The organism is Chromobacterium sp. Ag138, assembly GCF_055181315.1.
This window is the reverse complement of record NZ_JBUPWA010000001.1, coordinates 939,790-980,645: the sequence shown is the minus strand read 5'-3', so window position 1 is coordinate 980,645 and position 40,856 is coordinate 939,790. Positions and strand designations below refer to the sequence as shown.

Sequence of the window (40,856 nt, the reverse complement as noted above, 5' to 3'; positions counted from 1 at the left end):
GTATTGTTGTGATCCATTTGTAATTAAAATTTCTTTGTCGGATTGATTTTCTATGTGATAATCGTTTTTGTCTTTGAGTAAATATTTAATGATAAGTATATTCTTAAGGGTATGAGCCATGTCTGTAACAATCTTCAGTGAGTTTGAGTCAGAAGTGCGTAGTTATTGCCGAGCGTTCCCCGCAGTGTTTTCGCGCGCCAAAGGAGAGTATCTGCTTGCTGAAGATGGGCGGAAGTTTTTGGACTTCTTTGCAGGAGCGGGATCGCTCAATTACGGCCACAATGATGACGATATGATCGAGGCCGCCATATCCTATATGCGTAAAGATGGCGTTCTCAATGGCTTGGACTTAAATACTTCCGCTAAAGCAGAATTCATCGAAACATTCCGCACCTTGGTGCTGCAGCCTCGTGATCTTAATTACAAGCTCCAATTCACCGGACCGACGGGCGCGAACGCGGTGGAGGCTGCCATGAAGCTGGCCAGGAAAGTCACGCAACGGCCCGATATCGCCTGCTTCTCGGGTGGCTACCACGGCATGTCCCTGGGGGCGTTGTCGGTGACGGCCAATGCCGTCAAACGGGCTTCGCTGGTGGTGCAGGTTCCTGGGGTGGTGCGTTTGCCTTACGAGGGGGCGATTGAAGGCAACGTCGCCAGCCAGCTGAGAGTTTTGCAAGACATGTTGTGCCGTCCCGGCTTCGGCATCGATCCGCCCGCCGCGTTCTTGCTGGAATGCGTGCAAGGCGAGGGCGGAGTGAATTGTGCGTCGGCAGAGTGGCTGCAAGGGGTGGCGGCGCTCGCCCGCAAGCTTGGCGCCTTGTTGATTGTGGACGAAATTCAGACCGGCTGCGGCCGCACCGGGCGCTTCTTCAGCTTCGAGCACGCCTGCATCGAGCCGGACATCATTTGCTTGTCTAAATCCTTGGGTGGCGGCGGATTGCCGTTCTCGCTCAACCTCATCAAGCCTGAGATCGATATCTGGAATCCGGGTGAGCATAATGGGACCTTTCGCGGCAATAATCTTGCCATGGTCATGGCGACCGCCGCGCTGCGGAAATATTGGGCGACCCCGCACTTTGCCCATGAGGTCGAAGAAAAGGGCTTGGCCGTGGCGGCTTGCTTGAAAAGTGCGCTGCAATCCTTTGATGGCCAAGTCAGCGTAGTCGGCAAGGGGCTGATGATAGGTTTGCGTTTCCAGCATGCCGAGCACGCCCGCGAAGCCTCGCACCGTTTATTTGAATCGGGTTTGCTGATTGAGGTGTGCGGTCCTCGCAATGAGGTGCTCAAGCTGATGCCTGTCTTGACCATGGACAGGCAAGCCATGTTAGCGGCGGCATCGCGCATCGCCGCCTGCGCCCAGGCTTTGTTAAGCCGCTCGCTCGAATCAGAAACGGCCTGATTCTCCACCCATTTAATTTGACAAGGGCCCGCGCGACGCGACGGCCCTCTGTCGTCATGGCTGTTTCACACCGTTAGCCGTTCCCTTGATGACATATCACTTTATTAAGAAGAAGAGAAAAATGCATCAGCCTCAATCGCCCACAATCTATCCTCTTTCGGAAACGCAAAAAAGTCGTTGGCTGCAGTATCAGCTAAAACCGGAATCCGCCGGGCAATCCAATTCGCCATTTTGCGCGCGTGTGCGCGGTCTGACGCCGGACCGTCTGGAGGACGCGTTGAATCTTCTCGTTCGCAGACACCCGATGCTACGCGCGGCATTCGAAATTCATCAGGGGGAGTTGGCGTATCGGATTCTAGAAGATGTCTCGATCAGGGTGAATGTGGTGGATGTCGGCGCGGAAAGCGACGAGGCGCTTCGGCATCGTGTGGTGCGAGATTGCGAGCGCGCCTTCGATGTGACCCGTCCGCCCTTGCTCGCGGCCTATTGGTATGCGCGCGCGAACCAAGACCCCGTTTTGTTGGTTGTTTGCGAACATTTGGCGGTGGATGGCTGGTCATATTGGGTGGTGTTGGATGAGTTGGGTTTTGTGTTGGCGGGGGAACCGCTGGCGGAATTGCCGCCGCAGGACTTTGCGCATTATGTCCAGTGGCAGCAGAAATGGCTGGAAGGTCCGGTCGCGCAAGCGCAGCGCCGGCATTGGCAAGAGGTTTTGTCCGGCGAATTGCCGATTTTGCAGTTTCCTGCCGGCAAGAAGGTAGCAAGGGGAACCCAGGTGATCGATCCTGTGGTGCCTGAATCTTTGGCAAGAAAGCTGAACGACTTGGCCGACAGGCAAGGCAGCAGCTTGTTTGCCGTCATGCTGTCCGCGTATCAGATTCTATTGCAACGATACAGCGGTCTGGACGACATCATTATCGGCTCTAGTCTGCCGGGGCGAACGCGCAGCAAATGGGGGCGCGTGGTCGGGGAGTTCGTGAATTCGGTGGCGCTGAGATGCCAGATTGACGGCGCGCTGACTGTGCGCGAACACATTCGCCATACCCAAAGGCTGATTCGGCAAGGCATCGAAAACCAGAAATATCCCTTCGCCAAAGTGTTGGAAAGCCTTGGGGTGGCACGCAATCCGGAGGTGTCTCCTGTTTTCCAGGCCATGATGACGTTTCAGAACACCCGAATGGAGGGGGGGCTAGACAAGCTTTGGGTGGCGGAGGATGACGAAGCCGCTATTTCTTGGGGCGGCGCGGAGCTTCGGCGTTTCCCCTATCCGCTGATCGGCGACGCTTCGGTCACTTTGACCCTGGATGTGCTGGTGATCGACGACCGCATGCGCTGCCCCTTCCGCTTCGATGCCGCGCAAGTGGATGAAGCCTTGATGCGGCAAATGATTCAGCACTATTTCACATTGCTGGAGGCATTTGCCGAAGACGATTTGCAGACTGTAGGCGAGTTGCAGTTGTTGTCGCCGGCCGAACGCGAACAGGTGCTGAGTGGCTTCAATGCCACCGCCAGGGACTTTCCGCGCGAGGCCTTGATCCATCAAATATTCGAGGCCCAGGCCAAACGGACTCCCGACGCTCCGGCGGTTGAGCACAAGGGAGTAGCGCTGAGCTATCGCGAGTTGGATTGCCGAGCCAATCGCTTGGCCCGGCACTTGCGCGTGCAAGGCGTGCAAGCCGGCGAATTCGTGGCGCTGTGCGCGCAACGCAGCCTGGACATGGTGGTGGGACTGCTGGCGATCCTGAAGGCCGGCGGCGCCTATATCCCGCTGGATACCGCCTATCCCGCGGATCGGCTGGCTTACATTCTAGGAGACAGCCAGCCCTTGCTCATTCTGGCGGACGACGCCGGGCAGGCCATTCTGGAACCATTGCAGCTCGCGACCCGCCTGATCAATCTTGAGCGGCAGGGCGACGCCTGGTCGGCGCTTTCGGCAGACGCGCCTGCGTGCCTGCATCTGAACGCCGGCGACCTGGCCTATGTGATTTATACCTCCGGCTCCACCGGCAATCCCAAGGGCGTGATGATCGAGCATCGCAGCTTGGTCAACTATGTATTGGATGCGATTCGTTGGTTCGAGTTGACGCCGTCCGATCGCGTCTTGCAGCAAAATTCGCTGAACTTCGACCTTTCGCTGGAAGAAATGCTTCCGGCGCTGTTATCCGGCGCGTGCCTGGTGCTGGCGACTGAGTTGTTTGGCTCCGCGCCGTTGTCCGAGCACCGCAAGCTGGGCATCAGTTTCGTGCATATGACGGCCGCCCATTGGCACACCCTCGTTGGGCAATGGAGTGATGCGCCCTTGCAGGCTTTGCAGTATTTGCAGGGCGTGCGCTTAGTCAATGTCACCGGAGACGCATTGTCGGCGCAAAAAGTGCGGGTTTGGGAAAGCATCCGTCCAGAGTCTACCGGCTTGATCAATACCTATGGACCGACAGAAGCCACGGTTTCTTGCACGGCGACGCGACTGGGTGGGGAGTTTGAGGGCGTCAATGTCACGATTGGCAAACCGTTCGCCAATACCAGCATGTATATCCTGGATGGCAAGTTGCAACCGGTGCCCATAGGCGTGACCGGAGAGCTGTACATTGCGGGCGTCCAGGTGGGGCGCGGCTACCTGAACCGTCCGGAGCTGACGGCGGAGCGCTTCATCGCCGATCCGTTCAGCGCCGATGGGCAGGCGCGGCTGTACAAGACCGGCGACCTGGGCCGCTGGTTGCCGGACGGCAGCATCGAGTACCTGGGCCGCAACGACTTCCAGGTGAAGATCCGCGGTTTCCGGATCGAGCTGGGTGAAATCGAAGCCAAGCTGGCGGCCTGCGCCGGGGTGAAGGAGGCGGTGGTGCTGGCGCGGGAAGACGCGCCGGGTGACAAGCGGCTGGTGGCCTACCTGACGGCGCAGCCGGGCGCGGCATTAGAGCCAACATCGCTGCGGGCGCAGCTGTTGGCCGGCCTGGCGGAATACATGGTGCCGAGCGGCTTCGTGGTGCTGGAGGCGTTGCCCTTGACGCCGAACGGCAAGCTGGACCGCAAGGCGCTGCCGGCGCCGGACGGCGCGCAGCTGTCGAGCCGGGCGTACGCGGCGCCGGAGGGCGAGGCGGAGACGACGCTGGCGGCGATCTGGGGGGAGTTGCTGGGGGTGGAGCAAGTGGGCCGCCACGACAACTTCTTCGAACTGGGCGGACATTCCTTGCTGGCGGTGACGCTGGTGGAGCGGATGCGTCAAGCGGGCTTGCACAGCGACATTCGGCAACTGTTCGGCGCGGCTGATCTGGCGGCGCTGGCGGCCAGCCTGAGCGGCGAATCGGCGCTGGTGGCGGCGCCGGCCAACGGCATTCCGGCCGAGGGCTGCGAGGCGATCACGCCGGAGATGGTGACGCTGGTTGCCTTGAGCCAGGCGCAGATCGACGCGATCGCCGCGCACGTGCCGGGCGGGATGGCCAATATCCAGGACATCTACCCGCTGGCGCCGTTGCAGGAAGGCATCCTGTTCCATCACCTGCTGGGCGGCGAAGGCGATGCCTATCTGCTGTACGACCTGCTGGCCTTCGACAGCGGCGAGCGGTTGAACGGCTTCCTGGCCAGCCTGCAGCAAGTGGTGGACCGGCACGACATCCTGCGCACCGGAGTGCTGTGGCAAGACCTGCCGGAACCGGTGCAAGTAGTGTGGCGGCAGGCGCCGGTGCAGGTGGAGACGGTGGCGCTGGACCCGGCGGACGGTCCGCTGGCGGAGCAGCTGGAAGCGCGCTACCACCCGCGGCGCTACCGGATCGACGTGCGAGAGGCGCCGCTGCTGCGCGGCTTCGTCGCGGCGGAGGCGGCGACGGGCCGGCAGTATCTGCAATTGCTTTACCACCACTTGGCGATCGACCATACCACGCTGGAGCGGTTGCTGGAGGAAGTCCGCCAGCTGCAGCAAGGGCAGGGCGCGTCGCTGCCGCCATCGCTGCCGTTCCGGCAGTTCGTGGCGCAGGCGCGGCTGGGCGTGGGCGCGGCGGAGCACGAAGCCTATTTCCGTGCGCAACTGGGCGAGGTGGACGAGCCGACGCTGCCTTTCGGCCTGAGCGACACCCAGGAAGACGGCAGCCGGCAAGAAGAGTGGCGGACGCGGCTGCCGATGGCGCTGACCGACCAATTGCGGCAGCAAGCGCGGCGTTTCGGCGTCAGCGTGGCCTGCCTGGCCCACCTGGCCTGGGGCCAGGTGCTGGCGCGGGCGTCGGGCCGGACGCAAGTGGTGTTCGGCACGGTGCTGTTCGGGCGGCTGCAAGGCGGGGCGGGGGCAGACCGGGCGCTGGGGCTGTTCATCAACACGCTGCCGCTGAAGCTGGAGGTCGGCGCGGCGACGGCGCGGGAGGCGGTGAAGCAGACGCAGCAGGCGCTGACTTCGCTGCTGCGGCACGAACACGCGCCGCTGGCGCTGGCGCAGCGCTGCAGCGGCGTGGCGGCGCCGCAGCCTCTGTTCAGCGCCTTGCTGAACTATCGGCACAGTTCCGGATACGAAGGCGATGCGCCTGATTGGGATGGAGTTGAGGTATTGGTGGGCGAAGAGCGGACCAACTACCCGCTCATCCTGTCAGTGGACGACCTGGGCGCGGGCCTGGCGCTGACGGCGCAGACGCTGTCGAGCGTGGGGGCGGCGCGGGTGTGCGCGATGATGGAAACGGCGCTGGCGTCGCTGGCGGCGGCGCTGGAGTCGGACAGCGGCGAGGCGGTGCGTCGGCTGGAGGTGTTGCCGGCGGCGGAGCGCCGGCAACTGTTGGAGACTTTCAACGACACGGCATCCAGCTATCCGGCAGCGGCGCGGATCCACCAGCTGTTTGAGGCGCAGGCGGCGGCGCGGCCGGAGGCTGTCGCGCTGGTTTGCGGCGAGCAGACGCTGAGCTATGGCGAGCTGAACCGGCGGGCCAACCAGCTGGCGCATCGCCTGCTCGGCGTGGGGGTGGGGGCCGGCGACCGGGTGGCGCTGGAGGTGCCCAGGGGGGCGGAGCTGCTGATCGCGATCTTGGGCGTACTGAAGTCGGGGGCGGCCTATCTGCCCTTGGATGAGGGCCTGACGGCAGAACGGCGGCAATGGCTGCTGGCGGACAGCGGCGCGAAGCTGTCGGTGGACGCCGGCTGGCTGGCGACGCCAGGGACGTGGCCGGAAGAGAACCCGGCGGTCGCCGGCGACGCGGAGAGCCTCGCCTATCTGATGTACACCTCAGGCTCCACCGGGGAACCCAAGGGGGTGCTGGTGCCGCATCGCGGCATCACGCGGCTGGTCTGCGGCAATGGCTACGCCGACTTCCAGGCCGACGACCGCATCGCCTGGGCGGCCAATCCGGCCTTCGACGCCAGCACCCTGGAAATCTGGGGCGCGCTGTCGCATGGCGCATGCCTGGTGGCGATCGATAAGGACACGTTGCTGAGCGCCGAAGCGTTGGGCGCCTGCCTGCAACGCGACCGCATCACCATTCTGTGGCTGACCGCCGGGCTGTTCCAGCGCCATGCCCAAGGCTTGGGCGCGGCTTTGTCCGGCTTGCGCTACCTGATGGTGGGCGGCGATGTGGTGGACCCGCGGGTGGCGGCGCAAGTGCGGCGCGACAACCCGCCGGCGCACCTGCTCAACTGCTACGGCCCGACCGAAACCACCACCTTCGCGGCGACGCACGAAATCGGCGCGGAGGCGGAGACGGCGGCCAGCCTGCCGATCGGCAAGCCGATCGGCAACACCCGGATTTACATCCTGGACGGCGACGGCCAGCTGGCGCCGGTCGGGGTGGCGGGGGAAATCCATATCGGCGGGGTCGGGGTGGCGCGCGGCTACCTGAACCGTCCGGAGCTGACGGCGGAGCGCTTCATCGCCGATCCGTTCAGCGCCGATGGGCAGGCGCGGCTGTACAAGACCGGCGACCTGGGCCGCTGGTTGCCGGACGGCAGCATAGAGTACCTGGGCCGCAACGACTTCCAGGTGAAGATCCGCGGTTTCCGGATCGAGCTGGGTGAAATCGAAGCCAAGCTGGCGGCCTGCGCCGGGGTGAAGGAGGCGGTGGTGCTGGCGCGGGAAGACGCGCCGGGTGACAAGCGGCTGGTGGCCTACCTGACGGCGCAGCCGGGCGCGGAATTAGAGCCATCATCGCTGCGGGCGCAGCTGTTGGCGGGCCTGGCGGAATACATGGTGCCGAGCGGCTTCGTGGTGCTGGAGGCGTTGCCCTTGACGCCGAACGGCAAGCTGGACCGCAAGGCGCTGCCGGCGCCGGACGGCGCGCAGCTGTCGAGCCGGGCGTACGCGGCGCCGGAGGGCGAGGCGGAGACGACGCTGGCGGCGATCTGGGGGGAGTTGCTGGGGGTGGAGCAAGTGGGCCGCCACGACAACTTCTTCGAACTGGGCGGACATTCCTTGCTGGCGGTGAAGCTGGTGGCAAGCATCGCAGGTCGCATGTCTTATGCCGCCAGCTTGCAGGATGTTTACGCTTTCCCTTCCCTAGCCGAGTTGGCTCGTAGATTGAGCGCGGGGGGCGGGGGCGACGCTGCCATACGAGTGGGTGGACAGAGTGAAGAGGGGCGCTTGTTTATCCTGCATGAACTTCATGGTGGCATCGCCTATGCCAGAGATCTAGCTCAACACCTCGGGCAGGACCGCTCTATCTATGCCTTGCCTGGCATTGATGAGCATGGAAACTTGCTGAAAGAACCAGATATGGGCAGGTTGGCGCGCATTCACGCGGCTCGGATAAGAAGCTTGCAGGCGAAGGGGCCGTATAGCCTGGCAGGCTGGTCGGTCGGCGGCACGATCGCGCATGCGGTGGCAGCGGAATTGTCCGCCCAGGGGGAGGAGGTCGCCTTCTTGGGACTGATCGATAGCATGCCGGACTATTCCAGCCTCGCGGCTAGGCTGGAGCAGCGGCAACGGGCCGAGCAAAACGAGCGTGTCGCCATGCTGTTCTCATGGCTGGAGCTGGAGCATGACTATGACGAGGCTGGGCTGGCCAGTTTGCGAAGCTTGCCGGATCCAGACGAGATGTTGTTAACCGCGCTTAAGGATATCGGAACACCGGCGGCCGGGACGCTGACGGAAGAGTGGTCGCATTTGACCACCCGTTGGATGACGCTAAAAGCCGCGCTTTCTTATCAACCGAAGCGCTTGGCTGCGCCCACGGTTTTGTTCGTGGCTACCGACTCTCTTGCCGCGAATTTGGATGAAGGATGGCGTCAGTCATGCCCTGATCTGAGAGTGGAGACAATCAAGGGAGATCATTACAGCATATTGCAGATGCCTGCGATTTTGGCGTTGGGGGAAGCGTTCAGAAAACGATTGGCAGAGGAGGCTTGATCCTGACGATGGGTAAGGGCGGCTGGCCGGGGCAAGCATCCCCTGCCAGCCATCCGTTTGGCGGATTGCGTTTTGATTTCTAATGAATAAAATATGAAATCCAAAAATCAAATGTCACAGCGAGGCAAGATGACAGGCAAATGTGCAGTGCGCTCCGCTATCGGCTCCGGTCTGGCCGCGGCTTGGCTCACAGCCGCCGTGGCCGCAGGCACCGACGCGGATCTGGCTTCGAGTCGGAGCTATGCGGTCTTGCAAAAAGGGGAGGCGGTTTTTCAGGAAAACGCCAAGCTCGCGCCGAATGGAGTGCTCCAATATCGACTTTATCTGAACGGCGCTTCCAATGTGTCGGCGCCGACACTAAAGCTGTCGGGCAGGGGTGGATCCACGGCGGTGCCGCTTGGCGCGAGACAGGTTTTTTCTCTGCCGGGAATGGCGGCAAAGTCGGATTCCTCATTGAAATTGATGGTGTCGCCGGCGAGCGAGAGCATCAACTGGCGAGCCGAGGTGAGCACACCGGGCCTGCCGGCAGGGACCAGAAGATTGGGCGATCTGCGTTTGGAGTGCTTGGTGGATGTCAAAAGCAATCTGAATGGGCTGAATGAAGGCAAAGTCGAGTGCATGCCCGCCGCGACTAAGGAGGCTTACTGCATAGATGATATGCACAATTGTGCCAAATATGTGCCAGCCGCAGTCGGCGCGGCGGTTTTGGATGCAATCAAAGGGGTTGCTAGGTTGGAAGTAGAGAACGACCCTTACGAAGCCAAGCCATTCAGTTATTTGTTCATTGCTGACAGACCTTTGTTTTCAGTCTCCTTGCAGCAGGGCGGGCGCAAGCTGGTATTGCCGACAGAATGGCTTTATGGACTGCGGCAGCAACGGAGTCCGTTTTTCCACTGGCCTTATCCAAAGCAATATTTTTATTCGCTTCCGCTGAGCGATGCTTCTTGGTCTAACGATGCGCTCGTGGTCTTCGAATATATGGATCCAGTTTGAGCCGGTTTGAGCCGGGGAGGGAGAGCATGGCGCGAAGGATGGGGATGAGACGAGCAGCAAGGCTGTTTGGTGTGATGGCGCTGGGTATTTTGTTGTCGGCATGCGCCAGCGTTGGCAATGCCAAGCTGGAGGATGTGGATGAACCGTATGTCAAGCAAGCCTTGTCTCGGGGCGAAGGCACCAAACAAGGAATGGCGGGATTGCTTGGCCAGCCGCAGCGGAAGATAAGCTTTGATGGCGACAATGAAATTTGGGTGTATAGCTACCGGCAGTACAAGGCCAAACTGCAAAACTTCACCAATGTGAGTGTTTTGTTCCGCGGGCAGAGTAATTACAGCAAGGAATTGGTGTTGTTGTTCGACAAGTCAGGAAACGTGAGGCAATGGAAATTGTCGGCTAGCGAGGAAAGCGTGGGTACCGGATTCGCGACTCAGCTATTGCCGGCAGAAAACTAGGCATGGCTTGTCCATGATGGGCTGAATGGCGGGGATTGATCTGCCAATAGGATGAAAGACTGATGACTGTGAAGCGATGGATGGTGCAGGATAACATGAGCAGCGAAGCGGCGCTGGCGAGCCTCGAAGGCGAGGAGATTTGCCGGCTTTGGCTAGCCGCCTTGCCGGAGCATGGATTCCAGACGTTGCAAGGCTTGGCTTATGCGCTGGCGCGCGAGGTGCGCCGTTTGCAGCCCGATGGTCCTTATCGCCTGGCGGGAAAAGGCGTTCTGGGCGCGCTGGCTTATGAAGTGGGCTTGAAGTTGCGAGGCATGGAGCAGACTGTCGCCTCCGTTGCGCTGGAGGGCGCGCCTGCCTGGGTTCGACAGCCCGAAGAGTTGGCGGTCGAGCGGTCGCAAGTCAGTTTGCCGGCATGGCTATGCCGCTGTCTTTCATCCTATGTCCCCGAACCAGGGGATTTCCCATTGCAGCTAACGAATATGCGGGCATCCGCAGAGGCTTTCTGGCGCCCCTTGGGCGCGCAAGCGAACGCGCGAGTCCCGGCTCACCAACCGTTGGTGATGCTCAGGCAGGGACGGCAATCGTTGCCGCCATTGATTTGCGTGCCTGGCGCCGGTGCCAGCGTGGTGGATTTCTTCGCGCTTTCAAGCGCGCTGTCCTATCAAGGGGTCGTGTATGGGTTGCAGCCAAGGGGGCTGGATGGCAGACAGCCCCCGCATGTGACGGTCGAGGATGCGGCGCGGTCGTATCTGGAGGCGCTGCGCACGAGCGCGCCAGGGCCAGTGCATTTGCTTGGGCATTCGTTTGGCGGCTGGATCGCGCATGAGCTGGCGGCGCAGTTGCAAAGCGCGGGAACCAGCGTGTTGTCGTTGACGGTGCTGGACAGCCGGGTGCCGAATGATGCGCCAGGCGAGTATGGCCAGCGCGAAGTGCTGGGCAGACTGATTGCCTTATATCAGCAGGGATGCGGGGAGCCGCTAAGACTGGATGCGGCGGAATTGGCGGAGCGAAGTCCGGAGGAGCAAAGAAAGGCGCTGCATGGCGAATTGGTTAGAGTCGGCATTCTGCCTTCTCGCACCACCCCGGATATCTTGAGCGGGGTGCTCAGAACCTTTGCCTGCGCTTTGCGAGCCGGATACCGGCCAGAGCGCTTGTACCAAGGCCCCAGCCGGCTGGTGCTGGTCAAACCGTCGGAAGCGCGCTCGTCAGAAGACCCGATGCCGCGCGAGCAATGGATTGCGGGTTGGTGTAGATGGCTGCCCGATTTAGTGTTCTGGGAGGGGCCAGGCAATCACATCACCTTGTTGCGATCGCCTCAGGCTGGGCACCTGGCGGCATGGTTGGACGAAATGCTGTTCGACATGAAAGCGGTGGTTTCGTGAGCTTAGTGCTGAAGCGATTTCGATCCTTGGGCGCTGCGTTTGCTTGCATGTGGCTGAGCGAGATGATTACTGGCCTGGCCAGTCTATTGCTGCAATTCGCGCTAGGGGTGTGGATTTATCAAAAGACGGGCTCGGTCGAGGATTTTTCTTTTGCCTTATTGACGGGAACCTTGCCTGCGTTTTTGTTGCTGCCCATCGCCGGCGCTTGCGCGGATCTATTGGATCGAAGAAAAGTCCTGGTAGCCTGCGATTTCTTACTGTTGCTGCTGATTGGCCTTTTATCTTCCATGATCTGGCTGGATGCGCTGCTGGTTCCAGCTGCGATGGCGATGAATGGACTTGTCGCTTTGATCCATCTCTTCCGTAGGCCATCATACCAAGTGGCATTGAGCCGGCTGCTGCCTGTCAACCAACTAAGCCAGGCCAATGGATTACGGACCCTAAGCGATGGGCTGGTGCAACTCGCGGGACCCATGCTGGCCGGCGCGCTGATGTTCCAGTTTGGGCTGACGGGCATTCTGCCGTTGGAGATGCTGCTGATTGTGGCCGCCGTTTTGCTGGTGCTGCGAGCCATGCGGGGAACGACGGAACCGGCGGCCGCTGGCAACACGGTTGGCCGCTTGTGGCGGCACAGCTGCTCCAGCCTGACCAAAACGATGGCCTATCTGAACGGGCAAAGAGCGATGTTCGGTTTGCTGATCTATATGCTATTGCAGATTGCGCTGATCACGCTGGTTTCCAGCATGCTGACGCCGCTGGTGCTGGCCCGGCACGGCAGCGACACGCTGGGGATGGTGATGGGGTGCGGCGCTTTCGGCGCGATCGGCGGGGCGATCGCGGTCACCATCGCGAATCCCAAGCATCGGCTGATGCACTGGATCATATTGTCGGATCTGCTGTTGGCGGTCGCCGTGGCCATGGCGGGCTTCGCGGAAAAGCCCCTGTCGTGGGCGCTGGCCGCCACGGTGGCGATGGCATGCGGCAGCGTGTCCAACAGCTGCACTTTGAGTCTTTGGATGCGCAAGACGCCGCTGGATTGGCGGGGTAGCTTGTTCAGCCTGTTGGCTTCGATCAATCTCGCCGCGGTTTCTGCGATGCTGCTGGCGGGTGGCATACTGGTGGAGAGAGTGCTCGCGCCTGCGATGATGCCTGGCGGCGGATTGGCGGATCTGCTCGGAGGCTGGTTGGGAGTTGGGCAAGGACGAGGCGTAGCCTTGCTCTTCGTGTTGTGCGGCGTTGGCAGTTTGGCGATATCGGTGTTTGCCCTGCTGGGCACCAATCTGGCTCAACTTGACGATATGGTCGAAGATGCGCCAAGAGGCCTGAGCGAGTCTGTGGCCTGAGCATGCCTGGCGACGGGCTGGCGCCGACCGTGAGCGGTCGAGGCTGCCCCGCCTCCAAACAGCCAGCGCGTTGCCGGCGTGAGCGAAGGCCATGTCTTGGCCAGCATGGGGTAATCTCTTTGCACGCCAAATGCGTGATCCTGAAACATATGCCGCGCATCTCGCGGCAAGTCGACGGACGGGCGTCCGACGGTACTCGAAATGGCCGATTCTAAGCGGCGAACTGCTCCAGCAGGAAATCTATCAGCCGCCGTATCCGCGCCGGCTGCAGGCGGTGGCCGGGGTAGAGCAGATGCAGCGGCGCGGGCTCGGTGAAGTAGTCGTCCAGCACCGTCGCCAGCCGGCCGGCTGCCAGATCGGCGGCGATGTCCAGCTGCGATTTATAGGCGAAGCCGAGGCCCTGCACCGCCCAGCGGCGCAGCACCTCGCCGTCGTTGCTCTGGCGCGCGCGCTCCAGCCGCAGCGTTCTGATTTCTCCCTTTTCGCGATAACGCCATTCGTTCATCGGCCCGTGGCTGGTCATCAGCGTCAGGGTGGGGAGCGCGGACAGTTCCTGCGGGTGGCTGGGCCGCCCCAGCCTTTCCAGCAGCGCCGGCGCGGCGCAGACCACGCGCCGGCTGGCCGCCAGCTGCCGCGCCACCAGGCTGCTGTCCGCGGGCTGGCCGTAGCGGATGGCGAGGTCGATGTCGTCGCCGATCAGGTCGGCCGGCGTGTCGCTGAGCGACAGCGAGAAATGCACGCCGGGGTGCTCGGCGCCGAAACGGTCCAGGTAGCCCAGCAACTGGTTGCGGCCGAGATCGGACGGCGCGGACAGGCGGATCACTCCGCTCAGTTCCCGCTGTTCCTGCTGCAGCCGGTGCTCGCCTTCCTCCAGCAGCTCCAGTGCCTGCCGGCAGTACGTTAGATAGGTTTCGCCGGCCTCGGTCAGCCGGAGCCGGCGGGTGGTGCGCTGGAACAGGCGGGCGCCTAGCGCTGCTTCCATGCGCTGGATGCAGGCGCTGGCGGCCGCCGGGGACAGGCCGTGCTTGCGGCCGGCGGCCGAGAAGCTGCCAAGCTGGGAGGCATCCTGGAACAGGCGCAGGTCGGCCAGGCGGTCGAACGGCATCGATCTTTCCTTGCAAAAACGAAACAGGCCATGCCGCGGGGCATGGCCTGTCGACAGTATCGCCGCAGTTTACAGCGTTTCGGTGTTGGCCAGCAGCCAGTCGCGCGCCGCGCCGTCCACCAGCGGCAGCAGCCGCGCGCGCACTTCGGCGTGGTAGCCGTTCAGCCAGGCGATCTCCGGCCGGGTCAGCAGCGAGTGGTCGATGCAGCGGCGGTCGATCGGGCACAGCGTCAGCGTCTCGAACTTCAGGAAGTCGCCGAACTGGTTCTGCTCCGACGCCACGTTCAGCACCAGGTTTTCAATGCGCACGCCCCATTGGCCGGCGCGGTACACGCCCGGCTCAATCGACGTGATCATGCCTTCCTGCATCGCCATGTGCGGCTCCGGCACCGCGCGCGAGATGCTTTGCGGACCCTCGTGCACGTTGAGGAAATAGCCTACGCCGTGGCCGGTGCCGTGGCCGAAATCGATGTCGTGCTGCCACAGCGGCGCGCGCGCCAGCGCGTCCAGCATCGGCGACAGCGTGCCGCGCGGGAAATGCGCCATCGACAGCGCCAGCGTGCCTTTCAGCACCAGGGTGAAGTCGCGCTTCTGCTCGGCCGAAGGGCTGCCAACAGCCACCACGCGGGTGATGTCGGTGGTGCCGCCCAGGTACTGGCCGCCTGAGTCGATCAGCAGCAGGCCGTCGCCCTTGATCTCGCTGTGCGCTTCCGGGGTGGCGTGATAGTGCGGCAGCGCGCCGTTGGCGTTGAAGCCGGCGATGGTGCCGAAGCTGGGCGAGACGAAGCCGGGCCGGCGCGCGCGCGCGGCGGTGATTTCTTCGTCTATGGTCAGTTCGGTGATGCGGGCGCGGTTGACGTTGGCTTCGAACCAGGCGAAGAACTCGGCCAGCGCGGCGCCGTCCTGCTCCATCGCGCGGCGCACGTGTTCGGCTTCGGCCGCGCTCTTGCGCGATTTCATCAGGGTGCTGGGGTTGATCGCCTCGACCACCCTGACGCCGTCCGCCACCGCCTGGCGCAGGCCCAGCGTGACGCGGCGGGGGTCGATCAGCAGCGCGCCGCCGGCCAGCGCGGACAGCGCCGGCTTGGCTTCGGCGTAATCGGCCACGCGGACGCCGTCGGCGGCCAACTGGACAGCGAGGGCGGCATCTATCTTGCCCGGCGCAACGAACAGCGTGGCGGAGCCAGCCTCGATCAGCGCGTGGGCGATGAACACCGGGTTGTAGCTGACGTCCGCGCCGCGCAGATTGAACAGCCAGGCGATGTCGTCCAGCGTGGAGATGAAGTGGCGCTCGGCGCCGGCCGCGCGCATCGCGTCGCGCACGCGGGCGAGTTTGGCGGCGCGGCTTTCCGGCGCGTAGGCGGCGTCATGCTGGTAGACGGCGGCGGCGGGCAGCGGCGGCCGGCCGGGGTAGATCGCGTCGATCAGGTCGATATCGGTGCGCAGAGCGATGCCGCGCGGCTCCAGCGCGGCTTGCAGCGCCTTGGCGGCGGCCAGGCCGAGCACGTCGCCGTCCACCGCCAGCGTCTGGCCGGGCTTCAGCGTGTCCGCCAGCCATTGCAGGTGCAGGCTGCTGGCGGCGGTATCGATTTTCATCAGTTGAACGCCGGTGCCGGCCAGTTCCTGCTCGGCCTGAACCCAGTAGCGGCTGTCGGCCCAGACGCCGGCGAAGTCGGCGCTGACAATCAGCGTGCCCATCGATCCGGTGAAGCCGGACAGCCATTGGCGCGCCTGCCAGCGCTTGGGCAGGTATTCGGAAATGTGGGGGTCGGACGAGGGTACCAGACAGGCATCGACGCCGGCGTTCTTCATTGCTGCGCGCAGCGAGGCGATGCGTTGCGGAATGGTGTTCAACTCTGGGGTTGCTACAGTGTTCATGCCGGCTCCGGGAGGGTGGTTGCATGCATTCTGTAAGCAAAGGAAACGCCGCGCAAGTGGATGAGCATGGTTCATGGCTGGCATGCTCATCCGCCGGCGCGGCGTTTATGGGGCCGAGCGTGGCTCAGCGATGTTTGATGCGGCGGTGGCCGGGGCGTCCGGCGACGTTGCAAAGCTGGACGAGCGTGGACAGAAAATGCTTCATCATGGATTCCTTTGTCGTTTTATCGCTGGTCATGGCTCAGTGTGAGCGTGGGGTAGCGGGAATTTGAATGATAATGGCATTTATTGGTTTGGCAAGACATTTGATGCAAGGCAAGATGTTGCGCGCATTTTTGTTGCGTTTCCGGCATTCCTGGCGATTCTTACTATACTGAGGCCGGTGTCGGTCATGCCGACGCTCGACTAAATCAGGAGCGAATCATGAGCAAATCCAGACACAGCAGCAAAGAGTCGAAGAAACAGCCGTTGATGACGCCGAAGGAGAAACGGGCCGCCAAGCATCAGAAGAAGCATGCGCCGGAAGCCCCCGTCATCGTTCCTCACTAGCCGGCCGCGCCTGAGCGGCGCCATCGCCGAACCCGACCGCCTGGCATGGGCGGATATTTCCGGCCGCTTGGCCGGACAAGAGGACAAGCCTCCCGAGCATGGCGCTGCGGGAGGTTTTTCATTGGGTTTTCAGTCTTGTGCCAGCCGCATCTTCAGGGCCGCGTAATCGTAGCTGGTGATTTCGTAGCCGTTGCCGTCCGGATCAAGGAAATACATCGACCAGGAAAGGTCGTGGTCCACCGCCTCCGGCTGCTTGCCCAGTTCTTGCCGCAGATGGGCGCGCCATTGCAGGAAGCCGTCGGCATCGACGCCCAGCGCGATCACTGAGCCGGGCATGACTTCGGCCCGCTCGAACAGCGCCAGCTTGAGGGTGCCGGCCGCATTGGCGACGGTCAGCGGGCCGCGGCCGGGGCTCCAGGACTCCAGCTCCGGCACGCGGGAGAGGCCCAGCACGCGGCGGTACCAGGCTTCGGCGGCGGCGCGGTCGCGCGCGTATACGTGGATGTGGTCTATGCCATGGATGTCGGGTGTCATGCCTGTTGCTCCTTGGTGAGCGCGGCGGCGCGCATGCGTTGCGCCAGCCTGGCGACGCGCCGGCCCAGATGGCGGGCGGTGGCCAGATCGGACGGGTGCAGTTTGCCATCCGGGCTGTGCGCGGTGGCACCCAGCTGGCAACCCAGACGGTTGAGTCCCTCCGGACTGTAGCCGGCGGCGATGTCCAGCCCGCACCACAGCATGCCGTGCTGGGCCGCCAGCGTGGCGAAATAGGCCAGCGTGCATTGCTGATCGCCGTTCAGGTTGCCGCCTATGGTGAAACCGGCGGCGATCTTGTCGGCCCAGGCCTGGCGGCACCAGCTGGCGCTGCTGGCGTCGGCGAAAGCCTTGAACTGCGCGGCGGGCCCGCCCATGAAAGTGGGGCTGCCGAAGATGATGGCGCTGGCGTCCTGCAGCTCGTCGACGAAGGCCTGGATTGGATAACGGCCGTGCTGGATGTGTTGCGGCAGGATGCGCAGCAGACGGGCGTGGCCGTGTTCCGCCGCGCCTTCCTGGACGGCCTCGGCCAACTGGCGGGTGCTGTCGCCGCTGGAATAATAGACGATCTGGATGTGGCTCATGTCGTTCGCGTAATGAATGATTGCCGTGCTATTGTCAAAGTTAAAGTTAACTTTAAGTCAATGCGAATATGGAAGATAGCGCCATCACCATAGGCCGGCTGGCCAAGCGCACCGGCGTGGCGGCCAGCGCCTTGCGGTTTTACGAGGCGAGGGGGCTGATCAGCAGCGTGGGCGAGGCGGGCAAGACCCGGCGTTACCGCCGCGACGCGATACGCCGGGTGTCGTTCATCCGCGTGGCCCAGGCGATGGGCATGAGTCTGCAGGACATCGGCGCGGCGCTGGCCGAGCTGCCGTCCCAGCGCACGCCGACAGCCGACGACTGGGCCAAGATCTCGCAGGCCTGGCGCCCGTTGCTGCAGGCGCGGATAGACGCGCTATCCCGGCTGCGCGACCAGCTGGACAGCTGCATCGGTTGCGGCTGTCTGTCGCTGGAGCGCTGCAAGCTGTACAACCCTGACGATGAGGCAGGGGAAAAGGGCAGCGGGCCGCGCTTTTTGCTGGATAAGTAAAGCATGAGCCGTACCGCCGCATCGACTTGGGCAAATCGAGCAGGTCCAAATCAGCAGGCCTCGCGTACTGCGACCGAAGGCGCCGCCCAGCAGCTCGTCGCCGGGGGGCGCGGGTCAAACCACTAGCGGTTGGCGATCAGCATGGCTCGGCAGCGGGCATGCCTGTTTCCGCTTGGCGCAGAAATCCGGAGGATCTGTTCTTCGGTAAGTTGCTTCTTCATGCCCGCTCGCCATATTGTGGCGAGCTGGACGCTAAAGTCAGGTGCTATTCAATATGGTGGGAGAGGGGCGTCGGCAGCGCTTAGTGCGCGAGCTGTAATTTTTTTGTTAATTCGACCTTGGAAAGCGGCGGACTCAGCCAAAAACCCTGAAGCACATCGCAGCCCAGATTATTTAAAACTTCAGCTTGTTCCTGGTTCTCTACCCCCTCGGCAATGACTTCAAGACTCATGGCGTGCGCCATGGAAATGATCATCTCAACCAGCGTCATGGTTTCGCTTTCATCCAGCATGGAGCTAATAAAAGCGCGGTCGATTTTCAGCGCCTGTACTGGTAGCTTTGCCAGGTAGGCAAGAGAGGAATAGCCTGTGCCAAAATCATCGATAGCAATCGCTAGATCAAATTTCCGTAACTGATGCAGTGTTTCAATGCTGTTATCGATATTTTCCATAATCTGGGTCTCAGTAATTTCAAGATCGATGCCATTTTCACTTGGATAGCGCTGCAGTATGGATGACAATGTTGAAATAAAATCAGTTTGCTTGAGTTGCCACGGGGAGACATTAACCGCAATGCGTGGAGTGTGCAAACCTGCGCTCTTCCATTCATGAAAATCTTCGACAGCCCGCTGCAATACCCAAATGCCAACTTGGCCTATCAAGCCAAGCTCTTCCAGGATCGGGACAAATTCGGCCGGCGGAACGAGCCCGAAGTCCGGGCTTTGCCAGCGGATCAAGGCTTCCACACTTACCAAGCGGTGAGTGCGAGCATGGTACTTGGGTTGATAGTGAAGCACGAACTGTTCACGTTCGATGGCCTGTCGCAGTTTGGCTGCCAAGGACAGCGAGACAAGCGCGCGCTCAGTCATTTCCTGGCGATAAAATAAAAATGGTTTTGCTTCTGCTTTTGAACGATTCAGAGCCGACTCAGCACGCTCCAGCAAGGTATTGGAGTCGAGTCCATCGTCTGGGTACATGGCAACGCCAAACTTGGCTGAGAGCCTCAGTTCGATATCGTCAATTACGGCAAATGTGTCTCCTAGGCAGTTTTGCTGCAAGTAGTCAATTCGTCGAGCAACCTCCTCTTCGTTTTGTGTGTCAGGCAGCATCATGACGAATTGATCTGCGCCATATCTGGCTAATAGATTGGCATCGCCTAGATGTTCCGTCAGACTGGTTGCCAATTCATGAAGAATGTGATCTCCAACCCGACGGCCAAATACATCATTGATGGTTCTGAAATGTTCAATATCCAGGAGCGCGACTGCTAGCTTGCTGACTTCACGTTCTGCGTCTATCGTTTTCAACGTCAAACGCTCGCTAAGCAGGGAGCGATTGGCAAGGCCCGTGAGGCTATCATAATAAGAAAGGTAATCCAGCTTTTCTTCTTTTAAGATATGGTCGAGCGCGAAAGCGATGTCATCTGATAGTTCTTGCAGAAGTGCGGTTTCTTGTTTATCGAATACCCCAACCTCTCTTGCATATAGTGCCAAAACCGCAGTTGTTTCGCCATTGACGATAATTGGCAGATACGCTGCGGCCTGGGGAGTATGGACTGAAAGGCTTGTGTCGGATTGAAGGGGTATGGTCGCGGACTGCACATCATTGCAAACCACCATTCTCGCAGATTGCACGGCACGATAAACTGCATCATCTCGAATGACGGCATCCTCCCCGGCGCTGAAATTAATCTGTTGAGGGGTGCCATCATCCATGCCGTAACAGGCTGCAACGTGCCCTTCTTGGCTGGAGGGGTCAATAATGCCAAGCCACGCCATCTGATATGCGCCTACCTCTACGGCGATGCGGCAGGCATCATCGAAAAGCTCATTGCGGCTATGGCAGCGTACAATCAAGGCATTGATGCGGCTTAATACCTCGTATACTCTGCTTAGATGTTCTATATGCTGACGTAACAATGATTGCTGCAAGGCAATGGATAACTGGCGGGCATAACCTTCCGCAAGATCTTGCTGTACTGCGGTGAAAGCGCCTGGCTCTTTTGACGCGAGGTTCATGACTCCCAGTAATTTGCCTTCGGCCAGCAATGGAATTCGGATGTATGACTGCATGCCTTGTTGATATAAGCGTTCCAGGATAGTTGATCGTTTGGTCATCGAGCCAAGCTCATCCACTCGGCAAACCTGTCCTTTTTCCAAGCGTCTTAAGTCATCCAAACCATAGCTGAAAAGTGATAATCGTTGTCCTGGGTTATAGCTTGAGCCTGGTGCGCGTTCCATGGCCAATACTTGCGCCTGATGCTCTTCCCAATCGATAATCATGGCTGTAGCACCCCAGAATGGTACCAGTTTACGCAGGTAACGCAAACCTAGCTGTGCCACCTGATGTGGCGTTTGCGCAGCTAGAATTACCCTTCCTAGCTCATTGAGTGACTCCAAATGCTGCAAATGTGTTTCCAATTCGGTACGAGCTTGCATTCTGTCGCTGATATCTCGTATGACTACCGTAATAAAACGCTTGCCGTCTAATTCTAGCTTGGAAAATGATGTTTCCACGGGGAAGACAGAACCATCCGCTCTGATGCCTAGAATTTTTCCATCCTGGCTCCCAGTGCGACGACTGGTTACGGGGCTCTGACTGAAAGCTTTGATACGTTGTGTATGTGCCGTGCGAAAGGCGGGAGGTAATAGAATATCCAATGGTTGCCCAACAGTGTCACAGGATTTTCTACCGAACATGATTTCAGCCGCTGGATTGAAAAACGTAATATGCTGCGCATTGTCAATTGTAATGATGCCATCCATTGCGGAGTTGACAATGCTGGCGTAACGCTTTTCGCTATCCCGCAATTCTTGTTCAGCCGCTTTATGTGCAGTCAGGTCCTGGGTGACTTTGGCAAAACCTACCAGCAAACCAGCCTCATCTCGAATGGAATACACAACCGCCTTAGCCCAGAAACGGCTGCCGTCGCGCCGAACACGCCAGCCTTCATGCTCTGCTCGGCCATTTTCTGTTGCGTGAGTTAATAATGAGTCCGGAATGCCCGCATCTTGGTCTTCCTTAGTATAGAAACAAGTAAAAGACCGGCCGATGATTTCATTGGCAGAATAACCTTTAATGCCTTGGGAGCCGATGCTCCAGCTTTTTACCATCCCATTCGTATCAAGCAGGAAGAAGGCGTAATCCGTGATGGCGTCCACTAGTAAACGAAATTCATGTTCGCTGCGGCGTAATGCTTCTTGTATGCGATGCTCTTTGCTGACATCCAATACTGCTCCGTGGACATAGACATCTCCGCCAAACTGGATCAACTGCCATGAAAGTAGAGCGTGGAAGGTCTCGCCGTTAACTTTTCGCAACTGAACGGGGGCTCCGCTTATGCGTTGGCAACTCTGCATTTCGGCTATCAGCCTTGTTCTATCATCTGGATTGACCCAGATTGCTAGATCCTGAGTGGTGCGTCCAATAGCTTGATGCGTATCAACATGAAATAACTGCCTGAAAGCTTGATTGATTTCGATCAACCGGCCATCTTCCTTGCGCGATAGCCCCATTGCAACTGGACTGCCTTCAAAGATGGTGCGAAAGCGCTCTTCACTTTGTCGCAATTCAGCAGACTTGGCCTCTAATGCGCGTAATGATGCGACTAAGCGTGAGCGAGCGTGAGACTGATACTCGCCAAGCATGCTCAGCACAACTCCATTGAGCACTAGTAGGCTAGTTTGTAACAAATCAATCCCTAGATGGCTGACGCTACCCGCTGACATAGAGAAAAGCAGTGCTATGCTTCCTGTCGAAATTGCTGTTGCAAGCAAACCAGGCCCCAGTCCGCCTAGAATGGCGCTTAGACCAATCGGAATCAGAAACAGTATTAATAGTGGGCGTTGGGTGAACTCTGGAGGAATATTGATGCGAACCATTACGACCAAGATTGAGCCAATGATGGAAAAAATATAACTTTTCCACTTGTCACTAGGTGGTGTAAATGAAACCGGCGCGGCGAATTTTTCTTCACGAAGGGAGCGGAGACTCCAAAATAAAAGCGTCGCCGTTACGAAAGTAAACGATGCATCTTTGCCACTGGCTATCCATATGCCCACTCCTTGGCTATCAAGCAGCCAGTCTGGAATGACCAGCCAAAGAAGAGCTAGCAGGGTGTAAATTGTGGTGGTGGAGAGCACCAAACGGTGAGGGTGGGCGCATGCCCAATTCGATAGCTTTTCATAGTGGAGTAGTCTGGCAAAATGATTGGGGTGCACTCTGAGCATAGAGAAGTATAACAAGCTAGCTGACACAAAAATAAAGAATATATCCCATGCGAGCCCGCCAAATACAAGCTCCCCTGCTTGCCCATTGAACAGGATGTCCGGAATGACAAGCCAGGCAAGCGAAACAAGAATATAAGTCAAAGTTATTGTTGTTATATGATGCTGGTTGTTTGCAAGCATACGTCCCTCCCAGTCCCCCCGCTTGAAAACCTCATTTGCGGTGTTGGTTTTGCTGATATGCCAAGCGATAGCGCTTGCTTGAGGCGGCAGCCTTCGGTTCAAGCGACGCTATTCATTTTTAATCTAGGAAAATTCCAGTAGTTAAACCAACCTGACTTGATCGGGCTGTACTGCGTGCTGATAGGCCCTGCGCATTTGTGTGCCTGTTAATAAGCAAGCCTTGGAATAGCGTAAAGGACATATTGTCAAATAGGCGATGTTGCGATCTGCTCTCCTTGGCGCATGCCCATGCCAATCAAAAGTAGAGAGAGGTCCGTTGCTGAAGGAGAATGGCGGATACGAAAATGAGCGGATCCGCTGCGGGGCAGGTCATCGGCTTTCTAAAGCGCGCCGTGCTCGGCGTGCCGATCAAGGAAGCATGCGGCCTGGGCGGTTTTTCCGAGGCCATCTTCTGCAAGCGGCGCAGCAGATGCGGCGGCATGTGTGTCATCGAGTTTCTGCGTGCCTGGGACCTGGAAGCTGAAAGCGCTCGTCTCAAGAAATGGCTGTCCGAGGCCTAGCTCGCCAGATTTCGCGACGGATCATTGCTGCCTGGAGAGATGGCGACAAGCTGATGGGCCTCCATGCCTCGATGGGCCGGATGCACCGGCCGCGTTTGCGGCCCGCTGAACGGCCAAGCGGCAGTACAATAGCATGCAGGCCCTGAGCTTCCATCCTCGCCGCTGTCATGGCTTGCGGGGATGGATCAGTTCGCGCGTGGGCATCGGGCAGCAACTGCGAGGGAGAATAAACATGCAACAGGCGATAACAGTGACGGGCTATCACGCCCATGTGTATTTCGACGAAAACAGCAAGACGCGCGCGAGTTGGCTCAGGGAGGCGGTGCAGCAGCATTTCGATGTCAGCGTGGGGCGGTGGCGCGACCAGGCGTACGGGCCGCATCCCTGCGGGGCGTACCAGCTGGCGTTCGACGTTGCGCAGTTCGGCGAGTTGGTGCCGTGGCTGATGTTGAACCGGGGCGAGCTGGATATCCTGGTGCACCCGCTCAGCGGCGACGATGTCGAGGACCACAGCGATTTCGCGATGTGGCTGGGGCAGCCGCTGGATTTGGACATCGCCTATCTGCGCGAACGGGGGCAGCGCAGGGATGGCGGCGGAAACTGAGGGAATAAAAAACCGCCGGCGAAGATCCGGCGGTTTTGATTTGACGGCGGGAGGCGCTTACGGGCGCTCAACCGCCAGCGCCACGCCCATGCCGCCGCCGATGCACAGCGTGGCCAGGCCCTTCTTGGCGCCGCGGCGCTGCATTTCGTGCAGCAGCGTCACCAGCACGCGGCAGCCGGACGCGCCGATCGGGTGGCCCAGCGCGATCGCGCCGCCATTGACGTTGACCTTGTCCGAACCCCAGCCCAGCTCTTTGGCCACGCCCAGCGCCTGGGCGGCGAAGGCTTCGTTGGCTTCCACCAGGTCCAGGTCTTCCACTTTCCAGCCGGCTTTGGAGAGCGCCTTGCGGGTGGCGGACACCGGGCCGATGCCCATGATTTCCGGCTCGCAGCCGGTCAGCGCGTAGCCCTTGATGACGGCCAGCGGCTTCAGGCCCAGCTGGTCGGCCTTCTGGGTGGACATCAGCAGCACGGCGGCGGCGCCGTCGTTGATGCCGGAGGCGTTGCCGGCGGTGACGGTGCCGTCTTTCTTGAAGGCCGCGCGCAGCTTGGCCAAGCCTTCGGCGCTGGCGTCATGCTTGATGAACTCGTCGGCGTCGAAGGCCAGCGGGTCGCCCTTGCGCTGCGGCACCAGCACCGGGACGATCTCGTCCTTGAACTTGCCGGCTTTCTGGGCTGCTGCGGCGCGCTGCTGGGATTGCAGCGAGAAGGCGTCCTGCTCTTCGCGGCCTATGCCGTATTTGGCGGCCACGTTCTCGGCGGTGATGCCCATGTGGTAGGCGTTGTAGGCGTCGGTCAGGCCGTCGTTGACCATGGTGTCCACCAGCTGGGCGTTGCCCATGCGGAAGCCGTCGCGGGAGCCCGGCAGGATGTGCGGGGACAGCGACATGCTCTCCTGGCCGCCGGCGATGACGATCTCGGCGTCGCCGGCCAGGATGGCCTGGGCCGCCAGATGCACGGCGCGCAGGCCGGAGCCGCACACCACGTTCAACGTGGTGGCCGGGGTGGTGACCGGCAGGCCGGCCTTGATCAGCGCCTGGCGGGCCGGATTCTGTCCGCTGCCGGCGGTGAGCACCTGGCCCAGGATCACTTCGCTGACGTCTTCCGGCTTGACGCCGGTTTTTTCCAGCAGCGCCTTGATCACGGCGGCGCCCAGCTCCGGCGCCGGAATCTTGGCCAGTCCGCCGCCGAAGCTGCCGATGGCGGTGCGTTGCGCGGCTACGATTGCTACTTCCATGTCTTTCTCCTTTTGCTTGCGGCCCGCCCGAAGGCGGGCCATGCGGCCCTGGAGGGCGTTTGAATAGGGTTATTGCAGGCTGGCGGCGACGGCGGGCATGGCCTTGGCCAGCACGTATTCGCCCGGCGCCGGCAGCAGCGGCGGAAGCTCCTTGCTGCCCAGGCTCTTGGGTGCGGCCACCTGCTTGCCGGATTGCGGCGCCAGCCAGGCGTCCCAGTCCTTCCACCAGCTGCCGGGGCGGCTCTCGGCGCCTTCCAGCCATTCTTCGGCGTGCAGCGGCAGCTTGTCGTTGGCCCAGTAGTTGCGCTTGTCCTTGGTCACCGGATTGATGGAGCCGGCGATGTGGCCGGACGCGCCGAGTACAAAGCGGCGGCTGGGCGCGCCGCCCAGGTATTTCAGGCCGGAGAAGGCGGAGCTCCACAGCACGATATGGTCGTCGCGCGCGGCGAACATGTAGACCGGTACGTCGATCTTGGAGATGTCGATGGGCACGCCGCACAGCGTGATCGCGCCCGGACGCACCAGCGCGTTGTTCATGTAGAACTGGCGCAGCAGGAAGGTGTGCATCGGCAGCGGCAGGTCCACCGCGTCATTGTTCCAGAACAGGAGGTCGAACGGCGCCGGGGTCTTGCCCAGCAGATAGTTGTTGACCACGTAGTTCCATACCAGATCGTTGGCGCGCAGGCTGGCGAAGGTGCGGCCGATCTCCTTGCCGCTGATGATGCCGCCGGCGGCCATCTTGGCTTCGCGGCCGGCGATGACGTTTTCGTCGATGAAGAAGGAGATCTCGCCCGGCTCGGCATGGTCGATCAGCGAGGTCATGAAGGTGGCGGAATCGAAGTATTTCAGTCCCTTGGCCTGGGCCACGCACAGCGCGGTGGTGAGGATGACCCCGCCCACACAGAAGCCGAGCACGTTCATCGTCGGCTGCTTGGTGATCTTCTGCACCGCTTCCGCCGCCTCGAACACGCCTTTCTCGATATAGGTTTCCCAGGTGAAGTGCCGCATCTCGGACACGGCCGAGCGCCAGCTGATCAGGAACACGCGGTAGCCCTGGGCGACGAAGTGGCGCACCATCGAGTTGTCTGGCTGCAGGTCCATCAGGTAGTACTTGTTGATGCACGGCGGGATGAACAGCAACGGTTTTTCGTACACCTTGTCGGTGGTGGGGGTGTACTGGATCAGTTCGATCAGCTCGTTGCGGAACACCACCTGGCCCGGCGTGACCACCAGGTTCTTGCCGATCTCGAACTTGCTTTCGTCCGACATCGAGATGTGGCCCTTCTGGATGTCGTCCAGCATGTTCTTCATGCCTTCGACCAGGCTTTCGCCCTTGGTCTCGATCGCGCGCTTGACCACATCCGGGTTGGTCAGCATGAAGTTGCTGGGCGACATCGCGTCCAGGTACTGGCGGGTGGCGAAAGCCAGCTTGTCCTTGGCGTCCTCGTCGAGCTGGGTCTTGTCCACCAGCTCCATCATCCATTTGGAGGTTTGCAGATAGCTCTGCTTGAGGAAGTTGTAGAACGGGTGCTCGTTCCATTCCGGCGACGCGAAGCGGCGGTCGGCGGGCTTGGCACCCGGCTCGGCCGGGGCATGCTGGCCGGAGGTCTGGCCGAGGAACTGCGACCACAGGTTGATTTGTTGCTGGTATAGCGAGGACTGCAGGGCGAACAGCTGATTGGTCTGATTCATCAGCTGGGACCAGGCACCGGAGAACGGATGGTTTTCGGCGCCGGGGGCGTAGGCCGGCGACAGTGAGTTGACGAACTGCTGCATCCATTGCTGGTTGGCCTCGGAGAGGCTGGTGAAGAAACCTTCCAGCGCGGCGGTACTATTCTGGGACAAGATGAATCTCCTGAAACGTGCAAATCGTTGTCGAAGCCTGTCTGAATGTCTGGACTGCATGGTCAAGCGGATGTCCCTGCGACTTTAACAGGGTTGCATGACATTTTCACGCCGTCCGGCGGCGAAATCCGCCATAAGGCGGGCGCGGGGCGCAGTTTGTTGCTGCGATGCACAAACCGTCATAAAACACAAGGCGTTTCGCGGTATGGGTTTGACATCGCTTGTGGGATAATCGACTTCGAAATTCAGGGGGAATTGCAATGTCGAGTGTAAAACTTGGCTTACACGCCGTCCGCGTCGGCAATATTTTCTGCATCGGCCGAAATTACGCCGCGCACGCCGCCGAGCTGGGCAACAAGGTGGAAGATGAGCCACTGGTGTTTCTGAAGCCCACGTCGGCGCTGCAGGACGAGTCCTCGCCCATTCGCCTGCCGGCCTATTCCGAAGACGTTCATCACGAGTGCGAGCTGGTGGCGCTGATAGGCAAGGGCGGAAACGACATTCCGCCGGACGCGGCGCTGAGCCATGTGGCGGGCTACGGCATTGGCCTGGATCTGACCGCGCGCGACGCGCAGGTGGAGGCCAAGCGCAAGGGCCATCCATGGACCAAGGCCAAGGGTTTTCGCGGCGCGGCCTGCGTGTCCACGCTGGTGCCGGCGGCCCGGGTGGCGGACCCGCAGCGGCTGAAGTTCGAATTGCGGGTCAACGGCCAGCTGCGCCAGAGCGGCGACGCCGGCCTGATGCTGTTCACGCTGGCGGAACAGATCAGCTATCTGTCCAGGCTTTACGGCCTGTCCGACGGCGACCTGATCTTCACCGGCACGCCGGATGGCGTGGCGCGCATCGTGTCCGGCGATGAATTGGACCTCAGCCTGCATGGGCAGGTGTCGGCGCATTGGAAGGTTGAATGATGGCAAGGCAGGAAGAACGGGACGACGACAAGGTGCGTCTCGACAAATGGCTGTGGGCGGCGCGCTTCTTCAAGACGCGCCAGCTGGCGCACGAGGCGCTGGAGCTGGGCCGGGTGCTGGTCAACGGCGACCGGGTCAAGGCCTCTCGGGTGGTGACGGAGGGCGACAGGCTGCTGTTGCGCCTGAATCAGCTGGAGTACAACGTGGAGGTGCTGCAGCTCTCCACTCAGCGCCGGCCGGCCAAGGAGGCGGCGCTGATGTACCGCGAGGACGAGGCGTCCATCGCCGCCCGCGAGGAACGATCGCTGCTGCTGAAGGCCGAGCACGCCAGCTTCCCGCATGGCGACGGCCGACCCACCAAGAAGGCCCGCCGCGAGATATCCCGCTTCAAATCGTCGTTTTAGCCGCCATCGCGGCGTCGGCCCGGCGCCGTAGGGCGCCCGGCATCGAACCTTCAGAAAGATGACCATGCAGTCGTTGTGGCCGTTCGCTTCGTTCTATTTCACCTATTTCACCTTCCAGGGCATGTTCAGCCCGTTCTGGGGCCTGTATCTGCAGTCGCTGTCGTTCAGCGCTTGGCAGATCTCGGTGCTGATGGCGCTGTCCACGCTGGCGCGGATCGTCGCGCCGGGCTTCTGGGGCTGGCTGGCGGACCGAAGCGGCCGCCGGCGCAACATCATCGTCACCACTTCCGTCCTGTCGGCCGCCAGTTTCTGCCTGGTGGGCTTGCATGACGGCTTCTGGTGGATCTTCGTCAGCCTGGCGGTGTCTCATTTCTTCTGGGCCGCCGCCTTGCCCTTGGTCGAGGCCAGCACCGCCTACCTGACGCGCGACAATCCCGGCCGCTACAGCCGGGTGCGGGTATGGGGGTCGATCGGCTTCGTCTGCCTGGCGATGAGCGGCGGCTATCTGCTGGACTGGCTGGGCATCGCGGCGACGCCGTGGATCGTCTCGGCGCTGCTGGCCGGCGTGGCGCTGGCCGCGTTCAAGGTGCCGGAGGTGGTGCCGCAGGACAAGCCCAAGCCGGCCGGGCCGATCTGGGACACGCTGAAGAAGCCGGCGGTGATGGCGCTGTTCGCTTGCTGCTTTCTGCAGGCCTTCGCCCATGGCCCTTACTACACTTTCTATTCGCTGGGCTTGAAGGCCTTCGGCTACGACAAGGCGGCTGTCGGCGCGCTGTGGGCGCTGGGCGTGGTGTTCGAGGTGGGCGTCTTCATGCTGATGCCGCGCATCATGCGCCGTTTCGGGCTGGAAGCATTGATGCTGGCGTCGCTATCGGCGGCGGTGCTGCGTTTCGGCCTGATCGCTACCTGCCTGGCCTCGCCGGCGGTGGCCGCCTTCGCCCAGGCCTTGCACGCGCTGACCTACGCCTTGCACCACGCGTCGGCCATCGGCCTGATCAACCGCATGTTCGCCGAGCAGCACCACGGCCGCGCGCAGGGCTTGTACATCGTCGCGTCCTTCGGCGTCGGCGGCAGCGGCGGCGGCCTGATCGGCGGGCTGGTGTGGCCGCATGGCGGCGTGATGCCGACCTTCGCGATGTCGGCCGTGGCGGCCTTGATCGGCGTGCTGGTGTGCCTGCGCTGGCTGCGGCCGGCCGGCAAGCTCAGAGCAGCATCACCAGTTTGAATTCCGGCGCGTTGGCCGGCCGCAGCGTGATTTGCTGTTTCTGCAGGCGGCCGAGGCGAGGGTGGTTGAAGCCGCGCTCGCCGCCTTCGCGCTCGAGCACGTCCTGCTGCTGCCACAGCCGGTCGAACTCGGGGCTTTCGCGGCGCAGTTTCTCCAGCATGCCCGCGGTTTCCGCGTCATCCAGTTGCTGGCCCAGGTCGGCGCGCAGCTCGGCGACCACGCGCCGGGCCCGTTCCGGCCAGTTGTCGATGAAGCCGCGGGATTCCGGCATCAGGAAAATGAAGTCCAACTGATCGCGGCTGGCGTCCGGCCGGCCCAGCCAGTCGCAGAACAGTTCTTCGGCCGCCCGGTTCCAGGCCACCGCGCGCCAGCGGCGGTCCAGCACGTAAGCCGGCATGTCGATGCGCGGCAACATCTTCTCCAGTATCTCCCGCGCCTGCGGATTGGCTTCGGCGCGCTTCTCCTGCGGGTTCTTCAAGCCAGCCAGATCAAACAGGTAGTCGGTTTCCGCGCCGGACAGCTGCAGCGCGGCGGCGAGGCGGCCCAGCGTATGCGCGGACACCGATTCGCTGCGGCCCTGTTCCAGCCAGGTGAGCCAGGTGGCGCTGATGCCGGCCAGCTGCGCCACTTCCTCGCGGCGCAAGCCTTTGGCGCGGCGGCGCAATCCGGCGGGCAGGCCGGCCTGCTGCGGCGTCAGTCGCTCGCGGTGGGCGCGCAGGAAGGCGCCCAATGGCGTGGCGGCGGTATCCATGGTCTTATCCTGTTGGTTTTTATACCAGTATAACTGCTTATCTTGTAACAGGATCAAAGCTGTTCGAATATGCAGTCAACGATGACCCGAGGAACCGCAACATGACCGCGCAAACCTTGTACGACAAACTTTGGAACAGCCACGTGGTGCGCGAGGAGGCCGACGGCACCGCGCTGCTGTACATCGACCGCCACCTGGTGCACGAAGTGACCAGCCCGCAAGCCTTCGAAGGGCTGAAGCTGGCCGGGCGCAAGCTGTGGCGCGTCGATTCCGTGGTATCCACCGCCGACCACAACACGCCGACCGATCATTGGGATCAGGGCATCAAGGACCCGATCTCGCGCCAGCAGGTGGAAACGCTGGACGCCAACATCAAGGCCTTTGGCGCGCTGGCTTACTTCCCGTTCAAGGACAAGGGCCAGGGCATCGTCCACGTGATGGGCCCGGAGCAGGGCGCCACGCTGCCCGGCATGACGGTGGTGTGCGGCGACAGCCACACCTCCACTCACGGCGCTTTCGGCGCGCTGGCCCACGGCATCGGCACCTCCGAGGTCGAGCATGTGATGGCCACCCAGTGCCTGACGGCCAAGAAATCCAAAAACATGCTGGTGAGAGTGGACGGCCAGCTGGGCGCCGGCGTCACCGCCAAGGATGTGGCGCTGGCGATCATCGGCAAGATCGGCACCGCCGGCGGCACCGGCTACGCCATCGAGTTCGGCGGCGAGGCGATCCGCGGCTTGAGCATGGAAGGGCGGATGACGCTGTGCAATATGGCGATCGAGGGTGGCGCGCGTTCCGGCCTGGTGGCGGTGGATGACAAGACCATCGACTACGTCAAGGGGCGGCCATACGCGCCCAAGGCCGAGCAGTGGGAGCAGGCCGTCGCCTACTGGCGCACACTGCATTCCGACGACGGCGCGCATTTCGACGAAGTGGTCGTCCTGCAGGCCGCCGACATTCAGCCGCAGGTCACCTGGGGCACCTCTCCGGAAATGGTGACGGCGGTGGGCGGCAAGGTGCCGAACCCCGCCAATGAAAGCGATCCGGTGAAGAAGGCCGGCATCGAGCGCGCGCTGGCGTATATGGGACTGGAGGCGGATACGCCGATAGACCAGATTCCGGTGGACGTGGTGTTCATCGGCTCCTGTACCAACAGCCGCATCGAAGATCTGCGCGAGGCGGCCGCGGTGGCCAGGGGCCGCCGCAAGGCCGGCAGCGTCAAGCAGGTGCTGGTGGTGCCGGGCTCCGGCCTGGTCAAGGCGCAGGCCGAGGCCGAGGGGCTGGACAAGATTTTCGTCGCCGCCGGTTTCGAGTGGCGCGAGCCGGGGTGTTCGATGTGCCTGGCGATGAATGCCGACCGGCTGCTGCCGGGCGAGCGTTGCGCCTCCACCTCCAATCGCAACTTCGAAGGCCGCCAGGGCCAGGGCGGACGCACCCACCTGGTGAGCCCGGCGATGGCGGCGGCGGCGGCGGTGGCCGGCCATTTTGTCGACGTGCGCGGCCTGGCCGCCAACTGAGCGCAATCGGACGCCCGTTCGGGGCAGAGGTCTGACGAAAACGCCGGGATTGCTTAGAATGTCCCTTTGTCAGACCGGCGGCCCGGCCGCCACCCGAATGGAGCGCATCACATGAAAAAAGAGATGGTTTGTCTGAGCCTGGCCCTGCTGCTGGGCGGCTGCAACACCGTGCAAGGCATCAAAACCGACGCCAAGGAAGGCGGGCAGGCGGTGGGCCACGGACTGCAGAAGGCTGGACAGGCGATCGGCAATGCGGTGGAAAAAGGCGGGGAAGCGATCAAACGCACCGCCGAGTAACCCCGCGCCATCCTGAACAGGGAGCGCAATATGAAAGCATTCACCACTTTGCAGGGGCTGGTCTGCCCGCTGGACCGGGCCAACGTCGACACCGACGCGATCATCCCCAAGCAGTTCCTGAAGTCGATCAAGCGGTCCGGCTTCGGCCCCAATTTGTTCGACGAATGGCGCTACCTGGACCACGGCGAACCGGGCATGGACAACAGCCAGCGTCCGCTCAACCCTGACTTCGTGCTGAACCAGCCGCGCTACCAGGGCGCGCAGATCCTGCTGGCGCGCGAGAACTTCGGCTGCGGCTCCAGCCGCGAGCACGCGCCGTGGGCGCTGGACGACCAGGGCTTCCGCGTAGTGATCGCGCCCAGCTTCGCCGACATCTTCTTCAACAATTGCTACAAGAACGGCTTGTTGCCCATCGTGCTGGCGGCGGATATCGTGGACCAGTTGTTCCGCGAGTGCGAGCAGTCGCCGGGCTACAGCCTGAAGGTGGATCTGGCGGCGCAGACCGTGTTCGCCCCGTCAGGCCAGGCCTTCCTGTTCGATATCACCGAGCATCGCAAGCACTGCCTGCTGGGCGGCCTGGACGAAATCGGCCTGACCTTGCAACATGCCGACGAGATCAAGGCTTTCGAGGCGAAGCGCCGCGCGGCGCAGCCCTGGCTGTTTGCCTGAAAAGCGTATCGCTGTCCGGCCGCCTGCCTGCGGAATAGGCAAGCATCCGCGTGAAGGGGCACCCAGCGAAGGCGCCGCTTCAACCCAATATCAGCTACTGGAAGAGAGCGTCCCATGCCCAATCGCCTTGCCGCATGCAGCTGCGGCCAGCTTACCGCCCAAGTCGCAAGTGACCCGGTACGCGTCTCCATCTGCCACTGTCTGGCCTGCCAGCGCCGCACCGGCAGCGTCTTTGGCCAGCAGGCCAGGTTCTACCGCAAGGACGTTGCCATTGCCGGCGATTCCACCGTCTACGTCCGCGTGGGCGACGAAGGCTCCCGCGTCAAATTCCACTTTTGCCCGGTTTGCGGCGCCACCGTGTACTACGAGCCGGAAGGGCTGGAAGAGTTTGTGGCGATACCGGTGGGCGCATTTGCCGACCCCGGCTTTCCTCCGCCCAGCGTGTCGGTTTATGAGGACAGGAAGCATGGCTGGGTGGCGGTGCCGGAGAACGCGGAGCATTTTGCGTAAGACAAGCATGTCCGCCAACAGGGCGGTTCATTGTTGAGGGAGGCCCGGCATGGGGCAGCGTTACCAGGAATTGCAAGACTCGCACCGCGAGTTCATCGCCGGGCAAAAGCTGTTTTTTGTCGCCACCGCCATGGCGGACGGCCATGTCAATCTGTCGCCCAAGGGCATGGACTCGCTGCGGGTGTTGGGGCCGAATCGGGTGGCCTGGCTGAACGTCACCGGCAGCGGCAACGAGACCGCCTGCCATGTCGAGCATAGCCCGCGCATGACCTTGATGTTCTGCGCGTTTGAAGGCAAGCCGCTGATCCTGCGCCTGTATGGCCAGGCGCGGGCGGTCCATCAAGGCGATGCCGACTGGGACAGCTGTTATGGCCTGTTCAATCGCTTGCCGGGCGCGCGCCAGATATTCTTGCTGAACGTGGAGCTGGTGCAGGCCTCTTGCGGCATGGCTGTGCCTTGCTATCAATACCAGGGCGAGCGGGAGCAATTGAACGCTTGGGCCCGCGCCAAGGGCGAGCCGGGCATCCGCGACTACTGGCGAAACCGGAACGGCGTCAGCCTGGATGGCCTGCCGACCGGCATCGTCGAAAAAAGCGGCATGCTCCAGCTGGACAAGGCGGGACAGGAATGAAAGCGGAAGGTGGATCGCCATGAGCGGCCGCGGCTGGCTGGCCTGGCTGCATCGCCGCCCGCTGGCGGCCTTCCTGCTGCTGGGCCTGAGTTTTCTGCTGTTCGGCGCCGCCACCGTCAACCTGGCGCTGTTGTTGCAGCTCAATCTCAAGCTGTGGCTGGATGCGGGCTGGCAGGCGGCGATGGACGGCGCGTTACGCCAGCTGGGAGAACTGCTGCTGTCCGGCTATGCCGCGATGGCGGCTTATATCGTATTCAAATGTTGCGAACGGGCGCTGGTGGAGCGGCTGACCCGGCGCGACGACGACAAGCGGAAATAAAGGAGCATTCATGAAGATCGCCATCCTGCCGGGAGACGGCATCGGTCCGGAAATCATTGCCCAAGCCGAGCGCGTGCTGGACGTGTTGCGTCGCGACGGTTTGAAGATTGAAACCGAACACGCGCCGCTGGGCGGCGCCGCCTACGACCAGTACGGCGCGCCGTATCCGGAAGCCACGCAGAAGCTGGCGCGCGAAGCGGACGCGGTGCTGCTGGGCGCGGTGGGCGGCCCGGCTTACGACAAGCTGGATCGTCCGCTGCGCCCCGAGCGCGGCCTCTTGGCCATTCGCAAGGACCTGGGCCTGTTCGCCAATCTGCGGCCGGCCATCCTGTACCCCGAGCTGGCCAACGCCTCCACGCTGAAGCCGGAGGTGGTGGCGGGGCTGGACATCATGATCGTGCGCGAACTGACCGGCGACATCTACTTCGGCCAGCCGCGCGGCATCGCCGTCAACGAACTGGGCGAGCGCGAGGCCTACAACACCATGCGCTATAGCGAGAGCGAAGTGCGGCGCATCGCCCATGTCGCCTTCGGTATCGCCATGAAGCGCAATAAAAAGCTCTGTTCGGTGGACAAGGCCAATGTGCTGGAAACCACCGAGTTCTGGAAGGAAATCATGATAGACGTGGCGCGAGAATATCCGCAGGTGGAGCTCAGCCACATGTACGTCGACAACGCCGCGATGCAGCTGGTGCGCAATCCCAAGCAGTTCGACGTGATGGTCACCGGCAACATCTTCGGCGACATCCTATCCGACGAAGCCTCCATGCTGACCGGCTCCATCGGCATGCTGCCGTCCGCCTCGCTGGACCAGAACAACAAAGGCCTTTACGAGCCCAGCCACGGCTCGGCGCCGGATATTGCCGGCCAGAACCTGGCCAATCCGCTGGCCACCATCCTTTCCGCCGCGATGATGCTGCGCTACAGCTTCGGCCAGGAAGCCGCCGCCCTGCGCGTCGAGGGCGCGGTGAAGAAGGTGCTGGCCCGGGGCTATCGCACCGCCGACATCTACGAAGCAGGCTGCGAGAAGGTCAGCTGCTCCGGCATGGGCGACGCGGTGGTGGCGGCGATGTGACGCTGTTTGTCCGCTGATTGACGCGCGTGGCGCGATCTGGTTAAGGATCGCGCCATTTTTTATGTAGATAGTTCATTGTTGATTGTTGACTTAAGGTGCTGATTTCAAAGAGAAGTGTAATTTATTGATCGAATGCGAATAAAATATTTTCGCTTTTCGCTAAACTTTCGCCGCAAACTCAGGATAAGGCTGTTCGACATAACAGACTTTTGATGGGGTGGCGGTATGGTTGCAGTGGTAGCGGGAACGGGACTGGGTCTGCGCAATGGATCACTGGCGGCGCTGGGCGCGCCAGGCCAGCTGGGCGCGGCGGCGTTCGGCCGCGGCGGCGAGCGGGTCTACGTCAACGCCGGCAACGGCAACCTGATCCTGCAGCACCAGGACGAGTTCCTGGCCGGCGGCCTGCCGCTGGGCCTGATCCGCACCTACAACAGCCAGGGCCAGGGCGGCGACGCCGGCAACTGGCGGCTGGGCTACAGCCGCCAGCTGAGCGCCCTGTCCGGCGCGCTGAACACGGCGGGCTGCAGCGTCCACCGTATCGCCGAGGACGGCAGCGACACCCTGTACGCCTATGACGCCGGGCGCGGGCTGTATGTGTCGCAGCGCAGCGATGGCGGCGCCGACGACACCTTGCGCGGCGACGCGCAAGGCTGGACCTGGACCGACGGCGCCAGCCAGGCGCAGGAGCGCTACGACGCTGGCGGCCGGCTGCAGCAAACCCGGGACCGGGACGGCCAGACGGTGGACGTCGGCTACGACGGCGCCGGCCGCATCGTCAGCCTGAAGCGCGCCGGCGGCGAAGCATTGTTTGTCGACTACGACGCCCAGGGCCAGCTCAGCCAGCTGCGCACGGTGTACCTGAAGGACGGCCAGAGCCAGACGCTGACCCGCACCCGCTACGGCTACGACGCCCAGGGCCGTTTGAGCAGCGTCGCCACCGATCTCACGCCCGACGACAACAGCGTGGCCGACGGCCAGGTCTACACCACCCGCTATCTCTACGACGGCGCCAGCCGCCGGGTGGCCAGCCTGCAGCAGAGCGACGGCAGCCGGCTGGACTTCACTTACGTCCAGGTCGGGGCCGACTACCGGATCCAGACCGTCAGCGACGTGCGCGACGGCCAGACGCTGACCACCCGCTTCGACTACGACGCCGGCGGCGGCCGCACCACCGTCACCGACGCCGCCAACCAGGCGACCCAGCTCGAGTACGACAACGGCCAACTGCGGCGCGTCGCCGGCGGCGGGGTGGAGCAGCGCTTCGCCTACGACAGCCACGCCCGGGTCAGCGACGTCACCGACGGCCGCGGCCAGACCACCCACTACGACTACGACGCCGCCGGCAACCGCGTCGGCGCGCGCGACGCGCAGCAACGCCAGACTACCCGGCGCTACAACGCGCAGAACCAGCTCGTCAGCGAAACCGTCGCCGGCGTCGGCACCAGCCGCCGCCTCTACGACGCCAGCGGCCTGCGCCTGCGCTTCAGCATCAGCGCCGAAGGCCGGGTGGTGGAGCGCCGCTACGACGCCCAGGGCCGGGAAGTGAGCCGGCTGGCCTACCAGGGCGGCATCGCCGGCGCCGACGACACGACCGGCGAAGCCGACCTGCAAGCCTGGGCCGCCAAGCAGGACCCCAGCCGCATCGAACGGCTGGACACCGCCTACGACCTGCGCGGGCTGGCGGCGCAGACCACCCGCTACGCCGCGCTGGACGCCCAGGGCAACGGCGTGGCCGATGGCCGGCAAATCGTCACCCGCTACGTCTACGACGCCGCCGGCAATCTGCTGCAACAACTGGACGGCAGCGGCGCGGTGCGCGCCAGCTACCTGTACGACGGCCTCAACCGCGTGCTGCGCGCGGTGGACGGCAATCAGGTCGCCACCGTCACCGTCTACAACGACGCCCAGCGCCAGACCCGGGTCAGCCTCAGCAACGGCCTCACCACCGTCAGCAGCTACGACGCCGCCGGCCAGCTGATCGGCGCGCTGCAGCAGGATGCCGGCGGGGCGTTGGGCACGGCCAGCACCCGCTACAACGCCCAGGGCCTGCCGGTGAAGCTGACCGACGCCAACGGCGCCGTCACCTATCTGGTTTACGACGGCCTGGGCCGCAAGGTGGGCCAGATCGACAACGAAGGCGGCGTCACCGAATGGCGCTACAACGGCAACGGCCAGGTCACCGCGACGCTGCGCTACGCCAACCGGGTGAAGCTGGCGGCGCTGGCCGGCGACCCGGCGACGCTGCAACTGGCCGATCTGCGCCCGGCGGCCGACCCGGCGGGTGACCGCGTCGACTACCGGCTGTACGACAGCCTGGGCCGGCTCATCCAGACGATCGACGCCGAAGGCGGGGTCACCCGCCACCAGTACGACGCCGGCGACCGGCTCAGCGCCAGCACCCGCTACGCCAACCGGCTGTCCGCCGACCGTCTGGCGGCGCTGGCGCAGGCCAGCGGCGAACCGAACCCCGACGACGCCGCCAACCAGCCGGCGGCCGATCCGGCCAACGACCGCGTCAGCCGCGCCTTCTACGACGCCGATGGTCTGCTGCTCGGCCAGCTGGACGGCGAGGGCTACCTGACCGAAACCCGCTACGACGGCGCCGGCCACGCCGTCGACACCCTCCGCTACGCCGCGCGCGCCAACGCCGGCGACACCCTGGCGGCCATCCGTCCGGCCGCCAGCGCCGCCGACCAGCGCACGCGAACCCTGCACGACGGCGAAGGCCGCGTCGTCGGCCAAGTCGACGCCGAAGGCTACCTGACCGAGACCCTGTACGACAGCCAGGGCCGGGTCGCCCAGACCCTGCGCTACGCCCAGCGCGCCAACGCCGGCGACAGCCTGGCCCAGCTGCGTCCGGCGGCCGACCGCAACGACCGCAAGACGCTGCGGCAATACGACGACGCCGGCCAACTGATCCGCGAAGAGACGCAACCTAGCGGCCTGGTGACCACCTACCAATACGACGCGCAAGGCCATCTCACCGCCACCACCCGCAGCGCCGGCGCCGACAGCCGCAGCCAGCTGAGCCGCTACGACAGCCAGGGCCGGGCGATCCAGACCCTGGGCGGCGAAGGCGCGCAGGCGCTGGCCGCCCTCGGCAATGCCGCCACGGCGGCGCAGATCGACGCCGTCTGGTCGCGCTGGGGCACCCGCCACTACTACAACGCCGGCGGCCAACGCCTCGCCAGCCTGAGCCCCGACGGCCAGGGCGGCGCCGGCCGCCGCACCCTGTACTACTACGACGGCGCAGGACGGCTCAGCCACACCCTCAACAGCCTGGGCGAAGTCAGCGAAATCCGCTACAACGCCTTCGGCGAAGCCATCGACAGCCGCCGCTACGCCACCCGGCTGAGCGCCGAGCAGTTGGCCCGCCTCAACGGCGGCGCCCGCAACGACCTGGGGACCCTGGTCTCCGGTGTGCAGACCGTCGCCGACAGCGTCGAAACCAGCCAGTACAACCGCCTGGGCCAACGCGTCGCCGCCGGCGACAGCCTGAGCGCGGAGCGCGAGCGCTGGGACTACAACGCCTTCGGCGACGCCATCGGCCACCGGCTGCGGCTGGACGCCAACCGCAGCGCGCTGCAACGCAGCGCCTACGACCGCCGCGGCCTGGCCGTCGGCCAGACCGCCGACGCCGAAGGCCTGGGTTTGAGCACCCAGGCCCGCTACGACGCCTTCGGCCGGCTCACCGACAGCATCGACGCCAACGGCAACGTCCGCCATGTCGACTACGACAAGCTCGGCCGGCAGCTCGCCGCGCGCGACCCGCAAGGCGGCAGCCAAACCACCGCCTACGACGCCTTCGGCCGCACGCTGAGCCACACCGACGCGCTCGGCCACGTCACCGCCACCGTCTACGACGACGCCGCCGGCACGGTGACGATCACCCAGCCGGGCGGCATCCAGACCGTCAGCCAGCAGAACGCCTACGGCGAAACCGTCCAGCTGACCGACCCGCTGGGCCACGTCACCACCTACCAATACAACCGCGACGGCCAGCTGCTGTCCACCACCACCCCGGCCGGCGCGACCCGCAGCGGCTACGACAGCGCCGGCCAACTGGCCATCAGCACCGACATCCGCGGCGTCAAGACCGCCTACCAATACGACGCCGCCGGGCGCGCGCTCAGCCGCACCGTCGACCCCGACGGCCTGAAGCTGACCACGCAAACCCGTTACGACGCCCAGGGCCGCGTATTGCGGCAGACCGAGCCGGGCGGGCGGGTCACCGAAAGCCGCTACGACGCCAATGGCCGGCTGCAAGCCGTCATCGTCGACCCGGACGGGCTCAAGCTGACCACCGCCTACGACTACGACGCCCAGGGTCGGAAAGTGCGGGTCACCGAAGCGGCCGGCACCGCCCAGGCCAAAGTCACCGAATACGAATACGACGGCGCCGGGCGGCGCGTTCGCGAGACGGTCGATCCGCAGAAGCTGAGCCTGAGCACGCGCTACAGTTACGACGGCAACGGCAACGTCACCGCCAAGACCGACGCGGCGGGCCAGGTCATGCGCTATGTGTACGACGGCAACGACCGGCTGTACTACAGCATCGACCCGCTGGGGCAGGTGACGGAGCAGCGCTACGACGCGGCGGGGCATGTCACTGCCAGCGTGCGTTACGCGACGGCGATCAAGCTGGACGGATTAGACCAGGCGTCGAAGCTGTCGGATGTTGAGGCCCGGCTGAGCGCGACGGCGCAGGACCAGATTACGCGCACGGTGTACGACGCGGCGGGCCGTCAGAGCTACGTGGTGAACGCCGCCGGCGCGGTGACGCAGTATGAGTACGACGCGGCGGGCAATGTCACCGCCAGGCGCGAACTGGCCAACACTGTGCCGAACGGCGGCGGGGTGAAGATCAAGAACAAAGATGGCCAATGGCACGCCATCTCCAAAAATCTGAGCAATTTCAAAGTCGGCGACGTGGTAACTGCGACCGTGCGCTTCAAGGCGCCGGTGGGGTTGATTGGCCAGATGCAGCTCGGTAATCCCCTGTCTGCCTTTGACAACGCCGTCGTAGTGGCGCAGCCCGGCAATGGCGGGTGGCAGACGCTGACGTTGACGCATCAGATGACGGGTCATGATGACACTATGTTGGTGTACCTCTACAACATGGTGGGCCAGAGCGACGCAAATGCGGGCGTGGTGTATGACAATCTGCGCGTCAGCAGCGTGCAGCGCGGAGAGGTGTTGTCGGAAACCTTCACGCATTTTGATGGCGTGACTCAGGGTTGGGATGTTAGCGCGGATATCCAGGAGGAGCAGAGCACGCTGTCGCAAGTGGGTAGCCAGGAGCAGCTGGCGGCCTTCCTGCCGACGCTGCAGGATTCGGCGCGCGATCGGGTCACGCGTTACGTTTACGACGCGGCGGGCCGGCAGCGTTACAGCGTAGATCCGTTGGGGCAAGTGACGGAGCGCAAGTACGATGCCGCCGGACAAGTGGTAGAAGAGAAACGCTACGATCAAAGCGTGTCGCTGTCGGCGCAGCCGAGCGAGGCGGAACTGCAGGCTGCGCTGGCGCCCAGCCGCTCACTCGATCTGGCCGGCAGCAGCGGCACGGCCGGGGTGATGGAGAACGGCCAGCTGAAGCTGATCGGCAAACCGGAAGCCGGCGGCTCCTGGGCGGGGATGA

Annotated in this window: 30 protein-coding genes; 22 read left to right on the top strand and 8 right to left on the bottom strand. The window is 62.8% G+C overall.

Features of this window, described 5'->3' with window-relative positions; all coding sequences use genetic code 11:
• Positions 1–118: 118 nt before the first annotated feature.
• The 6 genes from ACY3GB_RS04060 to ACY3GB_RS04035 all read left to right on the top strand — a co-directional run bounded on the left by ACY3GB_RS04060 (position 119) and on the right by ACY3GB_RS04035 (position 12,881).
• Positions 119–1,399: a diaminobutyrate--2-oxoglutarate transaminase gene (locus ACY3GB_RS04060; RefSeq protein ID WP_463087611.1), complete on the top strand. Its 1,281-nt coding sequence runs from the start codon at positions 119–121 to the stop codon at positions 1,397–1,399.
• 88 nt (positions 1,400–1,487) lie between these two features.
• Positions 1,488–8,708, top strand: a complete 7,221-nt coding sequence (locus ACY3GB_RS04055; RefSeq protein ID WP_463087610.1) for an amino acid adenylation domain-containing protein — start codon at positions 1,488–1,490, stop codon at positions 8,706–8,708.
• Positions 8,709–8,801: 93 nt separating this feature from the next.
• Entirely contained in the window at positions 8,802–9,701 is a 900-nt protein-coding gene (locus tag ACY3GB_RS04050) for a hypothetical protein (RefSeq protein WP_463087609.1), read from the top strand.
• A 26-nt stretch (positions 9,702–9,727) separates the two neighbouring features.
• Positions 9,728–10,156, top strand: coding sequence for a hypothetical protein (locus ACY3GB_RS04045; protein WP_463087608.1), 429 nt, complete (start codon positions 9,728–9,730; stop codon positions 10,154–10,156).
• 62 nt (positions 10,157–10,218) lie between these two features.
• Positions 10,219–11,538, top strand: coding sequence for a thioesterase domain-containing protein (locus tag ACY3GB_RS04040; protein WP_463087607.1), 1,320 nt, complete (start codon positions 10,219–10,221; stop codon positions 11,536–11,538).
• Entirely contained in the window at positions 11,535–12,881 is a 1,347-nt protein-coding gene (locus ACY3GB_RS04035; RefSeq protein WP_463087606.1) for an MFS transporter, read from the top strand. Before ACY3GB_RS04040 ends, ACY3GB_RS04035 begins: the two co-directional genes overlap by 4 nt.
• A 211-nt stretch (positions 12,882–13,092) precedes the next feature.
• On the opposite strand, the gene ACY3GB_RS04030 is transcribed toward ACY3GB_RS04035, so the two are convergent.
• Entirely contained in the window at positions 13,093–13,986 is an 894-nt protein-coding gene (locus ACY3GB_RS04030; RefSeq protein ID WP_463087605.1) for a LysR family transcriptional regulator, read from the bottom strand.
• Between the two features lie 69 nt (positions 13,987–14,055).
• The gene (locus ACY3GB_RS04025; RefSeq protein WP_463090916.1) at positions 14,056–15,840 is read right to left on the bottom strand and encodes an aminopeptidase P family protein; all 1,785 of its coding nucleotides are present in this window, start codon (positions 15,838–15,840) and stop codon (positions 14,056–14,058) included.
• Positions 15,841–15,937: 97 nt separating this feature from the next.
• On the opposite strand from ACY3GB_RS04025, the gene ACY3GB_RS04020 reads away from it, so the two are divergent.
• Both ACY3GB_RS04020 and ACY3GB_RS04015 read left to right on the top strand, forming a co-directional pair.
• On the top strand, positions 15,938–16,114 hold the full coding sequence (locus ACY3GB_RS04020; RefSeq protein ID WP_463087604.1) for a hypothetical protein: 177 nt from the start codon (positions 15,938–15,940) through the stop codon (positions 16,112–16,114).
• 173 nt (positions 16,115–16,287) lie between these two features.
• Entirely contained in the window at positions 16,288–16,413 is a 126-nt protein-coding gene (locus tag ACY3GB_RS04015) for a hypothetical protein (RefSeq protein WP_463087603.1), read from the top strand.
• A gap of 129 nt (positions 16,414–16,542) precedes the next feature.
• On the opposite strand, the gene ACY3GB_RS04010 is transcribed toward ACY3GB_RS04015, so the two are convergent.
• Positions 16,543–16,947: a VOC family protein gene (locus ACY3GB_RS04010; RefSeq protein WP_463087602.1), complete on the bottom strand. Its 405-nt coding sequence runs from the start codon at positions 16,945–16,947 to the stop codon at positions 16,543–16,545.
• Positions 16,944–17,528: a flavodoxin family protein gene (locus ACY3GB_RS04005; RefSeq protein WP_463087601.1), complete on the bottom strand. Its 585-nt coding sequence runs from the start codon at positions 17,526–17,528 to the stop codon at positions 16,944–16,946. The genes ACY3GB_RS04010 and ACY3GB_RS04005 overlap by 4 nt, the downstream gene beginning before the upstream one ends.
• A gap of 68 nt (positions 17,529–17,596) precedes the next feature.
• Between ACY3GB_RS04005 and soxR the strand changes: the two genes are divergently transcribed.
• A complete protein-coding gene (soxR, locus tag ACY3GB_RS04000; protein ID WP_463087600.1) occupies positions 17,597–18,037 on the top strand; it encodes a redox-sensitive transcriptional activator SoxR in 441 nt (146 codons plus the stop codon).
• A 301-nt stretch (positions 18,038–18,338) separates the two neighbouring features.
• Here the strand turns inward: soxR and ACY3GB_RS03995 are convergent, their stop codons facing one another.
• Complete coding sequence (locus tag ACY3GB_RS03995) at positions 18,339–22,664, bottom strand: EAL domain-containing protein (RefSeq protein WP_463087599.1); 4,326 nt, start codon at positions 22,662–22,664, stop codon at positions 18,339–18,341.
• Positions 22,665–23,008: 344 nt separating this feature from the next.
• Between ACY3GB_RS03995 and ACY3GB_RS03990 the strand changes: the two genes are divergently transcribed.
• Both ACY3GB_RS03990 and ACY3GB_RS03985 read left to right on the top strand, forming a co-directional pair.
• Complete coding sequence (locus tag ACY3GB_RS03990) at positions 23,009–23,224, top strand: hypothetical protein (RefSeq protein WP_463087598.1); 216 nt, start codon at positions 23,009–23,011, stop codon at positions 23,222–23,224.
• Positions 23,225–23,456: 232 nt separating this feature from the next.
• Positions 23,457–23,828 carry a DOPA 4,5-dioxygenase family protein gene (locus tag ACY3GB_RS03985; protein ID WP_463087597.1) on the top strand — a complete coding sequence of 124 codons (372 nt, stop codon included), beginning with the start codon at positions 23,457–23,459 and terminating at the stop codon, positions 23,826–23,828.
• Between the two features lie 57 nt (positions 23,829–23,885).
• Here ACY3GB_RS03985 and ACY3GB_RS03980 read toward each other — a convergent pair whose 3' ends face one another.
• The gene (locus tag ACY3GB_RS03980; RefSeq protein ID WP_463087596.1) at positions 23,886–25,064 is read right to left on the bottom strand and encodes an acetyl-CoA C-acetyltransferase; all 1,179 of its coding nucleotides are present in this window, start codon (positions 25,062–25,064) and stop codon (positions 23,886–23,888) included.
• Between the two features lie 69 nt (positions 25,065–25,133).
• A complete protein-coding gene (locus ACY3GB_RS03975) occupies positions 25,134–26,840 on the bottom strand; it encodes a PHA/PHB synthase family protein (RefSeq protein WP_463090915.1) in 1,707 nt (568 codons plus the stop codon).
• 329 nt (positions 26,841–27,169) lie between these two features.
• Between ACY3GB_RS03975 and ACY3GB_RS03970 the strand changes: the two genes are divergently transcribed.
• The 3 genes from ACY3GB_RS03970 to ACY3GB_RS03960 all read left to right on the top strand — a co-directional run bounded on the left by ACY3GB_RS03970 (position 27,170) and on the right by ACY3GB_RS03960 (position 29,449).
• On the top strand, positions 27,170–27,820 hold the full coding sequence (locus ACY3GB_RS03970; protein ID WP_463087595.1) for a fumarylacetoacetate hydrolase family protein: 651 nt from the start codon (positions 27,170–27,172) through the stop codon (positions 27,818–27,820).
• On the top strand, positions 27,820–28,224 hold the full coding sequence (locus ACY3GB_RS03965) for an RNA-binding S4 domain-containing protein (protein WP_463090914.1): 405 nt from the start codon (positions 27,820–27,822) through the stop codon (positions 28,222–28,224). Before ACY3GB_RS03970 ends, ACY3GB_RS03965 begins: the two co-directional genes overlap by 1 nt.
• Before the next feature lie 64 nt (positions 28,225–28,288).
• The gene (locus ACY3GB_RS03960; protein ID WP_463087594.1) at positions 28,289–29,449 is read left to right on the top strand and encodes an MFS transporter; all 1,161 of its coding nucleotides are present in this window, start codon (positions 28,289–28,291) and stop codon (positions 29,447–29,449) included.
• Here the strand turns inward: ACY3GB_RS03960 and ACY3GB_RS03955 are convergent.
• Complete coding sequence (locus ACY3GB_RS03955; RefSeq protein WP_463087593.1) at positions 29,427–30,200, bottom strand: helix-turn-helix transcriptional regulator; 774 nt, start codon at positions 30,198–30,200, stop codon at positions 29,427–29,429. The two genes, ACY3GB_RS03960 and ACY3GB_RS03955, sit on opposite strands and share 23 nt — an antisense overlap.
• Positions 30,201–30,301: 101 nt before the next feature.
• Here ACY3GB_RS03955 and leuC point away from each other — a divergent pair, with 101 nt between their 5' ends.
• The 8 genes from leuC to ACY3GB_RS03915 all read left to right on the top strand — a co-directional run.
• Positions 30,302–31,717: a 3-isopropylmalate dehydratase large subunit gene (gene leuC, locus ACY3GB_RS03950; RefSeq protein ID WP_463087592.1), complete on the top strand. Its 1,416-nt coding sequence runs from the start codon at positions 30,302–30,304 to the stop codon at positions 31,715–31,717.
• Between the two features lie 111 nt (positions 31,718–31,828).
• Positions 31,829–32,014 (top strand): entericidin EcnAB, encoded by a 186-nt coding sequence (locus ACY3GB_RS03945; protein ID WP_103902830.1) that lies wholly within the window; start codon positions 31,829–31,831, stop codon positions 32,012–32,014.
• 30 nt (positions 32,015–32,044) lie between these two features.
• Positions 32,045–32,683: a 3-isopropylmalate dehydratase small subunit gene (gene leuD, locus ACY3GB_RS03940; protein ID WP_463087591.1), complete on the top strand. Its 639-nt coding sequence runs from the start codon at positions 32,045–32,047 to the stop codon at positions 32,681–32,683.
• Between the two features lie 114 nt (positions 32,684–32,797).
• The gene (locus ACY3GB_RS03935) at positions 32,798–33,193 is read left to right on the top strand and encodes a GFA family protein (RefSeq protein WP_463087590.1); all 396 of its coding nucleotides are present in this window, start codon (positions 32,798–32,800) and stop codon (positions 33,191–33,193) included.
• Positions 33,194–33,242: 49 nt separating this feature from the next.
• Complete coding sequence (locus ACY3GB_RS03930) at positions 33,243–33,824, top strand: pyridoxamine 5'-phosphate oxidase family protein (protein WP_463087589.1); 582 nt, start codon at positions 33,243–33,245, stop codon at positions 33,822–33,824.
• A gap of 19 nt (positions 33,825–33,843) precedes the next feature.
• Positions 33,844–34,143 (top strand): hypothetical protein, encoded by a 300-nt coding sequence (locus ACY3GB_RS03925; protein ID WP_463087588.1) that lies wholly within the window; start codon positions 33,844–33,846, stop codon positions 34,141–34,143.
• A gap of 10 nt (positions 34,144–34,153) precedes the next feature.
• Complete coding sequence (gene leuB / locus ACY3GB_RS03920) at positions 34,154–35,218, top strand: 3-isopropylmalate dehydrogenase (protein ID WP_463087587.1); 1,065 nt, start codon at positions 34,154–34,156, stop codon at positions 35,216–35,218.
• Positions 35,219–35,443: 225 nt separating this feature from the next.
• Positions 35,444–40,856, top strand: a 5,413-nt coding sequence (locus ACY3GB_RS03915) for a DUF6531 domain-containing protein (protein ID WP_463087586.1), incomplete at its 3' end; no start/stop codon positions are given.

What these genes read in the sequence shown, in the direction of transcription:
- soxR (WP_463087600.1), top strand. Translation starts at nt 17,597, where the DNA reads ATGGAAGATAGCGCCATCACCATAGGCCGGCTGGCCAAGCGCACCGGC.
- ACY3GB_RS04030 (WP_463087605.1), bottom strand. Translation starts at nt 13,986, where the DNA reads ATGCCGTTCGACCGCCTGGCCGACCTGCGCCTGTTCCAGGATGCCTCC.
- ACY3GB_RS04005 (WP_463087601.1), bottom strand. Translation starts at nt 17,528, where the DNA reads ATGAGCCACATCCAGATCGTCTATTATTCCAGCGGCGACAGCACCCGC.
- ACY3GB_RS03960 (WP_463087594.1), top strand. Translation starts at nt 28,289, where the DNA reads ATGCAGTCGTTGTGGCCGTTCGCTTCGTTCTATTTCACCTATTTCACC.
- ACY3GB_RS03990 (WP_463087598.1), top strand. Translation starts at nt 23,009, where the DNA reads ATGAGCGGATCCGCTGCGGGGCAGGTCATCGGCTTTCTAAAGCGCGCC.
- ACY3GB_RS03995 (WP_463087599.1), bottom strand. Translation starts at nt 22,664, where the DNA reads ATGCTTGCAAACAACCAGCATCATATAACAACAATAACTTTGACTTAT.
- ACY3GB_RS04015 (WP_463087603.1), top strand. Translation starts at nt 16,288, where the DNA reads ATGAGCAAATCCAGACACAGCAGCAAAGAGTCGAAGAAACAGCCGTTG.
- ACY3GB_RS04055 (WP_463087610.1), top strand. Translation starts at nt 1,488, where the DNA reads ATGACATATCACTTTATTAAGAAGAAGAGAAAAATGCATCAGCCTCAA.
- leuC (WP_463087592.1), top strand. Translation starts at nt 30,302, where the DNA reads ATGACCGCGCAAACCTTGTACGACAAACTTTGGAACAGCCACGTGGTG.
- leuD (WP_463087591.1), top strand. Translation starts at nt 32,045, where the DNA reads ATGAAAGCATTCACCACTTTGCAGGGGCTGGTCTGCCCGCTGGACCGG.
- ACY3GB_RS03930 (WP_463087589.1), top strand. Translation starts at nt 33,243, where the DNA reads ATGGGGCAGCGTTACCAGGAATTGCAAGACTCGCACCGCGAGTTCATC.
- ACY3GB_RS04060 (WP_463087611.1), top strand. Translation starts at nt 119, where the DNA reads ATGTCTGTAACAATCTTCAGTGAGTTTGAGTCAGAAGTGCGTAGTTAT.
- ACY3GB_RS03980 (WP_463087596.1), bottom strand. Translation starts at nt 25,064, where the DNA reads ATGGAAGTAGCAATCGTAGCCGCGCAACGCACCGCCATCGGCAGCTTC.
- ACY3GB_RS03945 (WP_103902830.1), top strand. Translation starts at nt 31,829, where the DNA reads ATGAAAAAAGAGATGGTTTGTCTGAGCCTGGCCCTGCTGCTGGGCGGC.
- ACY3GB_RS03985 (WP_463087597.1), top strand. Translation starts at nt 23,457, where the DNA reads ATGCAACAGGCGATAACAGTGACGGGCTATCACGCCCATGTGTATTTC.
- leuB (WP_463087587.1), top strand. Translation starts at nt 34,154, where the DNA reads ATGAAGATCGCCATCCTGCCGGGAGACGGCATCGGTCCGGAAATCATT.
- ACY3GB_RS03925 (WP_463087588.1), top strand. Translation starts at nt 33,844, where the DNA reads ATGAGCGGCCGCGGCTGGCTGGCCTGGCTGCATCGCCGCCCGCTGGCG.
- ACY3GB_RS04050 (WP_463087609.1), top strand. Translation starts at nt 8,802, where the DNA reads ATGAAATCCAAAAATCAAATGTCACAGCGAGGCAAGATGACAGGCAAA.
- ACY3GB_RS03955 (WP_463087593.1), bottom strand. Translation starts at nt 30,200, where the DNA reads ATGGATACCGCCGCCACGCCATTGGGCGCCTTCCTGCGCGCCCACCGC.
- ACY3GB_RS03970 (WP_463087595.1), top strand. Translation starts at nt 27,170, where the DNA reads ATGTCGAGTGTAAAACTTGGCTTACACGCCGTCCGCGTCGGCAATATT.
- ACY3GB_RS04020 (WP_463087604.1), top strand. Translation starts at nt 15,938, where the DNA reads ATGGCTGGCATGCTCATCCGCCGGCGCGGCGTTTATGGGGCCGAGCGT.
- ACY3GB_RS03975 (WP_463090915.1), bottom strand. Translation starts at nt 26,840, where the DNA reads ATGCAGCAGTTCGTCAACTCACTGTCGCCGGCCTACGCCCCCGGCGCC.
- ACY3GB_RS04040 (WP_463087607.1), top strand. Translation starts at nt 10,219, where the DNA reads ATGACTGTGAAGCGATGGATGGTGCAGGATAACATGAGCAGCGAAGCG.
- ACY3GB_RS03965 (WP_463090914.1), top strand. Translation starts at nt 27,820, where the DNA reads ATGGCAAGGCAGGAAGAACGGGACGACGACAAGGTGCGTCTCGACAAA.
- ACY3GB_RS04010 (WP_463087602.1), bottom strand. Translation starts at nt 16,947, where the DNA reads ATGACACCCGACATCCATGGCATAGACCACATCCACGTATACGCGCGC.
- ACY3GB_RS03935 (WP_463087590.1), top strand. Translation starts at nt 32,798, where the DNA reads ATGCCCAATCGCCTTGCCGCATGCAGCTGCGGCCAGCTTACCGCCCAA.
- ACY3GB_RS04045 (WP_463087608.1), top strand. Translation starts at nt 9,728, where the DNA reads ATGGCGCGAAGGATGGGGATGAGACGAGCAGCAAGGCTGTTTGGTGTG.